Annotated in this window: 52 protein-coding genes and 2 riboswitches (1 of these 54 only partly in view); of the genes, 18 read left to right on the forward strand and 34 right to left on the reverse strand. The window is 66.8% G+C overall.

The window, feature by feature from the left end; translation table 11 throughout:
- Window positions 1-813 precede the first annotated feature (813 nt).
- The 5 genes from AC1RQC_RS31105 to ahcY all read right to left on the reverse strand — a co-directional run bounded on the left by AC1RQC_RS31105 (window position 814) and on the right by ahcY (window position 4,810).
- Window positions 814-1,584, reverse strand: coding sequence for a Mut7-C RNAse domain-containing protein (locus AC1RQC_RS31105; protein ID WP_492885587.1), 771 nt, complete (start codon window positions 1,582-1,584; stop codon window positions 814-816).
- A gap of 31 nt (window positions 1,585-1,615) precedes the next feature.
- On the reverse strand, window positions 1,616-1,978 hold the full coding sequence (locus AC1RQC_RS31110; protein ID WP_492830346.1) for a TfoX/Sxy family protein: 363 nt from the start codon (window positions 1,976-1,978) through the stop codon (window positions 1,616-1,618).
- Window positions 1,979-2,000: 22 nt separating this feature from the next.
- Entirely contained in the window at window positions 2,001-2,831 is an 831-nt protein-coding gene (gene metF, locus AC1RQC_RS31115) for a methylenetetrahydrofolate reductase [NAD(P)H] (protein ID WP_183032212.1), read from the reverse strand.
- A gap of 62 nt (window positions 2,832-2,893) precedes the next feature.
- Window positions 2,894-3,247, reverse strand: a complete 354-nt coding sequence (locus AC1RQC_RS31120; protein ID WP_150989950.1) for a phage holin family protein — start codon at window positions 3,245-3,247, stop codon at window positions 2,894-2,896.
- A gap of 129 nt (window positions 3,248-3,376) precedes the next feature.
- Window positions 3,377-4,810: an adenosylhomocysteinase gene (ahcY, locus tag AC1RQC_RS31125; protein ID WP_043343154.1), complete on the reverse strand. Its 1,434-nt coding sequence runs from the start codon at window positions 4,808-4,810 to the stop codon at window positions 3,377-3,379.
- 131 nt (window positions 4,811-4,941) lie between these two features.
- Window positions 4,942-5,022, reverse strand: a riboswitch (S-adenosyl-L-homocysteine riboswitch).
- Window positions 5,023-5,096: 74 nt separating this feature from the next.
- Here ahcY and thiD point away from each other — a divergent pair.
- Window positions 5,097-5,927 carry a bifunctional hydroxymethylpyrimidine kinase/phosphomethylpyrimidine kinase gene (gene thiD / locus AC1RQC_RS31130; RefSeq protein WP_492885589.1) on the forward strand — a complete coding sequence of 277 codons (831 nt, stop codon included), beginning with the start codon at window positions 5,097-5,099 and terminating at the stop codon, window positions 5,925-5,927.
- 264 nt (window positions 5,928-6,191) lie between these two features.
- Entirely contained in the window at window positions 6,192-6,632 is a 441-nt protein-coding gene (locus AC1RQC_RS31135) for a PGDYG domain-containing protein (protein ID WP_492885591.1), read from the forward strand.
- A 4-nt stretch (window positions 6,633-6,636) separates the two neighbouring features.
- On the opposite strand, the gene AC1RQC_RS31140 is transcribed toward AC1RQC_RS31135, so the two are convergent.
- From AC1RQC_RS31140 to AC1RQC_RS31165, 6 genes are read right to left on the reverse strand one after another with little or no spacing between them, the layout of a single operon-like run.
- Window positions 6,637-7,083, reverse strand: coding sequence for a PaaI family thioesterase (locus tag AC1RQC_RS31140; RefSeq protein ID WP_150989937.1), 447 nt, complete (start codon window positions 7,081-7,083; stop codon window positions 6,637-6,639).
- Window positions 7,084-7,113: 30 nt separating this feature from the next.
- The gene (locus AC1RQC_RS31145; protein WP_492373943.1) at window positions 7,114-7,326 is read right to left on the reverse strand and encodes an acyl-CoA carboxylase biotin carboxyl carrier protein subunit; all 213 of its coding nucleotides are present in this window, start codon (window positions 7,324-7,326) and stop codon (window positions 7,114-7,116) included.
- A complete protein-coding gene (locus AC1RQC_RS31150; RefSeq protein WP_492830341.1) occupies window positions 7,326-8,774 on the reverse strand; it encodes an acetyl-CoA carboxylase biotin carboxylase subunit in 1,449 nt (482 codons plus the stop codon). Before AC1RQC_RS31150 ends, AC1RQC_RS31145 begins: the two co-directional genes overlap by 1 nt.
- Window positions 8,771-10,882: an acetate--CoA ligase family protein gene (locus AC1RQC_RS31155; RefSeq protein ID WP_492830339.1), complete on the reverse strand. Its 2,112-nt coding sequence runs from the start codon at window positions 10,880-10,882 to the stop codon at window positions 8,771-8,773. Before AC1RQC_RS31155 ends, AC1RQC_RS31150 begins: the two co-directional genes overlap by 4 nt.
- Before the next feature lies 1 nt (window position 10,883).
- Entirely contained in the window at window positions 10,884-11,894 is a 1,011-nt protein-coding gene (locus tag AC1RQC_RS31160) for a tripartite tricarboxylate transporter substrate binding protein (RefSeq protein WP_492830337.1), read from the reverse strand.
- Window positions 11,895-11,945: 51 nt separating this feature from the next.
- A complete protein-coding gene (locus AC1RQC_RS31165; protein WP_492885593.1) occupies window positions 11,946-13,493 on the reverse strand; it encodes an acyl-CoA carboxylase subunit beta in 1,548 nt (515 codons plus the stop codon).
- Window positions 13,494-13,655: 162 nt separating this feature from the next.
- Between AC1RQC_RS31165 and AC1RQC_RS31170 the strand changes: the two genes are divergently transcribed.
- Window positions 13,656-15,425: a sigma-54 interaction domain-containing protein gene (locus AC1RQC_RS31170; RefSeq protein WP_492885595.1), complete on the forward strand. Its 1,770-nt coding sequence runs from the start codon at window positions 13,656-13,658 to the stop codon at window positions 15,423-15,425.
- Window positions 15,426-15,445: 20 nt separating this feature from the next.
- Here AC1RQC_RS31170 and AC1RQC_RS31175 read toward each other — a convergent pair whose 3' ends face one another.
- From AC1RQC_RS31175 to AC1RQC_RS31215, 9 genes are all read right to left on the reverse strand, one after another.
- On the reverse strand, window positions 15,446-15,763 hold the full coding sequence (locus AC1RQC_RS31175) for a hypothetical protein (protein WP_492812927.1): 318 nt from the start codon (window positions 15,761-15,763) through the stop codon (window positions 15,446-15,448).
- On the reverse strand, window positions 15,764-16,540 hold the full coding sequence (locus AC1RQC_RS31180; protein WP_492812925.1) for an AAA family ATPase: 777 nt from the start codon (window positions 16,538-16,540) through the stop codon (window positions 15,764-15,766).
- 59 nt (window positions 16,541-16,599) lie between these two features.
- Window positions 16,600-17,103 carry a GNAT family N-acetyltransferase gene (locus AC1RQC_RS31185; protein WP_492373936.1) on the reverse strand — a complete coding sequence of 168 codons (504 nt, stop codon included), beginning with the start codon at window positions 17,101-17,103 and terminating at the stop codon, window positions 16,600-16,602.
- A 331-nt stretch (window positions 17,104-17,434) separates the two neighbouring features.
- Window positions 17,435-18,568: a thiamine phosphate synthase gene (locus tag AC1RQC_RS31190; protein WP_492885597.1), complete on the reverse strand. Its 1,134-nt coding sequence runs from the start codon at window positions 18,566-18,568 to the stop codon at window positions 17,435-17,437.
- Window positions 18,565-19,413 (reverse strand): thiazole synthase, encoded by an 849-nt coding sequence (locus AC1RQC_RS31195; protein WP_043343126.1) that lies wholly within the window; start codon window positions 19,411-19,413, stop codon window positions 18,565-18,567. Before AC1RQC_RS31195 ends, AC1RQC_RS31190 begins: the two co-directional genes overlap by 4 nt.
- A gap of 6 nt (window positions 19,414-19,419) precedes the next feature.
- Window positions 19,420-19,617: a sulfur carrier protein ThiS gene (gene thiS / locus AC1RQC_RS31200; protein WP_150989923.1), complete on the reverse strand. Its 198-nt coding sequence runs from the start codon at window positions 19,615-19,617 to the stop codon at window positions 19,420-19,422.
- A 12-nt stretch (window positions 19,618-19,629) separates the two neighbouring features.
- Window positions 19,630-20,808: an FAD-dependent oxidoreductase gene (locus AC1RQC_RS31205; RefSeq protein WP_492812920.1), complete on the reverse strand. Its 1,179-nt coding sequence runs from the start codon at window positions 20,806-20,808 to the stop codon at window positions 19,630-19,632.
- Window positions 20,809-20,949: 141 nt separating this feature from the next.
- Window positions 20,950-22,836 (reverse strand): phosphomethylpyrimidine synthase ThiC, encoded by a 1,887-nt coding sequence (gene thiC, locus AC1RQC_RS31210; protein WP_441641114.1) that lies wholly within the window; start codon window positions 22,834-22,836, stop codon window positions 20,950-20,952.
- 103 nt (window positions 22,837-22,939) lie between these two features.
- Window positions 22,940-23,041, reverse strand: a riboswitch (TPP riboswitch).
- A gap of 191 nt (window positions 23,042-23,232) precedes the next feature.
- Window positions 23,233-24,624, reverse strand: a complete 1,392-nt coding sequence (locus AC1RQC_RS31215) for an RtcB family protein (RefSeq protein ID WP_492812918.1) — start codon at window positions 24,622-24,624, stop codon at window positions 23,233-23,235.
- A 267-nt stretch (window positions 24,625-24,891) separates the two neighbouring features.
- Here AC1RQC_RS31215 and AC1RQC_RS31220 point away from each other — a divergent pair, with 267 nt between their 5' ends.
- Window positions 24,892-26,553, forward strand: coding sequence for an acyl-CoA dehydrogenase family protein (locus tag AC1RQC_RS31220; RefSeq protein ID WP_492830327.1), 1,662 nt, complete (start codon window positions 24,892-24,894; stop codon window positions 26,551-26,553).
- Between the two features lie 184 nt (window positions 26,554-26,737).
- Window positions 26,738-28,282, forward strand: coding sequence for a methyl-accepting chemotaxis protein (locus tag AC1RQC_RS31225; RefSeq protein ID WP_492812914.1), 1,545 nt, complete (start codon window positions 26,738-26,740; stop codon window positions 28,280-28,282).
- A gap of 42 nt (window positions 28,283-28,324) precedes the next feature.
- Here the strand turns inward: AC1RQC_RS31225 and AC1RQC_RS31230 are convergent, their stop codons facing one another.
- Complete coding sequence (locus AC1RQC_RS31230) at window positions 28,325-30,004, reverse strand: GMC family oxidoreductase (protein WP_492373931.1); 1,680 nt, start codon at window positions 30,002-30,004, stop codon at window positions 28,325-28,327.
- 292 nt (window positions 30,005-30,296) lie between these two features.
- Between AC1RQC_RS31230 and AC1RQC_RS31235 the strand changes: the two genes are divergently transcribed.
- Window positions 30,297-31,718 carry a coniferyl aldehyde dehydrogenase gene (locus tag AC1RQC_RS31235; protein WP_492373930.1) on the forward strand — a complete coding sequence of 474 codons (1,422 nt, stop codon included), beginning with the start codon at window positions 30,297-30,299 and terminating at the stop codon, window positions 31,716-31,718.
- A 187-nt stretch (window positions 31,719-31,905) separates the two neighbouring features.
- On the opposite strand, the gene kdoO is transcribed toward AC1RQC_RS31235, so the two are convergent.
- Window positions 31,906-32,859, reverse strand: coding sequence for a Kdo hydroxylase KdoO (gene kdoO / locus AC1RQC_RS31240; RefSeq protein WP_492885598.1), 954 nt, complete (start codon window positions 32,857-32,859; stop codon window positions 31,906-31,908).
- A gap of 257 nt (window positions 32,860-33,116) precedes the next feature.
- On the reverse strand, window positions 33,117-34,280 hold the full coding sequence (gene metK, locus AC1RQC_RS31245; RefSeq protein ID WP_043343105.1) for a methionine adenosyltransferase: 1,164 nt from the start codon (window positions 34,278-34,280) through the stop codon (window positions 33,117-33,119).
- 386 nt (window positions 34,281-34,666) lie between these two features.
- Between metK and AC1RQC_RS31250 the strand changes: the two genes are divergently transcribed.
- The 4 genes from AC1RQC_RS31250 (at window position 34,667) to AC1RQC_RS31265 (ending at window position 38,320) form a co-directional block, all read left to right on the forward strand.
- Window positions 34,667-35,605, forward strand: coding sequence for a lysophospholipid acyltransferase family protein (locus tag AC1RQC_RS31250; RefSeq protein WP_492373928.1), 939 nt, complete (start codon window positions 34,667-34,669; stop codon window positions 35,603-35,605).
- Window positions 35,602-36,495: a lipid A biosynthesis lauroyl acyltransferase gene (locus tag AC1RQC_RS31255; RefSeq protein WP_492373927.1), complete on the forward strand. Its 894-nt coding sequence runs from the start codon at window positions 35,602-35,604 to the stop codon at window positions 36,493-36,495. The genes AC1RQC_RS31250 and AC1RQC_RS31255 overlap by 4 nt, the downstream gene beginning before the upstream one ends.
- A 100-nt stretch (window positions 36,496-36,595) precedes the next feature.
- Window positions 36,596-37,462: a diaminopimelate epimerase gene (gene dapF, locus AC1RQC_RS31260; RefSeq protein ID WP_459372642.1), complete on the forward strand. Its 867-nt coding sequence runs from the start codon at window positions 36,596-36,598 to the stop codon at window positions 37,460-37,462.
- Window positions 37,463-37,510: 48 nt separating this feature from the next.
- Window positions 37,511-38,320, forward strand: coding sequence for a polyphosphate kinase 2 family protein (locus AC1RQC_RS31265; protein WP_492812908.1), 810 nt, complete (start codon window positions 37,511-37,513; stop codon window positions 38,318-38,320).
- A 47-nt stretch (window positions 38,321-38,367) separates the two neighbouring features.
- Here AC1RQC_RS31265 and AC1RQC_RS31270 read toward each other — a convergent pair whose 3' ends face one another.
- From AC1RQC_RS31270 to pyrE, 4 genes are all read right to left on the reverse strand, one after another.
- The gene (locus AC1RQC_RS31270; RefSeq protein ID WP_492373925.1) at window positions 38,368-39,720 is read right to left on the reverse strand and encodes a DUF3734 domain-containing protein; all 1,353 of its coding nucleotides are present in this window, start codon (window positions 39,718-39,720) and stop codon (window positions 38,368-38,370) included.
- A 139-nt stretch (window positions 39,721-39,859) separates the two neighbouring features.
- A complete protein-coding gene (locus AC1RQC_RS31275) occupies window positions 39,860-40,642 on the reverse strand; it encodes a 3-hydroxybutyrate dehydrogenase (RefSeq protein ID WP_441640848.1) in 783 nt (260 codons plus the stop codon).
- 96 nt (window positions 40,643-40,738) lie between these two features.
- Complete coding sequence (locus tag AC1RQC_RS31280; RefSeq protein ID WP_492812905.1) at window positions 40,739-41,479, reverse strand: acetoacetate decarboxylase; 741 nt, start codon at window positions 41,477-41,479, stop codon at window positions 40,739-40,741.
- Between the two features lie 185 nt (window positions 41,480-41,664).
- Window positions 41,665-42,354, reverse strand: a complete 690-nt coding sequence (pyrE, locus tag AC1RQC_RS31285) for an orotate phosphoribosyltransferase (RefSeq protein WP_492373924.1) — start codon at window positions 42,352-42,354, stop codon at window positions 41,665-41,667.
- Window positions 42,355-42,384: 30 nt separating this feature from the next.
- On the opposite strand from pyrE, the gene AC1RQC_RS31290 reads away from it, so the two are divergent.
- Entirely contained in the window at window positions 42,385-43,161 is a 777-nt protein-coding gene (locus tag AC1RQC_RS31290; RefSeq protein ID WP_492373923.1) for an exodeoxyribonuclease III, read from the forward strand.
- Window positions 43,162-43,191: 30 nt separating this feature from the next.
- Here AC1RQC_RS31290 and AC1RQC_RS31295 read toward each other — a convergent pair whose 3' ends face one another.
- Entirely contained in the window at window positions 43,192-43,359 is a 168-nt protein-coding gene (locus tag AC1RQC_RS31295) for a type II toxin-antitoxin system MqsA family antitoxin (protein WP_492373922.1), read from the reverse strand.
- A 108-nt stretch (window positions 43,360-43,467) separates the two neighbouring features.
- Between AC1RQC_RS31295 and argC the strand changes: the two genes are divergently transcribed.
- On the forward strand, window positions 43,468-44,415 hold the full coding sequence (gene argC / locus AC1RQC_RS31300) for an N-acetyl-gamma-glutamyl-phosphate reductase (protein WP_183032188.1): 948 nt from the start codon (window positions 43,468-43,470) through the stop codon (window positions 44,413-44,415).
- 97 nt (window positions 44,416-44,512) lie between these two features.
- Here the strand turns inward: argC and AC1RQC_RS31305 are convergent, their stop codons facing one another.
- A complete protein-coding gene (locus AC1RQC_RS31305; RefSeq protein ID WP_492373921.1) occupies window positions 44,513-44,986 on the reverse strand; it encodes an excinuclease ATPase in 474 nt (157 codons plus the stop codon).
- Window positions 44,987-45,061: 75 nt separating this feature from the next.
- A complete protein-coding gene (locus AC1RQC_RS31310; RefSeq protein ID WP_492373920.1) occupies window positions 45,062-46,060 on the reverse strand; it encodes a M48 family metallopeptidase in 999 nt (332 codons plus the stop codon).
- Window positions 46,061-46,245: 185 nt separating this feature from the next.
- Between AC1RQC_RS31310 and AC1RQC_RS31315 the strand changes: the two genes are divergently transcribed.
- Window positions 46,246-47,502 carry a muropeptide transporter gene (locus AC1RQC_RS31315; RefSeq protein ID WP_174426061.1) on the forward strand — a complete coding sequence of 419 codons (1,257 nt, stop codon included), beginning with the start codon at window positions 46,246-46,248 and terminating at the stop codon, window positions 47,500-47,502.
- A 60-nt stretch (window positions 47,503-47,562) separates the two neighbouring features.
- Here AC1RQC_RS31315 and AC1RQC_RS31320 read toward each other — a convergent pair whose 3' ends face one another.
- The gene (locus AC1RQC_RS31320; RefSeq protein WP_492373919.1) at window positions 47,563-48,393 is read right to left on the reverse strand and encodes an acyl-CoA thioesterase; all 831 of its coding nucleotides are present in this window, start codon (window positions 48,391-48,393) and stop codon (window positions 47,563-47,565) included.
- Between the two features lie 98 nt (window positions 48,394-48,491).
- Window positions 48,492-49,334, reverse strand: coding sequence for a DMT family transporter (locus tag AC1RQC_RS31325; RefSeq protein WP_492885631.1), 843 nt, complete (start codon window positions 49,332-49,334; stop codon window positions 48,492-48,494).
- Between the two features lie 220 nt (window positions 49,335-49,554).
- Between AC1RQC_RS31325 and AC1RQC_RS31330 the strand changes: the two genes are divergently transcribed.
- Complete coding sequence (locus AC1RQC_RS31330) at window positions 49,555-50,472, forward strand: LysR family transcriptional regulator (RefSeq protein WP_492373917.1); 918 nt, start codon at window positions 49,555-49,557, stop codon at window positions 50,470-50,472.
- Between the two features lie 40 nt (window positions 50,473-50,512).
- Here AC1RQC_RS31330 and metW read toward each other — a convergent pair whose 3' ends face one another.
- The gene (metW, locus tag AC1RQC_RS31335; protein WP_416050247.1) at window positions 50,513-51,124 is read right to left on the reverse strand and encodes a methionine biosynthesis protein MetW; all 612 of its coding nucleotides are present in this window, start codon (window positions 51,122-51,124) and stop codon (window positions 50,513-50,515) included.
- Window positions 51,121-52,293 (reverse strand): homoserine O-succinyltransferase MetX, encoded by a 1,173-nt coding sequence (metX, locus tag AC1RQC_RS31340; RefSeq protein ID WP_416050246.1) that lies wholly within the window; start codon window positions 52,291-52,293, stop codon window positions 51,121-51,123. The genes metW and metX overlap by 4 nt, the downstream gene beginning before the upstream one ends.
- A gap of 357 nt (window positions 52,294-52,650) precedes the next feature.
- Here metX and creB point away from each other — a divergent pair, with 357 nt between their 5' ends.
- The 4 genes from creB to AC1RQC_RS31360 form a co-directional block, all read left to right on the forward strand.
- Window positions 52,651-53,349 carry a two-component system response regulator CreB gene (gene creB, locus AC1RQC_RS31345; RefSeq protein WP_492885601.1) on the forward strand — a complete coding sequence of 233 codons (699 nt, stop codon included), beginning with the start codon at window positions 52,651-52,653 and terminating at the stop codon, window positions 53,347-53,349.
- Between the two features lie 41 nt (window positions 53,350-53,390).
- Window positions 53,391-54,833 carry a two-component system sensor histidine kinase CreC gene (gene creC, locus AC1RQC_RS31350; RefSeq protein ID WP_492812886.1) on the forward strand — a complete coding sequence of 481 codons (1,443 nt, stop codon included), beginning with the start codon at window positions 53,391-53,393 and terminating at the stop codon, window positions 54,831-54,833.
- A 110-nt stretch (window positions 54,834-54,943) separates the two neighbouring features.
- Window positions 54,944-56,374 carry a cell envelope integrity protein CreD gene (creD, locus tag AC1RQC_RS31355; RefSeq protein ID WP_492885603.1) on the forward strand — a complete coding sequence of 477 codons (1,431 nt, stop codon included), beginning with the start codon at window positions 54,944-54,946 and terminating at the stop codon, window positions 56,372-56,374.
- A gap of 16 nt (window positions 56,375-56,390) precedes the next feature.
- Window positions 56,391-56,451, forward strand: the start of a protein-coding gene (locus AC1RQC_RS31360; protein WP_492812884.1) for a metal-dependent hydrolase. 497 nt of this gene lie beyond the right edge of the window; 61 of the gene's 558 nt are visible here — the first part of the coding sequence; the start codon lies at window positions 56,391-56,393; its stop codon lies off the right edge, out of view.

A 56,451-nucleotide genomic window follows, 5' to 3' on the forward strand; every position in this document is an offset into this window, starting at 1 on the left:
TTTAGGAAGAATAGGTCTTTCTTTGTTTTGTCTCCACCCTCAAAGAAAACTAACGAAAAGAAAGCCGCCCTGCCGGGGGCAGAGCAATAAGGCTGTTTTTGCCTCTGTGGTTGCGTCGTACGGCCCGGAGTGTTGGCTAGCCAATCCTACCGACTCGAAGGGCATCGCTACTACATGACCCAATGGTCACGTGGTGGTGCCCCTGATCGCTTTGCTCAGTGAGCGTTCTGGCATCTGCCGTTCGCGGTGCGCAGCGCCACGATCCTGCCTGCCCTGGTGGTTTCGTGGTTTTGTCTCTGGCGGCGGGCGCTCGGCCATTTGATGCCCTGCCGTACCGGCTCTATCCGCGTCTTGCTCTTAGCGTCCAGGGTTTCGTGGTGGGCACCGTGGCCCGTTCGCCCGTTCGCTAGGGCCGCGCTCACACCCACGGCGCTCGTCCTCCGAGACAAAACCACGAAACCAGCCACACCCGAAACGGCGCAGCACTTCGCGCCGCGAGCGGCAGATGTGGGAGTGGTCACCGCACACGAGGTCAGGGGCTGCACCACGTGACCATTGGGTCATGCAAGTTCGATGCCCTTTGAGCCGGTAAGGCACGCTAGCCAACACTCCGGGCCGTACGACGCAACCACTGCCCCACATAAGCCTTATTGCTCTGCCCCCGGCAGGGCGGCTTTCTTTTCGTTAGTTTTCTTTGCCGGTCAAAGAAAAGTGACCGGCAGCCCCCGCAGGGGGATGTCGTATGGCCCTTGGGTCCAAAAACCAACGCCGCTAAAAAAAACAGCGACCACACCCCAAAAAACAAGCCACCAACTACAAACAACGCCCCACAGGCACCAACTCATCCACCAAATCCCGCATATGCCGCCAATGCGACCCCTCCCAAAACACTCGCTGGCAGCAATCGCAAGTCACGAACCGCTCCTGGCGCGCAAGCACGCCCGGCGGCACGCGGCCGTCGACCTCGGTTTTGTCGATCGCCCGTAGCGGCACATTGCAGTCCAGGCACAGCGAGAACGGCCGCGCGCTACGGGCCAGGTCGAGCCGCGCGAAAATCTCCCGTAGTTGCGGTGTGGCCTTGATGGCGCGCACGTAGCAGCCATGGGTGACCCCGCGCCGCTTGAGCAGCTCGCGGTCCCGCGTGAGCACGATGCGGCCCTCGCGCATGGCGATGGCCTCGATCTCACTATCGGCGTAATGGTTGTCGTAAAGCGTGTCGAAGCCGGTCAGGCGCAGCAGGTGCGCCAACCCGCCCAGGTGGGCGTCGGCAACAAAGCGGGTCGCGCGCAGCGGCTCGGCGCGCACGCGCAGCAACGGTGTGACGTCGAAGGCTTCGAACTGGGGATAGACCGAGACGCGGTCGCCATCCTGCAGCAGGCGCTCGAAGCCACGTGACTCGCCGTTCACCAGGATCAGCTCCACTTCGGTGTGCGGCACGCCCAGCGCTTCGATCATGTGCTTGACGGTGGCGGCGCGCGCGCAGGCGCACACGCAATCCCGGCCGCGCTGCGCGCGCGGCAGGAAATCGTTCAGTTCCTCGTAGAAACGAAACGTGGCGGTGACGGTGGCAGGGTCGGTGGCCATGGGCCAAAGTATGCCACCGCCCGGCAGCGCCTCAGCCCGCCTGATTGGCCAGCCGCAGCGTGGACTCCACGGAAAGCCGCGCCCAGGCTGTCATGGACTCGGCCGACTCCAGGCAGGCCGGTGGAGCACTCAGGTAGTGCTGCATGGAGATCTCGCGGCCGTTGCGGCTGTAGCGGAACGGCTCGCCGCCCTCGGCCTCGAAGCCCCCGCGCGTCTGGTCGTCCACTTTCAGGTAGCAGCGCCCGCCCAGCACCAGCGCGAACACCAGGCCGTCGTAGTACAGGGCGTGGCCGCCAAACATGCGGCGCGTGGTGATCGGGCCGATGCGCGCCGCTAGCGGCCCCAGCAGTTCGAGCAGATGGTCGATGAAGGGATCGGGGCGGCGGGCTGGCATGGCGCGGGCGCGGGCGGATGCCTCAGAGCTTCAGGCGCTGCCAGATGGCTTTGGTCGCGCTGGCCGTGTTGAGCGTGTAGAAATGCAGCCCCGGCACGCCGGCGGCAAGCAGGCGCTCGCACAGCGCGGTGACCACATCCAGGCCAAAGGCGCGGATCGATTCGCGGTCATCGCCGAAGCCTTCCAGCCGCTTGGCCACCCAGCGCGGCACTTCGGCACCGCACATCTCGGAGAAGCGCATCAGCTGCGAGGAATTGGTGATCGGCATGATGCCCGGCACGATCGGTACGTCCACACCCATGGCGCGCACGTCCTCGACGAAACGGAAGTACGCATCGGCGTTGAAGAAGTACTGGGTGATGGCCGAGTCGGCGCCGGCCTTGACCTTGCGCACGAAGTTCTCGAGATCGTGGCGGGGCGACTTGGCCTGCGGGTGGTACTCGGGATAAGCCGCCACCTCAATGTTGAACCAGTCGCCGGTCTCGGCGCGGATGAACTCCACCAGCTCGTTGGCATAGCGGAACTCGCCGATCTCGCCCATGCCCGATGGCATGTCGCCGCGCAGCGCGACGATATGGCGGATGCCGCCTTCACGGTAGGTCTTGAGGATATTGCGGATGCTCTCGCGCGAGGACCCCACGCACGACAAGTGCGGCGCGGCCTCGATGCCTTCGCGCTGGATCTCCAGCACGGCGTCCAGCGTGCCCTGCTGGGTGGTGCCGCCGGCGCCGAAGGTCACCGAGATGAACTTGGGCTGCAGCGGAGCGAGCTGCGCACGCGTGTTGCGCAGCTTCTCGGCGCCCTCCGCCGTCTTGGGCGGGAAGAATTCAAAGCTGAAGTAGCGGTCTTGCATGATGGTGGCGCGCCGCCTATGGCGCGGCGCGCTGAAAAATTGGCATGGGACGCCGGACGGCGTCAGGCGCTGCGGCGTTCGCCGAGCAGCACGCTCGACAGGGCCCAGGAGATCACGCTGTAGAGGATCGAGCCAAGCAGGGCCGCGCCAAAGCCGGTGACCACGAAACCGGCCAGCAGCTTGCCCACGAACAGGAACAGCAGCGCGTTGATCACGAAGATGAACAGGCCAAGCGTGAGCAGCGTCACCGGCAAGGTCAGGATCACCAGGATCGGGCGGATCAAGGTATTCACCAGGCCAAGCACCAGCGCGGCGATCATGGCCGAGCCAAAGCCGCCAAGATGAATCCCATCGATCAGGCTGCCCACCAGGAACAGCGCGGCGGCGTTGATGATCCAGACGGCCAACAATCTCATGACGACTCCTTCGCTTGGGTAAAACGGATTCGGGGCAGATTCGGGGCACGGCGCCCGCTGCGCGCGGGCGCCGCGGGCTGACGAACCGGCGGTCGATCAAACGCAGATCAGCCGCCGGTCACCGGCAGATCAATAACGGTAGTGATCGGCCTTGTACGGGCCTTGCTTGCTCACGCCGATATAGGCGGCTTGCTGCTCGGTCAGCTCGGACAGTTGCGCGTTGAGCTTCTTGAGCTGCAGGCGCGCGACCTTTTCGTCCAGGTGCTTGGGCAGCGTGTAGACGCCGACCGGGTACTTGCCGCTTTCGCGTTCCTGCCACAGTTCGATCTGGGCGATGGTCTGGTTGGCGAACGAGCTGCTCATCACGTACGACGGGTGGCCCGTGCCGCAGCCCAGGTTCACCAGGCGGCCCTTGGCCAGGATGATGATCTTCTTGCTGGGTTGATCGCCAACGGCGGGGAACACCACGTGGTCAACCTGCGGCTTGATCTCGTCCCACTCATACTTTTCCAGCGAGGCGATGTCGATCTCGTTGTCAAAGTGGCCGATGTTGCAGACGATGGCCTGGTCCTTCATCTTGGCCATGTGGTCATGGGTGATGACGTGGTAGTTGCCGGTGCAGGTGACGAAGATGTCGGCCTTGTCGGCAGCGTATTCCATGGTCACCACGCGGTAGCCTTCCATCGCGGCCTGCAGTGCGCAGATCGGGTCGACCTCGGTCACCCACACCTGGGCCGACAGGGCACGCAGTGCCTGCGCGCTGCCCTTGCCCACGTCGCCGTAGCCGGCCACCAGCGCAACCTTGCCGGCGATCATCACGTCGGTGGCGCGCTTGATGCCGTCCACCAGCGATTCACGGCAACCATACAGGTTGTCGAACTTGCTCTTGGTCACCGAGTCGTTGACGTTGATGGCGGGGAACTTGAGCTCGCCCTTTTGCGCCATCTGGTACAGGCGGTGCACGCCCGTGGTGGTTTCCTCGGTCACGCCCTTGATGGCGTCCAGGTTACGGCTGTACCAGGACGGGTCCTTGGCCAGCTTTTCCTTGATCGCGGCGAACAGGAAGGTTTCTTCCTCGCTGCCCGGGTTGGCGATCAGCGATGCGTCCTTCTCGGCGCGGGCGCCCAGGTGCAGCAGCAGCGTGGCATCGCCGCCGTCGTCCAGGATCATGTTGGGGGTGCCGCCATCCTTCCAGTCGAAGATGCGGTGGGTGAAGTCCCAGTATTCCTTCAGCGATTCGCCCTTGAAGGCGAACACCGGCGTGCCCGAAGCGGCGATGGCCGCGGCAGCGTGGTCCTGGGTCGAGAAGATGTTGCACGATGCCCAGCGCACGTCGGCGCCAAGCGCCACCAGCGTCTCGATCAGCACGGCGGTCTGGATGGTCATGTGCAGCGAGCCGGCGATGCGCGCGCCCTTCAGGGGCTGGGCGGCAGCGTACTCGTCGCGGATGGCCATCAGGCCGGGCATTTCGGTTTCGGCGATGGCGATTTCCTTGCGGCCCCAGCCGGCGAGGCCCAGGTCGGCCACGAGGTAATCGTTCTTCAGGTCAGTCACTGCGTTCATGTTTCACTCCGATGAAGAGTGGCGACGAAGGACGAGTGCGGGGAATACGGCCGCGCCATGCAAGGATGGTGAAAACCAGGGCCTTTGCATAACGGGCGGATAGGTCGACTCGCCTCCGTGTGTATGCCACGGATCAGCGAGCGCCGTTGAAGACAGTCCGAGCCTGGCGGATGGCACAATAAGGCCCATTCGTTGCAACGCTCCTCGGAGTGGCGGTATTGTAGCCTGCCCCGGCACGCTTGGCACCGCCACCGCCATGAATTTTTCTTGACCGCCGGCCCAGCACATGACCCTGACGACACACCGCCCCCCGCGCACCCTGACCATCGCCGGCTCCGACTCTGGCGGCGGCGCCGGCATCCAGGCCGATCTCAAGACCTTTGCGGCGCTGGGCTGCTTCGGCATGAGCGCGATCACTGCCATCACGGCGCAGAACACGCTCGGCGTGACCGGCGTGCATGCCATCCCGGCCGACATGGTAGCGGCCCAGATCGATGCGGTTGCCAGCGATATCGGCGTGGATGCGGCCAAGACCGGCATGCTGGGCACCGCGGCCATCGTCGAGGCGGTAGCCGCCGCGGTGGACCGCCATGGCATTCGCCAGCTGGTAGTGGACCCGGTCATGATCTCCACCTCCGGCGCCACCCTGGCGGACGACGCCACCACCCAGGCCATGGTGCGCCTGCTGTTCCCGCGCGCCGTGCTGGTCACGCCCAACCTGCCCGAGGCATCCTACCTGCTGGGCCGCAAGATCACCCGGCGTGATGAAATGGAGCAGGCGGCACGCGACCTGGTCGCGCTGGGCTGCCCGGCGGTGCTGCTCAAGGGCGGGCACCTGGATCCGGCCGATGCCGGCCTGGACGACCTGCTGCTGAGTGCCGACGGCACTGTGCGCGTGTTCAGCCATCAGCGGGTCGACACCCGCAACCTGCATGGCACCGGCTGCACACTGGCAGCGGCCATAGCTGCCCAGTTGGCAAGGGGCGATAAGCTGGAAGACGCGGTGGAAGTGGCGCTGGATTTCGTGGCCGATGCGATTGTGGCGGGTGCTGACTTTGCGCTTGGGACGGGCAACGGGCCGCTGAACCACGGCTTTGCGCCGCGGGTGCTGGGATGAAGCAAGCCAGCGGCCCTGGACGAAGCCGTCGAACGGGCCAAAGCCGCGCGCCATGACGACGGCTGTTTCTCCCTCTCCCCTCAGGGGGAGAGGGCCGGGGAGAGGGGTGGCTTAGCTAGGAGCCACTGGAAGCGGAGCCCTCGGATTTGTCCAGCAAGCAGGCGGAACGAGCGCCCGCCCTCTCCCCCGACCCCTCTCCCACAAGTGGGAGAGGGGAGCGGACCAGCGGTATGATTTGCGCCCCAGCCTGACATCCGCCACACCATGCCCACCCTCACCCAGATCGACCTGCGCACCGACCCCACCGCCGCCCCATACCAAAAGCACGAAGTGGTACAGGTAGCCTTCGCCAAAGAACCCGGCGAACTCATCAGCCTCGAAGGCCCCAACCGCTACCAGCCCGGCGACGCCATCATCACCGGCTCCACCGGCGACCGCTGGGTCGTGTCCCGCGAACGCTTCGACCCCAAGTACGAACCGCTGCAAGCCGGCACCCACGGCCAGGATGGCGCCTACCAGAACATCCCTGGCGTGGTGCTGGCCAAACGGATGGACCAGGATTTCAGCATTGCCCGCTCAGCCGGCGGCGACGTACTGCATGGCGCAGCTGGCGACTGGCTGATGCAATACGCCCCGAACGACTACGGCATCGTCCAGCAGGCGCGCTTCGTCCAGGTCTACCGTCCGGCCAGCGGCAACGCCTGAGGCGTCAGTCCCCGCCGCTGCTCAGCGGCACCAGCTTGAACGCCGCGCGTGCCACGCAAACCACTTCACCAGCGGCGTTCTTCACTTCGCCCTCGCAAAACGCGATGCGCGCGCCGCGCCGCATGCAGCGCGCTTCCAGGTGCAGTTCACCGCGTGCCGCAGCCAGGAAATGCGTGGACATATCGATGGTGATCACACCGGTTTCCAGCGGCGCATGCGAGCGCGCGGCGCCGCTGAGCGTGAAATCCAGCGTGGCCATCAAGGTGCCGCCGTGCACGTCGCCCCGGCTGTTGACCAGGAACGGGCTGACCGGCAGGCGCGTGTGGCACAGGCCCTCTTCCATCCGCACGGGCTGCAGGCCAAGATGGCGCATCAGCGGCACGTCGATGCCGAAGTAGGGTTTCTCGGGCGTGCCCGGCGCTACCGGGACAATCTGAGCGGGACTTTCCAAAACAGTTCTTCCTTATTCGCGTTCTTCGCGTTATGCGAGCTCCACCACCGCCTGGCCCTCGGCGACGGCGTCGCCGGGCCGCACCAGGATGGCCTTGACCACGCCAGCATATTCGGATTCGAGCGGTATCTCCATTTTCATGGACTCGATCATCATCACGGCGTCGCCGGGCGCAATGGTAGCGCCAACTTCGATGTGGATGGCGCAGACATGGCCGCTTACCGCGGCTTCGATCTTGTTCATCAGGCAGCTCTCTGGGTAGGTTGTGGGTTCTCTGCGGCAGGCGTGGCCAGCACACGCTGGGCGAGCGCGGTATCGATGCGCCCGGCCAGGAAATCGGGATGCGCGAGCACGCGCAGGATGAAAGGGATGTTGGTCTTGACGCCGGCAATGGCGAAATCCCCCAGCGCCGCGCGCAGCGTGGCGATGGCCTCGCCGCGATCGGCGCCGGTGGCAATCACCTTGGCCAGCATGGGGTCGTAGTACGGCGTGATGCGGGCGCCTTCGGCGTAGCCGGTTTCCACGCGGATGCCCTCGCCTTGCGGCGGGCGGAACACCTCCAGCGGGCCAGGCGACGGGAAGAAGCGCACCGGGTCCTCGGCATACACGCGCGCCTCGATGGCATGGCCTTGCGCGTGGACCTGGCCGCCCGGCAGCACATCATCGATGCGCTCGCCGCGCGCCAGCCGGATCTGCGCTGCCACGATATCCACGCCGGTGATCTGCTCGGTGACGGCGTGCTCCACCTGCAGGCGCGTGTTCATCTCCAGGAAGACAAATCCGGTGGCCGGCGTGTGCAGCATTTCCACCGTGCCGATCACGTCGTAGCCGATGCCGGACAGCAGCGCCGAGAGCTTGGCCGCCATGGCTTGCACCTCGGCACGGTCCAGCCCGTGCGCGCGCGCTTCCTCGATGACTTTCTGATGACGGCGCTGCACGGAGCAATCGCGCTCCCACAGGATGCGCACGCCGCCGTGGCGGTCGGCCAGCACCTGGAACTCGATATGGCGCGGCTGCTCGACCAGCTTCTCCAGGTACAGCTCGGCCTGGCCAAAGCTGCGCTGCGCCACCGAGCGCGCCTGCTGCCAGGCAGCGGCCAAGCCGGCCGCGTCACGCACCGGCACCATGCCGATGCCGCCGCCACCGCCGGCGGGCTTGATCAGCACCGGATAGCCGATACGCTCTGCCGCAGCGGCGACGGTGTCCATGTCGTCGGGCAGCACCTCGGAGCTGGGCGCCAGCGGCATGCCTTGCGCAGCCATGAAAGCGCGCGCTTCGGTCTTGTGGCCAAGGCGCCGGATCCAGTGCGGGGACGGGCCGATAAAGCACAGGCCGGCGGCTTCCACGCGCTCGGCGAAAGCGGCGTTTTCCGACAGGAAGCCATAGCCGGGATGCACCGCATCGGCGCCACTGGCGCGCGCGGCTTCCAGCAGCTTGTCCTGGTCCAGGTAGCTGGCCAGCGGCGGCGCTTCGCCCAGGCGCAGCGCGGCATCGGCTTCGCGCAGGTAGGGCAAGCCAGCGTCGGCATCCGAGTACACCGCGACCGATTCCAGGCCCAGCCCGCGCAGCGCGCGGATGATGCGCGCCGCTACCGCGCCGCGATTCGCGACCAGCACGCGACGCAAGGGACGCAACGGACGCAACGGACGCAACGGACGTACCGATTCGCAAGCCTTCGTCGTGGCAATCATGAAGTCTCTCCCGCGCGGATCACTACCGCGTCGACCAGCACCGGCGCCACGCCGGCGCGGCTCACCATGACCGGATTGGCGTCGACCGAGCGTACCTGTCCTTGCGCGCCCACCATCCAGTCGCCCACGCGCACCAGCATTTGCGCCAGCGCGTCCACATCGACCGCCTCCATGCCGCGCAGCGCGCCGAAGGCGCGCGCAATGCGCAGCCGGCCGATGGCCTCGCGCGCCTGCGCGGCGTTGAAGGGCGCGACGAGAAACTGCACGTCGTCTATCGCTTCGACCAGCACGCCGCCCTGCCCCACCATCACCACCGGTCCGTAGACGTCGTCGATGTGCGCGCCCACCGCCAGCTCGAAAGCGCCGCGTTGCTGGCGCGCCAGCAAGACGCCGCCATGCTGGATGCCCTGGCTGGCAGACAGCCCTCGCAGCATACGGTCCAGGTCATGGAAGGCAGCCAGTGCCTGCGCCTCGTCGGCAAGGCCGAGGCGCACCAGCCCTAGCTCGGACTTGTGCGTGATATCGGACGAAACGCCCTTGGCAACCACTGGCGTGCCCAGTTCGCCCAGCGCGCGGCGCACGTCATCCACGCTGCGGCACAGGCGGTGCCGCACGACCGGCAGACCGGCCTGCGCCAGCGCCGCCAGGCTTGCCACTTCGTCGAGCGATACGTTGGGAGCCGCATTGTCCTTGGCGAACACCGGCGGCAGCGCGGCGGGCTCGGCCAACGCGGCGGCATTCATCGCCGCGTGCCGCGCGAGCATGCCCAGCGCGCGCATGGCGGCACGCTCGCTGTCGAACACCGGCACGCCTTGCGCGCGGAACGCCTGCGCCACCCATTCCTGGTTGGCGCTGACCGCCACCGGCACGCCGCTGGCCGAGGCAAAGCGGCCGGTCTGCGCGGAGAAATCGGCAAAGTCGTAGCCCTCGCCGCCGATAGGAAAGCCCACGTAGATCATGTCGGCCTGGCGCTGCGCGGCCACCACTTCCAGCGTCTGCCCGTAGATGTGCGGCTGGCCCAGCAGCGCAGTGGTCATGTCGATCGGATTGCGCGCCGACACAAACGCTGGAAGCACTGCCTTGAGCGCGGCTTCCCCCTCGCCTTCGAACTGGCACAGCGCGAGGCCCTGATCCTCGGCGGCATCGGCCGCCAGTACGCATGTGGCGCCGGAATTGCTGATCGCCACTACCTTGCGTCCACGCGGACGCTGCCCGCCGATAAACACCTGGCTGTACTCGACCAGCTCGCGGAAATCCGCCACGCGCTGGATGCCGTGCTGGCGCAGGAAGGCGTCGGCTAGTGCATCCTCACCGGCCAGCGCGCCGGTGTGCGAGCTGGCGGTGAGTTGCCCGGCCTGCGTGCGGCCAGCTTTGACCGCCAGGATGGGAATGTCGCGCTGATGCGCGACACGCGCGGCCTGCGCCAGCACAGCCGGGTCTTTCAGCGATTCGATATAGAGCAGCAGCACCCGGATGTCCGGATCGGCCGCGACCGCGCGCAGCACCTCTGCGGCAGTGATGTCCGCCTCGTTGCCGGTCGCCACCATATAGCGCACGCCGATGCCCTTGCGGCGCAGGCCACCGTAGACGATGGAAGAGCCCGCGCCGCTCTGGCTGACGATGGCGACCGGCCCGTCCTGGCCGGCCTCCTCGTTGATCATGGTCGAAAAATGCAGGATGGCCCCATCGCGGAAATTGGCCACACCCTGCGTATTGGGGCCGAACAAGCGCAAACCGCCCGCGCGCGCGCGCTCGACCAGCCTGCGCTGCTGCGCCGCGCCGGCTTCGCCAAGCTCCGCAAAGCCCGAGGAATAAATCACCGCTGCGCGCGCATTGACCGCCAGGCACTGGTCGATGGCCTGTTCGACCTCCTGCCCCGCGACACTGATCACCACGACATCGGGCGCATCGGGCAGCGCGGCCAGTTCGGGATAGGCCTGCAGGCCCTGGATCTGCGCGCGTTTGGGGTTGACCGGATACACACGCCCGGCAAAGCCGTAGCGGCGCATGTAATCGATCGGCCGGCCGCCGGCCTTGATCGGATTATCGGAGGCGCCAAGGATGGCAACCGAACGCGGGGCCAGCAGTTCAAGCATGTTGTCGCTCATCTCAATCCACCTTCACCTTGGCTTCGGTGGCCACGCGCTTCCACTTGACTAGTTCCGCCTGCATAAACGCGCCGAACTGCTCGGCACTCAGCGTGCCGGGCGTGGTGCCGCTCTGCGCCAGGTTAGCCTTGGATTCCGCCGTGTTCATGCTCTTCACGGCGTCGCGGTTCAGGCGCTCCACCAGCGGCTTGGGCAGGTTGGCCGGGCCATAGAAGCCAATCCACGTGGTGGCCTCGTAGCCGGGCACGCCCTGCTCGGCAATGGTGGGCACATTGGGCAAGGCCTCGCTGCGCTTGGCCGAGGTCACGCCGATGGCCTTGACCTTGCCGTCCTTCACATAGGGCGCCATCGTCATCACGTCATGGAACAGCGCGGGGATCTGGCCGCCGAGCAGGTCCGACAGCGCCGGCGCCGCGCCCTTGTAGGGAATATGCGTCAGCGGCGTGTTGGTCATCAGCCGCAGCAACTCCCCCGACATATGCGTGGCGCCGCCAATGCTGGATGAGCCGAACGACAAGCCTTCCTTTTGCTTCCTCGCGTACGCAAGGAATTCCTGCAGGTTCGACACCGGCACATTGTTGTTCACCACCAGCACGTTGGGCGTGGTCGCCAACAGCGCGATCGGGGTGAAGTCCTTGCTGGCGTTGTACGGCAGCTTGGGCCGCACCGCGGGATTGATCACCTGGTGCGTGGCGCTGACCAGCAGCGTGTAGCCGTCCGGGTTGGCGCGCGCGACGATCTCGGTGCCGATCTGGCCGCTGGCGCCGGCGCGGTTATCCACCACGAACGGCTGCTTGAACTCGGCCTGCATGTCGCGCGCGATGCGGCGCGCCAGCAGGTCGGTCATGCCGCCGGCGGGAAACGGCACGACGATGGTGACGGGCTTCTGCGGCCAGTGCTCCTGCGCCTGCGCGCCGGTGGCGCCCGGCAGTGCGGCGCCAACGGCCAGCGTGGCGGTAACGATGGCATTGAGGGTGGGGCGGTGCGCAAGGATAGGTCGGTGATTGGGCAAGGCGGTCTCCATTATTTTGTTTGTGTCTGATTTGCCGGACGGTCTCTCGTCTCAGGGCCGGATGCCGAACTTGCGCACGCCCGGCTCGCGCAGCGGCGCCGCCAGGTTGGCGAACTCGCACAGCAGCGAGCGCGTATCGCGCGGGTCGATGATGTCTTCCACCACGAAGGCTTCGGCGCTGCGGAACGGCGACGTCAGGCTGCGCACACGCTGCTCGATCTCGGCGCGCTTTTGCACGGGGTCGTCGGCGCCTTCGATCTCGGCCTTGTAGGCAACCTCCAGCCCGCCCTCGATCGGCAGCGAGCCCCAGTTGCCGGACGGCCATGCATAGCGGAAGTTGAAGCGGCCCATATGCTGGTGCCCCGCCGCCGCCACGCCATAGGCGCGGCGCAGGATCACGGAGCACCACGGCGTGGTGGCCTGGTACACCGCGGCCAGCGCGCGCACGCCGTAGCGCATGGTGCCGGCCTTCTCGGCTTCCAGGCCGATCTGGAAGCCGGCGATATCGACCATATTGATCACCGGCAGGTGGAAGGCTTCGGCCAGGTCCACGAAGCGGATGAATTTCTCCGCGGTGGGGCCGTCCCAGCCACCGCCGTAGTGATACGGATCGCTCGCCACCACCGCCACCGGCCAGCCATCCACGCGGGCCAGCCCGGTCACGATGGCGCGGCCCCAGTGCCGGCCCATCTCGAAAAAGGAGCCCTGGTCCACCAGCGTCTCGACAATGGGGCGCACCTTGTAGACGGAGCGGCTGTCGCGCGGGATCGCGCTGAGCAGCCACTCATCGCGGCGGGCGGGATCGTCGGTTGGCTCAACGCGCGGCGGCAGTTCATGCACCGAGCCCGGCAGGTAGGACAGGAAGCGGCGCGCGCGCGCAAAGGCTTCTTCCTCGCTCGCCACTTCGTCATCGACCACGCCATTGCGCGTATGGATCTGGCTGCCGCCGAGCTCGTTCTTTTCCAGTACCTGGCCAATGCGCGCCACCACCGGCGGGCCGGCGTTGAACAATTGCGCGGTGCCCTTGACCATCACCGAGTAGTGGCTCGCGGCCACGCGCGCCGCGCCCATGCCGGCCACCGAGCCCAGCGCCAGCGACACCACCGGCACCAGCGACATGTTCTCCACCACGTGCTGCCACACCTTCATGGTGGGGATGTTGGTGTAGCCCTTGTTCTCGATATTGCGCACGGAGCCGCCACCGCCGGTGCCGTCTACCAGCCGCACCATGGGCAAGCGCAGGTCGCGCGCCATCTTCTCTGCGTGGATCAGCTTCTCGCCAACGGCACCGTCGTTGGCGCCGCCGCGCACGGTGAAGTCATCGCCCACCAGCACCACCGGGCGGCCATCCACCTTGGCGCGCCCCATCACCAGGTTGGCGGGCGTCAGGCCCACCAGGCGGCCATTGCTGTCGTACTGGCCGCTGCCGGTGAGCGCGCCCACCTCGCGGAACGATCCGGCATCGGCGATCGCGTCGATGCGCTCGCGCACGGTCAGCTTGCCGGCGTCCTTGTGCCGCTTGACCTTGTCGGGGCCGCCGAGCTGCGCGGCGAGTTGCTTGCGGTAGGCCAGTTCATCGATTTCGGGCTGCCAGGACACGGCGGTCTCCTTAGTGCTGTTGTTATGGTCGTGGGCTATCTAGACGCATAAACGCAGCAAACGTGCCAGGCGCACCGGCCCTTGATTTCATTGTTCTTTTTATGGCTCGCTGATATTGTGTCCGCAATAAGGACACAAAAGTGCCCACGACGGAGACACAACATGTCGTCATCAGCGACACCCGAAGACACTTTCCCCGGCACTGAAGACAGCCTCGGCGTACTGGTCGCCAGCCACGCGGGAGACGTACTAGCCAGCCTGGGACTCGCCGCCAACGCCACGCTGGCAACCGCCGCGCTAGCCGCCAGCGCAGGGCTCGCTGGCGATGGCGACTCCCCCCAGGATGCCGGCCGCCTGTTCGAATGCAGCCTGCCTGGCCCCGACAGCAAGCCCGCGCACCGCTTCATCGCCATGCGTCTGAGCGACCGCGAGCGGCAGGTCATCCTGCTGCGCCCGGCCGAGCGTGACGCAGCCCTCTTCGACTTCCTCGGCGCGGTACCCTTTGCCGGCGCGATCCTCGATCACTTCATTACCAACCCCTACCAGGCCATCACCGTGGCGGACCGTGCGGGCAACGTGCGCTTCATCAGCCCAGTGCACGAAAAATTCCTCGGCCTGCGCACCGGTGAAGGCACGGGCCGGCCCGCGGTGGACGTCATCCCCAACTCGCGCCTAGCGCAGGTGGCCGCCAGCGGCAAAGCCGAGATCGGGCAGCTGCAGGAGATGAACGGGGTGACACGCGTGGTGAACCGCATCCCGATCAGCGCCGCGGGCGAAGTGGTTGGCGCCATCGGCCAGATCCTCTTCAAGGAGCCTGAAGCCATCGGCCGCATGCACCGCGAGATGACGCAATTGCGCTCGCAACTGGCGCAAACACAACGCGAGCTCGACGCGTTGCGCGAGCAGCAGGCCGGCGCCGGCCCCGGCCTGCTGATTGGCGATAGCGCACCCATGCAGCGGCTGCGCCGAGAGATCGACACGGTAGCGCGGCTGGACGTGCCGGTGCTGATCCTCGGCGAAAGCGGCACCGGCAAGGAACTGGTGGCACGCGCCATCCACGGCGCCAGCCGCGCGGCCCAGGGCAAGCCGCTGGTCAGCCTGAACCTGGCCGCGTTGCCCGCCACGCTGATCGAGGCCGAGCTGTTCGGGCATGCGGCGGGCGCCTTCACGGGCAGCCATCGCCTTGGGCAGGCTGGCAAGCTGGAGCAGGCCGCCGGCGGCACGCTGTTCCTCGACGAGGTTGCCGATATCCCGATGGAGATGCAGGTCAAGCTGCTGCGCGTGCTGGAGGACCATATGGTGGAACGGCTGGGCAGCCGGCAGGCGCAGCGCGTGGACTTCCGGCTGGTAGCGGCAACCAACCGCGACATCCAGGCGCTGATCGATGGCGGACGCTTCCGCCTGGATCTGTACTACCGCCTGAGCGGCGTGGTGCTGCGCATTCCCGCGCTGGGCCAGCGGCGCGAGGACATCCCTGCCCTGTTGACCCATTTCGTGCGCGGCTTCTGCGCGCGCAACCAGGTGCCGGTGCCGGAAGTGGCCTCCGAGGTGCCGCGCTATCTGGCCGAGCGGCGATGGCCGGGCAATGTGCGCCAGCTCAGGCAGAAGATCGAAGAAGCGCTGGTGTTCTGCGACGCACGCGTGCTGCGCGCGGCGGATTTCGCCCGGGGCGAGGAAAGCGCGGTGGCGTACGGTCTGAGCGAGCCGCCGTTGCCGTATGGCGAGGCACTGGACGAGGCGGCGAATGAGGCGGCGAATGAGGCTGAGATCAACGCGCGCGCCGCATCGCCGGCGGACCTGCGGGAAGTCGCGTACGAGGCCGTGCTGCAGGCCATCGCGCGGCACGGTGGCAACAAGAAGCGCGCGGCGGAGCAACTGCGCATTTCACGCTCGCATCTGTACAAGATCCTGGCGCGTGGCGCGCGCGGCTGAGCGCAGGCGTTTTCCAGCGCCTACAGGATCTCCCGGACAAACCAGGCATTGAAGCGGTAAAGCGCAATGGTTGGCATCACGGAAAACAAGAACAGGCTGACGACAGCGCGCCGGTTCTTATACAGGTAGAGCGCCAGCAGATCCCGCAGCGTGTAGCTGGCTACCAGCACCAGGAGCGGAATGTAGGCCAGGAAGCAAAACAGGAAAATCCAGACAAAGGCGCCGCCCTGTAACGCTCGGTCAAGCATGCCAGCACCGGCGATCCAGTGCCCATCCCCGGCACTGAATGTAAGAAGCAGCATCAACAGGGAAACGATCAGCGTGGGATAGCGGAGCATTTAGATCGGCCCTCTCTCGCCGCCCGGCTCGTCGCCAAACAGCACGCGCAGCATGCGCTCGGGATTGGCCAGGAAATCGCGCGTCACGCGAAAGTGTTCGGTGTCCTGATAGTCGATCTGCGCCATGCCGTCCGGCGAGCAGGTGTAGATCCACGCGTTGGGATAGGCCATCAGGATCGGCGAGTGCGTAGCGATGATGAACTGCGAGCCGTCTTCGGCCAGATCATGGATGCGCGACAGCACCGCCAGTTGCCGCTGCGGCGACAGCGCCGCCTCGGGCTCGTCGAGCAGGTAGAGCCCATTGCCGCCAAAGCGATGCATCATCAGCGCGAGAAACGATTCGCCATGCGATTGCTCGTGCAACGAACGCCCGCCGTAGGCGTTGATGACGGGCGGGCTGAAGGCCGGCTCCTGGTCCAGGCGCTCGATTTCCGTGGCCACGTTGAAGAAGCTCTCCGCGCGCAGGAAGAAGCCATCGCGCGGGCGCTTGAAGCCGCGCGCAACGCGCAGGTATTCGTGCAGCACCGAATGCGACCGACGCGTGCCGAAGCTGAAATTGCGCGAGCCGCCCTCGGCGTTGTAACCCATGGCCACGGCAATGGCTTCCATCAGCGTGGACTTGCCCGATCCGTTCTCGCCAACCAGGAAGGTCACCTTGGGGTGCATCTCCATCGCTTCCAGCGTGCGCACCGCGGGCAGGCTGAAGGGGTAGCGCTCGAAGCTGTCGACGATGTCGCGCCGCAGGGTGACGCGGCTGATGAACTGGGACGAGATCATGGGGTTCGCCGGAGTGGATGGCACGGCACTATCGTAACGCCGTTCGGCGCCGGCGTGGCTCACAACGCCAGGCGCATGGCGATGCGTTGGCGCAAGCCGAGCGCCGCCTCGCGCGCCAGTGCGGCGCAGAGCGCCGGGCTGAGATCGGCTTCATCGAGATGGCGAAAGCCGAGGCTTGCGTAGAACGGCGCGTTCCACGGCAGGTGGCTGAAGGTGGTGAGATGGAGCGACTGCAGGCCTTGCCGGCGCAAACCATCGGCTACGGCGCGCACAAGTGCGCGGCCAATGCCACGGCGGGCGTGGGCGGGGTGGACGTCCATCTCATCAAGGCAGGCATGCTGGCCAAGCACGCTGGCGAGCGCGAAGCCGGCTGGCGTGCCGTCGGGGGCGATAGCGACCCACAGGCGGCGCTCACGCTGCGCGCGTTGCAGGTCTTCGAGCGGCGTGACTTGCTGGCGCAGCGCGGGAGGCAGGTCGGATTCGGGGAATAGTTCAGCCGCCGCGCGTTCGATGGCAGGCAGGCCGGGTACGTCTTCGGGAGTTGCTAAGCGAATGACTGGCATCGGGGCGCGGCGGTATGTGGCAAGTTCGGGCTCCCCCCCTCATCCGCTGCGCGGGAGAGGGCGGAAGCCCGATAAGCGTCGTGCGGGACAAAACCGAGGGCTCCGCTTCAAGTGGCTCCTAGCTAAGCCACCCCTCTCCCCCTGAGGGGAGAGGGAGAGACAGCCGTCGTCATGGCGCGCAGCTTTGGCCCGTTCTGCGGCTTCGTTCAGGCCCGCTGGTTTGCTCCCCTCTCCCACTTGTGGGAGAGGGGCCGGGGGAGAGGGCGGGCGCTGGCCCAGAGTATGGACAGTCACACGCACGCGTGCTTGCCCATCCTCCGGGCCCCATGCATCACGCCGCCGGAAACATCCCCAGCAGATTCGTCACCGCCGCAGGCACGTCAGCCGCCTCGGTAATCGCGCGCACCACGGCCGCGCTGCCAACGCCAGCCGCCAGCACCTCCGGCAAGCGCGCCGCATCGACGCCGCCGATGCCCACCAGCGAGGGCACCACGGGCTGCATCAGCTTGACGTAGGCGTGGAAGCGGCCCAGGCCCTGCGGCGCGGTCGGCATGATTTTGGTGGTGGTCGGGAAGATCGCACCCAGCGCCAGGTAGCTCGGGCCGATGGTGGCCACGCGCAGCATCTCGGCATAGCCGTGCGTGGACACGCCAAGGCGCAGCCCGGAGGCGCGCAGCGCATCGAGGTCGGCTTCATCGAGGTCTTCCTGGCCGAGGTGGATGCCATAGATGCCGCTGTCGCCACCCTGGCTGGCGTGGTAGTCGATGGCAGCCCGCCAGTGATCGTTGATGAACAAGCGCGAAGCGCTGCCGCGCGCGGCCTTGGCGGCGCGCTCAATCTCGCTGCGCACGGCCTGCGCGTCGTCGGACTTGAAGCGCAGCTGCACGGTGGGCACCGCCAGCGGCACCAGCCGCTCGATCCATTCGGCGCTGGGCACCACCGCGTACAAACCCAGCGGCGGGCACGGTGCGAAGGGCTCGGCGCGCTGCTCCGGCGCGACCAGCGCGGCGTGGCGCACGTGCGGGAAGCGCGCGAAATCCACCGGCCAGTCCAGCGAGCCCGGCTGCCAGGCGCGCGCCAGGCAGAGCGCATCGTGCGCGGGGAAATGCAGCGCCAGGCAAGCCAGCAGCACGGCGACGAAGGCCGGCGAATGCGCGGTGTCGTCGTCGGCATGGGCACTGAAGACCCAGGTGCCCATCGGCGAGCGCACGGTGTCGCTCCATTGCCCGCCTTCGCGGTCGCTCTCGATGGCGATGGCGCCGGCGCCGGCAATGCGCGCCAGCGTGGCCTCGTCGGCCTCGCCGTCGAACAGCACCACGTCGGCATCGCCGAGCGCGGCGGGGGCGTTGCCCTGCACCCACGCGCGCCAGGCCTTGTCGCTGGTGCCGAAGGTGGCGCCATAGCGCGCCAGCAGCGTGTCGCGCAGCGCGGCGTCGATGCCGGCCGGGAGAAGATTGCGGGTCATGCGCGGTCCTCCGCGCCTTCGGCGTGCCAGAACGGCATGCCCACCACCGGGGTGCTGGCCTGCGCGATATCGCGCTCCGGCATGGGGCCGGCCAGGTAGGCCGTGCGGCCCGCGTCCACAGCCAGCGCGAAGGCGCGTGCCATGTTGACCGGATAAGCAGCCTGCGCCACTGCGGTGTTCAGCAGCACACCATCGTAGCCCCACTCCAGCACCTGGGCCGCGTGCGACGGCAGCCCGAGGCCGGCGTCGACGATCAGCGGGGTATCCGGCAAGCGTTCGCGCAACAGGCGCATGGCGTGCGGATTGACGGCGCCCTTCCCGGTGCCGATGGGCGCGGCCCAGGGCATCAGCGCCTGGCAGCCCACGTCCAGCAGGCGGCGGCACAGCACGAGGTCCTCCGTGCAATACGGCAGCACCTTGAAGCCCTCCTTGATCAGCGTCTCGGCCACGGCGGGCAGGTTGAGCGTATCGGGCTGCAGCGTGTAATCGTCGCCCACCAGCTCAAGCTTGATCCAGTCGGTCTCGAACACTTCGCGCGCCATCATGGCGGTGGTGATGGCTTCCTGCGGCGCCATGCAGCCAGCGGTATTGGGCAGCACCGGCACGTTCAGCGAGCGCAGCATCTGCCAGAAAGCCTGGCCGCCCTCGCCATCGCCGACCGAGCCCTGGCGGCGCAGCGCCACCGTCAGCATGGCGGGCCGGGCCACCTCCACCGCGGCCTGCAGCGTGGCGGGAGACGGATAGCGCGCGGTACCCAGCAACAGGCGCGAGGCAAACGACTCGCCATAGAGCACGAAGGGGTCGGCGAACAGGTCGCGCCGGGGTTCTGCGGAATTGAAGGTCATTTGGGGTCAGCCTCCCGTCACGGGTTGCACGAGGTCGATACGATCGCCGGCGGCGAGCACGGTGGCCGCATGCGCGGCGCGTGGCACGAACTGGCCGTTGAGCGCGGCGGCAAATGGCGGCGCGATGCCCGCGCCCGCCACCGCATCGGCCAGCGTGGCGTTATCGGCAAGGGCGAGCGGACGGCCGTTGAGCAGGATATCCATGGTCATTGTCGTTCAGTGCAGCACCGGCGAGCCGGCGACGGTATCGAGCGCGGCCGCGATCATGCCCGGCCAGCGCACCGAAGCGGGCACGGCATGCGCGGCAGGATCGTCGTCGAGCAGAGCCCGCACCACCTGGCAGGCGGCCTCGGTGACCGCCGGGGCGATCAGGAAGCCGTGCCGGTACAGGCCATTGAGGCGCACGATGCGGGCATGCTGGTCGACCCGGATGGCCGGCAGGTGGTCCGGGCGCGTCGGGCGGCGCTGCACATTGAGTTCCAGCACGCGCGCCTCGCCAAAGGCGGGGTGCAGCGAATACGCCGCGGAAAGCAGCTCCAGCGCGGAGCGCACGCTCATCGGCGAATCATCTTCGCTTTCGAGCTCGGTGGCGCCGATCACGTAGAGGTCGTTGGGCTTGGGCGCGATATAGATCGGGTAACGCGGATGCAGCAGGCGCACCGGGCGATGCAGCTTGACCTCGGGTGCGTGCACACGCACGACTTCACCGCGCAGGCCGCGTAATCCCGGCATGCTGCCGTGCGCGGCGGGCTGCCCCGGCCAGGCGGCGCGGGCGCCCAGGCCACGGCAATCCAGCACGGTGCGCGCGCAGATACCCAGCGCGGGCAGGTCGCCCGCTTCGATTTCACCAGCCTCCCAGACGCAATGCAGCCCGCTTGCCACCGCGCAAGCCAGCAATGCGCGCAGCGTGCCGCGATTGTCCAGCTGGCCTTCGCCGGCCAGCAGCAGTCCCTGGGAGAAACGGCCCGCGAGCGCGGGCTCGAGCGCGGCCACGCCATTGCCGTCCAGCGCGCGCATGCGCTCGGCCACCAGTTCGGGCGGCGCCACGGCGCGCACCCGGCTGGTAAACAGCGACATCTCGCTGCGGTCGCGGGTATGCCATACCACCAGCGTGCCGTCTTCCTGGAAGAACACCGGCTCCGGCAATTCGGCCACCCAGGTGCGCCACAAGTCGACGCTGGCGGTGCCAAGCTCGACGATGCGGCGCTCGGCAATGGCGGATTCCGCCAGGGGCGCGAGCATTGCCGCGGCGACGTGCGCGGCGGAGCCAACGCCGTCGGGGCCACCGCGCTCGACCAGCGCCACGCGCAGGCCGGCACGCACCAGTTGCCAGGCGGAAAGGCGCCCGGCCAGGCCGGCGCCGAGCACGGCCACATCAAACGACTGCGTTGTCATGGGGATGGTTGTGCCGGTGCTCGCCGCGATGGCGCGGCGCGCACCGGCCTCCTTTAAGTCATGGCGTGCCCCTTCGGGGAAGGGGCACGGTACTTCGCGTGCGGCGCTGCACGGGCATGCGCCGCACCATGGCCCTACGCCTTACGAGTAGATCTTGCTGCCGCTCTTGACGAACTCGATCGACTTTTCCTGCATGCCTTGCTCGGCTTCGGGCTTGAGCGAGGCAGCGTAGTCGCGCACTTCCTGCGTGATCTTCATCGAGCAGAACTTGGGACCGCACATCGAGCAGAAATGCGCGATCTTGGCGCCTTCGGCCGGCAGCGTGGCGTCGTGGTACGAACGCGCGCGTTCCGGGTCCAGGCCGAGGTTGAACTGGTCTTCCCAGCGGAACTCGAAACGTGCCTTGGACAGTGCGTTGTCGCGCAGCTGCGCGCCCGGCCAGCCCTTGGCAAGGTCGGCCGCGTGAGCGGCGATCTTGTAGGTGATGATGCCTTCGCGCACGTCTTCCTTGTCCGGCAAGCCCAGGTGTTCCTTCGGCGTGACGTAGCACAGCATGGCGGTGCCCATCCAGCCGATGTTGGCCGCACCGATGCCGCTGGTGATGTGGTCATAGCCGGGGGCGATGTCCGTCACCAGCGGTCCAAGCGTGTAGAACGGGGCCTCATAGCAGTGCTTGAGCTCTTCATCCATATTGGCCTGGATGCGTTGCAGCGGCACGTGGCCCGGGCCTTCGATCATGACCTGCACATCGTGCTTCCAGGCCTTGTCGGTCAGCTCGCCGAGCGTGCGCAGCTCACCGAACTGTGCATCGTCGTTGGAGTCGGCGATACAACCCGGACGCAGGCCATCACCCAGGCTGAACGACACGTCGTACGCCTTCATGATTTCGCAGATCTCGTCGAAGTGCGTGTACAGGAAGTTTTCCTTGTGATGCGCCAGGCACCACTTGGCCATGATCGAACCACCGCGCGAGACGATGCCCGTGACACGGTCCGCGGTCATCGGCACATAGCGCAGCAGCACGCCGGCGTGGATGGTGAAGTAGTCCACGCCCTGCTCCGCCTGCTCGATCAGCGTGTCGCGGAACATTTCCCAGGTCAGGTCCTCGGCGACGCCGCCGGTCTTGTCCAGCGCCTGGTAGATGGGCACCGTGCCGATAGGCACCGGCGAGTTGCGCAGGATCCACTCGCGGGTCTCATGGATGTGCTTGCCGGTGGACAGGTCCATGATGGTGTCGGCGCCCCAGCGGATCGACCACACCATCTTTTCCACTTCCTCGGCCAGCGACGACGTCACGGCGGAGTTGCCCAGGTTGCCGTTGATCTTGACGCGGAAATTGCGCCCGATCGCCATCGGCTCCAGCTCGGTGTGGTTGATGTTGGCGGGAATGATGGCGCGGCCGGCAGCGATTTCGCGGCGCACGAATTCCGGCGTCATGTCTTCCGGGCGCAGCGGCAGCGCGGCACCCAGCGCATTGCCGGGGTGCTGGCGCAGCAACGCCTTGTATTCGGGCTTGTCGTACAGCGCTTGCAGGTTCAGCGACTCGCGCAGCGCCACGTATTCCATCTCGGGCGTGATGATGCCGCGGCGTGCATAGTGCATCTGCGACACGTTGGCGCCGGCCTTGGCGCGGCGCGGGTTGGTCAGCTGGGCAAAGCGCAGGTGGGCGGTGGCCGGATCGGCGGCGCGCGCCAGGCCGTACTCCGACGACAGGCCGGACAGCACTTCGGTGTCGCCGCGCTCTTCGATCCACTTGCCGCGTACCGAGGGCAAGCCGGCCTTCAGGTCGATATGGATGTCCGGATCGCTGTACGGGCCCGACGTGTCATACACGGGAATCGGCGGATTGGACATCTCGCCCTTGTCCGTGCGCGTGGACGTCTGCAGGATCGTGCGCAGCGGCACGCGGATATCGGGGCGGCTGCCGGTCAGGTAGGTCTTGCTGGATGCCGGATAGGCAAACTTTTTGTCGAGATCGGTTTCAAGCGACTCGAAAGATGCGGCGGGGGCGGTATTTGTGCGGGCCATGGGTGTCGTCCTCTCTCTTGCGGGGATGGACGAAACCAGGAGCCCTGTGAGCATGGCCGCGGCGGTGTGGCCGGGTCATGTGCCTTGGAGAAGGCAGGAGCTGTTCGGTAACCATGAAACTTCCCACGCCGGTACTAGCCGGATCGGGTTCGAAGGGACTCTCTCAGCCGCACGGCCCATCCGTACGGCACCCCTGTTTCATCCAACGGGGTGAATTTAAGCACAAGGCTCGGGGCTTGACCACCCCTGTTTCAATCTGGAGTGTCGTGCGTCAAGGTATGGCTGAGGGCCATGCGGCCCCCAGACAATGGCATGCACACCATTACGCTGCAATGCACCATGACTTAGCGTGCGCATGCACTGCCATTCGAACACCATTCGAACACCGCCGTGATTTCAAGCCTTGAAGGTCACCCAAGGCTTCAACCGCGCCACGGCTTCGATCAGCCCGGCCTCTTCCTGTGCCTGCAGCACCGGACCGATCGGCTTGTAGGCCTCGGGCGCTTCTTCCACCCTGCGCTCCTCGCGCAGCGTGACGCAGCGCCACTCGGCGTTGGCATGATCGCTTTTCAAGCGGCGCAAGGCCTGGCGCCGGACACTGCGGCCGGCGCCGTGGCTGCATGACGAGAGCCAATCGGTGTGACCCAAACCGCTCACTATATAGGAAGCATCCCCCATGGAACCGGGGATCAGGGCCAGGTCGCCGTCATGCGCGGGTGTCGCGCCCTTGCGGTGGATATTGAGGCCGTTTTCGCGCAGCACCACGTTATGCGGCACGTCGACCACCAGTCGCGAAGCCGTCGCGCCGCACAATTCGGCCAGCTCCTTGCGCACGAGTTCGGCCAGCACTACCCGGTTGGCCCAGGCATAGCGTGCCGCCGTACCCATGGCCACCAGGTACTCGTGCGCCAGGCTGCCCGCCAAGCCGTACAGCCCGCTAGTCGGATGCTTCAGGCCGGTGGGCCAGGCCTGGCGCGCCCGGTCCATCCAGCGCCGGCCCACGTAGAAGCCGACATCGCGCGAGCCACTGTGGATCATCGCCACGACATCGCCGGGCGCCAGGCCAACGCGATACGCGGCGTGCCTGTCGAAAATCTCGTCCACGACCTGCAGTTCGACAAAATGATTGCCCCCGCCCGGCGTGCCGAGACAGGGATCGCGAAAGACCTCGCGATTGCCGACGTGCGCATCCGGCGCATAGCGGGCACTGCCGCCAAACGCATCCAGCCCGACGCAAGCGGCAAGTTCGGCCTCCAGCCGGTCACGATCGACCTGCGCCCACAAGCCTTGGGGGGCCACGCGATCGATGAACGCGGCGGGTCCCTCGTCGAACAAGGCACGGAATGCGGCGCTATGCACCGGCACGTCGCGGCCGTTATCGAGCAGGGCACGCGTCAGCCTGCTCACAAGGGCATCCTGCTGCGGCAGCAGGGCGGCTTGCTTCAGGCCTGTGGTGATCAGGCGCATGCCGCAGTTGATGTCGGTACCGATCGCGGCGGGAATGACGAAATCCGCGTCGGTGGCAACGATCGATCCTACCGGCGCGATGCCGCCGGGATGAAAGTCCGGCGTGGCGCAGGCTTTGCAAACGCCGTGGTGGCCGTCCGCAGAACGCACCGCGGCGAAGTCGAGCAACTGCCGTACGGCCTTCGCTTCCAGGGCAAGCGTGGCGGGCAACAGCACCGAGGCTTGCGCGTGTTCGTTGCGCAGGTGATAGACACCCTGGCTGCGCTCGACATGGATGCCCTGGCGCTGCAGGGCTTTTTCAAGACGGGGAAGTGAGGACATGGCTGCTGGGAATACAAGGTACGGGAGTGCCTCCGGGGAACCGGGGCAAAAAGTACCTTCTGCGCAGCAGCGTCGAGAAGGGAGCGTGCAGTGTATCTCTGGGGAGCGGCGAACGGCAAGCGCCCGGCCCGCGAGCCCTGCCATGACGGCGCAAAGTGTTGGGGGCCGGACACAGCGCGAGCCCGCGCACATAGCGCGCCGCTTGCTCTACCATGCAATCAGGCATGCCCATGCGCCGCGCGCGCAGAAGACTGCACAGGAGACCTCATGACCGAAGCCGCCACCCACCGCGTGTTCAACCAGGTCCCGGACCTGACCGGCTACAACCTGTTCACCGGCGACCCCGCGCTGCGCGCCGCGCTGGAGCGGCTTGGAGGCGGCTGGCACGCCAGTGCGCTCGATGTCTTCGGCGCGCGCCTGGGCAAACCCGATGTGCAGCAGTGGGCGGCCGAGGCCAATCGCCACGCGCCCGAGCTGCATACGCACAGCCGCACCGGCGAGCGCATCGACGAAGTGGAATTTCCGCCAGCATGGCACGCCTTGCTGGCCCTGCTGCGCAGCCAGCAGTTGCAAGCGCTGCCGTTCGCGCAGCCCAGGGAGGGCGCGTGGGTGGCGCGCGCCGCCGGCTATTTCCTGCAGGCGCAGGCCGAATCCGGATCCCTGTGCCCGCCCACCATGACGTTCGCCAGCATCCCGGTGCTGCAGAAGGAAGCGGCGCTGTTCGCGGAACTGGGGCCGAAGCTGTTTGCCACCGAGCACGATCCGCGCGACCTGCCCTGGCGCGACAAGCACGCCGTGATGATCGGCATGGGCATGACGGAAAAGCAAGGCGGCTCCGATGTGCGCAGCAACACCACCGTCGCGCGCGCCGTACGTGGCGAGGGCCGCGGCGCGGAGTACGCGATCACCGGGCACAAGTGGTTTTTCTCCGCCCCGATGTGCGATGCCCACCTGGTGGTGGCGCGCATGGGCGCGGAGGATGGGCCGCTGTCGTGCTTCTTCGTGCCGCGCTTTCGCGACGACGGCAGCAAGAACCCGGTGCAGATCCAGCGTCTCAAGGACAAGCTGGGCAACCGCTCCAACGCCAGCAGCGAAGTGGAATTCCGCGAGGCCACCGGCATCCTGATCGGCGAGGAAGGCCGCGGCATCCCGACCATCATCGAGATGGCCACTTATACCCGGCTGGATTGCGTGATCGGCAGCGCCGCCATCATCCGCGCGGCGCTGGTGCAGGCCATCCATCACGCGCGGCATCGCATGGCGTTCGGCCGCCTGCTGGCGGAGCAGCCGCTGATGCGCAACGTGCTGGCCGACCTGGCGCTGGAAAGCCAGGCCGCGACCCTGCTCATGATGGAACTGGCGCACGCCTTCGAGCGCGCCGATGCCGATCCGCTGGCCGCCGCCTGGAAGCGCATCGTCACGCCGGCGGCCAAGTTCTGGGTCTGCAAGCGCGCCATCGAGGTGACGGGCGAAGCCATGGAGGTGTGGGGCGGCAACGGCTACGTGGAGGAAGGCCCGATGGCGCGGCTGTACCGCGAGGCGCCGGTCAACTCGATCTGGGAGGGCTCCGGCAACATCATGTGCCTGGACGTGCTGCGCGCGCTCCAGCGCAATCCCGAGGACGCGGGGCGGCTATTGCAGGACCTCGGCCGGCGCGCCGGCGGCCATCCGGCGGTGCGGGCCGAACTCGCCTCGCTGCAGGCGATGCTGCGCGACGCGCCGGATCACCTCGAAGCCGGCGCGCGGCGCTTTGCCCAGGGCCTGGTGCTGACCGCGCAAGCGGCGCTGATGCTCGCCCACGCCGACACCGACGATGCCGAGCGCTTCGTGGCCAGCCGGCTGGGACGCCAGCATGGCCGCGTGTTCGGCACGCTGGAGGGCGACGATACCGCGCTGGCGCGGGTGATCGCACGTGCCTGGCCGGCCTGAGGCACGCGGCCGCGCCACACGCCTCGTCACGCTTTTTTTTCTGGCCATCGCGCTACAGGCGGCGCAGGTCCTGCCGTAAATCCCTTGGTATTAATGTCATGCACTTAATACATAAGTGCGTATTGATCCCCTTTAAATGACCAAGCGGCGCGCCCTGCTACACGGCGGGTGCCGACATCCCGACATGAACATCAGCCAACGCCTGTTGCTATCTTTATCCTTGGCCCTGCTCGCCTTGCTCGTTGTGGGCCTCGGCGGCATCTGGCAACTCAGCGAGTCGGAACAGCGCTTTGAGTACTTCAACGACAACACGCTAGGTAGCGTACGCACCCTGGGCACCCTCAAGGACAACGTCAACGCCATGCGTATCTCGCTTTACAGGCACGCCATGAGCGAAGACCCCAAGGCCAAGGCCGAAGCGGAAGCCGCCCTGGCCCGCGCCGACGAGAAGTTCGACACCACCGCCGCAAAGTATGAGCGCGACGACATCAGCGACGATACCGACCGCAAGATGCTCGAAGCCGACCGCGCCGCGCTCAAGCGCTACCGCGCCGGGCGTGCCGCCATGCTGGAGAAATCGCGCGCCAACGATTTCGCCACGGCCCACGCCATGCTGGTGAGCGGCGAACTGAACGACGCATCGATCGCCTTGCGCAAGGCAATCGACGATCACATCAACTATAACGGCGACCTGGGCGAGCTCGCCGTGACGCAAAATCGCGAGCAGTACACCACGGCGGTTCGCGTGTTCTCGGCGGTCATCGTCGTGGCAGTGCTGGTCACCGGCTTGCTGGCCGTGACGCTGTATCGCCGCATCCACGGCAGCCTGGCCGAAATCGAGGAGACCCTGGAATACGTCAGCGACTCCCTGGACCTGGAACGCCGCGCACCGGTGGGCCGCCTGGACGAGATCGGCCGTACCGCGGCTGCCTTCAACCGCCTGCTGGAGCGGGTAGCCGTGGCGCTGCGCGAGGTGCGCCATTCGACCGACTCCGTCGGCGTGGCGGCACGCCAGATCGCCGCGGGCAATACCGATTTGTCGGCACGGACCGAACAACAGGCTGCCTCGCTGGAGCAGACCGCATCGAGCATGGAAGAGCTCACCACCACCGTGCGCCAGAACGCCGACAACGCGCGCCAGGCGAGCGGCCTGGCTGGCAATGCCGCCAGCGTGGCCGAACACGGCAGCACCGCCGTGCAGCAGATGGTGCAAACCATGGGCGCGATCAGCACCAGTTCCAACCGCATCGCGGAGATCACCAGCCTGATCGAGGGCATCGCCTTCCAGACCAACATCCTGGCGCTCAATGCCGCGGTGGAAGCCGCGCGCGCCGGCGAACAAGGCCGGGGCTTCGCGGTGGTGGCCGGCGAGGTGCGCAGCCTGGCGCAGCGCTCGTCCAGCGCCGCCAAGGAAATCAAGGACCTGATCGACAGCTCGGTCAACACTGTGCGCACGGGCTCGGCGCAAGCCGAGGATGCCGGCAAGACCATGAGCGAAGTCCAGAACGCGGTGAAGCGCGTATCGGACATCATTGCCGAGATCGCTGCTGCCTCCGACGAGCAAAGCGCGGGCATCGAGCAGGTCAACCAGGCGGTGGGCCAGATGGACGAAGTCACGCAGCAAAATGCCGCGCTGGTGGAAGAAGCGGCCGCCGCCGCGCAGTCGCTGGATGACCAGGCCGGCAAGCTGCGCGACACGGTATCGACCTTCCGCCTGGCTACGGCCTGAGCGCGGGTGTGAGGGGCGGACCCCCGCCCTTCACACGGCCCTTCACACGGCCAATACCTCCGCCATCCGCAACACCACGCGCGGGCCGTGCCGGATCAGGTCATGCGCGCGCTCGCCGATCATGATGGCCGGCGCATTGGTGTTGCCGCCAATCAGCGTCGGCATGATCGACGCATCCACCACGCGCAAGCCTTCCACGCCCCGCACGCGCAGTTGCGGATCGACCACCGCGTATTCGTCCATGCCCATGCGGCACGTCCCGACGGGATGGTAGATGGTATCGGCATGGGCGCGGATCATCGCGCGGATCGCGCTGTCGTCGCCGCCATCGGCTGGCAAGTGCGCCGAATACAGCTCCTTGCCGCCGAACGCCGCCAGTTGCGGCTGGGCCAGGATTCGGCGCACAATCCGCACGCCGGCCACCAGGCCGTCGAGATCCCGCGGGTCCGACAGGAAGCACGGGTCGATCATCGGCGCCTCGCGGATATCGGGCGAAGCCAGCCGTACCTCGCCCCGGCTTTTCGGGCGCAGTACGCAAACGTGGCAGGAATAGCCATGGCCCAGGTGGATTCGGCGCATATGGTCGTCGGCCATGCCGACCACGAAATGCAGTTGCAGGTCCGGCTCGTCCAGCCCGGCGTGGCTCTTCAGGAAGGCGCCTGCCTCGGCAAAATTGGAAGTCAGCATGCCGGTGCGCTCGCGCCGGTAGCGCAATATCTCGGCCAGCAGGCGAAACGCGCCGCCCACCGAGACGCCGAACAGCTCGGACGCCGCCACCCGCTTGTGCACGATGACGTCGAGATGGTCCTGCAGGTTGGCGCCCACGCCAGGCAGGTCGTGCACCACGGGAATGCCTAGCTCGCGCAGATGCGAGGCAGGGCCGACGCCTGACACCATCAGCAGTTGCGGCGAGCCGAACGCGCCGGCCGACACGATCACCTCGCGGCGCGCCCGCAACAGGGTCTCGCGGCCATCCAGCCGCGCCACCACCCCCACCGCGTGGCGGCCTTCGAACGCGATGCGCAGCACCTGCGCGCCCGTCATCACAGCCAGGTTCTCGCGCCCGCCATTGCTGGCGCGGTCTGCGGTGTCGCCGCGGTGCAGGTAGGCGCGCGCGGCATTCCAGCGCTCGCCGCCATGCTGGGTCACCTGGTACCAGCCAGCGCCCTCCTGGTCCACGCCGTTGAAGTCGTCGTTGCGGCGATAGCCAGCCTGCTGGGCCGCCTCGATAAAGCGCTGGCCAAAGGGATTGGGCGTGCGCAGGTCCGACACATGGAGCGGGCCGCTGCCGCCGTGCCAGGGATCGTCGTCGCGCCCGGTCACGCGCTCATTGCATTCGGCCCGGCGGAAATAGGGCAGCACATCGTCCCAGGCCCAGCCGTCGCAGCCGGCCGAAGCCCAGCGGTCGTAGTCCGCCGGCGTGCCTCGCGTGTAGATCATGGCATTGAGCGAGGAACTGCCCCCCAGGCCACGCCCGCGCGGCTGGTAGCCACGGCGCCCGTTCAGCCCGGGCTGCGCAACGGTGCGGTAGCCGTAATTATGGCTGCCGGCACGTGGCAGCATGGCGGCGCAGCCCGCCGGCGTCGACACCAGCACATGGTGATCGTGGCCGCCGGTCTCGAGCACAGCCACGCTGTCGCTGCCGCTGTCGGCCAGCCGCCCGGCCAGGGCACACCCCGCCGAACCGCCGCCAACGACGAGATAGTCAAAGGTGGTTTCCATCCGTTTCCCCGCCTGGTCCGAGGTCAGTGTGCCGGGGTTGCGCCGAACGCTTCGGCAGGCCGCGCATGCCGGTCAACCCGGTCTGGCTGGCACGCCGAAAGCATGCCGCGAAATCAGTGTAGGGCTTTGCCAGGGCACTGGAAAGGACGAAGGCGGGTCGGTGTATACGGTTGTTTGAAGCACGCGGCTAGTGGCCGGCCTCCATTGTCAGGCGCCGCCGCATGGCATATGGTGCGGGGATCGAAACGCCGCGCGCGCCAAGGGCAGCGCACGACCCCAAGGAGAGCGCGACATGAGAGAAGTGCCCGAGATGTCATCCGTATTCGACGCCATGCGCGCCGCCTCGCGCCGCGACCAGGCCCCGGCCTGGGCCGTGCGCGCCGACCGGCTGCGGCGCCTGCGCAAGCTGGTGACCGGGCACATGGACGAGATCTCGCAAGCCATCAGCGCCGATTTCGGCAACCGCCCGCGCCAGGAAACCGCGCTGCTCGAAGCCTTTCCCAGCGTGGCCGGGATCGACGATGCGCTGCGTCATGGCAAGCGCTGGATGCGGGTGCGGCGCATGCGCACCGGGCTGTGGTTCAAGCCCGCTACATCGCGGCTGATGCCGCAGCCGCTGGGCGTGATCGGCATCGTGGTGCCGTGGAACTACCCGCTCTACCTGACCGTGGGCCCGCTGGTGGGCGCGCTGGTCGCGGGCAACCGCGCCATGGTCAAGCTCTCCGAGTACACGCCGCGCTTCGCCGCGCTGTTCGCGCGCCTGGCGCAACAGGCTTTCGCCGCCGACGAGGTCACGGTGATCAATGGCGACGCGGAAGTGGCGAGCGCTTTTTCCGCCCTGCCCTTCGATCACCTGCTGTTTACCGGCTCAACCCAGGTCGGCCACCATGTGATGCGTGCGGCGGCCGCCAACCTCACGCCGGTCACGCTAGAACTGGGCGGCAAATCGCCGGCCATCGTCGGCCCTGGCGCCGATCTGGAACGCGCGGTCGAACGCATCCTGGTGGGCAAGCTGCTCAACGCCGGCCAGACCTGCATCGCGCCGGACTATGTGCTGCTGCCCGAGGCACTGCGCGAGCCCTTCGTCGAAGCCGCCCGCGCCTGCGCCGCCCGCCTCTATCCGGACCTGCCGGGCCAGCCGGGCCATGCGGGCAACCCCGACTACACCACCATCATCAGCCCGAGGCACTTCGCGCGGCTGGACGGCCTGGTGAGCGATGCCGCCCGCGCCGGGGCGCGCGTGGTGCCGCTGTCGCAGGTGCCATCGGACCCGGAGCGCCGCCGCCTCGCGCCAGTGCTGCTGCTGGATGTCCCCGCCGACGCCACCGTGATGCGCGAGGAAATCTTTGGCCCGGTGCTACCGCTGGTGACCTACCGCACGCTGGAAGAGGCCATCGACTACATCAACGCCCGCCCACGCCCGCTGGCGCTCTACCTGTTCGAGAAAGACCGCCGCACGATCGACCACGTCATGGCGCAAACCGTGGCGGGCGGCGTCAGCATCAACGAAACGCTGCTGCATATCGCCCAGGAAGACCTCCCCTTCGGCGGCGTGGGCCCCAGCGGCATGGGCGCATATCACGGCCAGGCGGGCTTTGAGACCTTCTCCAAGCTCAAGCCGATCTTCCGCCAATCCGGCATCAATGGCGCCGGGCTGCTGAAGCCGCCTTATGGCAAGCGGTTTGAAACGATGATCAAGCTGCTGATGCGCTGAATGACAAGGAAAACCTGCGGCGTTGATCGAAGCCGCCGAACGGGCCAACGCGGCGCGCCCTGACGACGGCTGTCTCTCCCTCTCCCCTCAGGGGGAGAGGGCCGGGGAGAGGGGTGGCTTATCTAGGAGCCACGCAAAGCGAAGCCCGTGGTGTTTTCCGGCCCGCTGGCGTAACGACCACCCAGACTCAACCCACCACCATCGGCCGCCCCAGCATCCGCGCCAGCACCGCTTCCGGCGAATGCGTATGGTCTGAAATCGCCTTCGGCGACAGGTAGTAAGTCTGCTCCATCATGGCCCGGCCCCGCATAGCCGCATGCAGCACCTGGTCGCTGAATACAATCCAGGTCGACCCGGGCGGGAACTGAAATTCCTGCTGCGGGACATTGGCCTGATACTCCAGGTCGGCCTTCGCAAGATCGTGCAACTGCAGCATCCGATGGTCGTACTCCGAGCGCCGGCGCTTGGTGATATGCAGCATCTCCATGACCCGCGCCTGCCCCGGCCACATGCCCTTGGTCTTCGGGACGAAACGCTTGGCGAAATCGCCAAACGGCTCGCCCACCCGCCACACGCGCGGCGCCTGCGGGTCAATGTTGTGGAACACGCGCAGCAGCCGCTGGCCCAGCATCGGGTTCGACGGGAACGAGTCCACATGCAGCCGCGTGTCGTCCTTGCGCCAGCTCACCGGCCGCCCGGCGATCTCGCTCGGGCGCAACGAGGTGCCGGCACGCACCATATGCGGGCCATATTCAGGGAACAGGCTGAGCACGAGTTTCTCGCTGTACTCGGCATAGCGGCGAATCAGCACGTACAGGTCTTTCAGGTCCTGCTCGCCGCCCGTCGCACCGCGCACGGCCTGGTCGTTGGCGCGCAGGTTGATGTTCTTTGACTTGCCGTCCGACCAGCGGCTGTCCAGGAAACGCTCCTCGCCAGGCTCGAACTGGAAGCGCAGCTGGGGGAAGAACAGCACGGCGCCCTGCTCCAGCTCGCGGCGCAACCCCGCCTTGGTGCCGGCATCGAGTTGCGGAGCCCACTCGGTATAGGGCTGGGGCCGGATCAGGTTGAACGCGGGCGCGGCCGCCCCGAGCGCAGTGGCAGGGGGGGGCGTGGAAGGGGTAAGGGTCGAATCAAGTGACATTGGGCATCCTCGGTATGCGGGCTCCGGCGGTCGTGAGCGCGCGCGCGCGCGCGCGCGCCGCGGCAGGCGAACAAAGCGCCACTCGCCGGGCCGCCTTGCCATCCCGCGATTCTACCCTCGCGGCCATGGCGCGCCACGCCCCGCCTTGCCCCGCTTGATCCAGGACAAGGCAGTGGCAAGCCAGGAACGCCACCGCAAGCGCGAAAAAAAACACCGCCCGAAGGCGGTGCTTTTCCGATGCGAGGTTCGCGGCAGCCTTACAGGCCGGCAGCAGCGCGCAGCAGCGCGACCTTGTCGGTTGCTTCCCACGAGAATTCCGGCTCTTCGCGGCCAAAGTGGCCGTAGGCAGCGGTCTTCTCGTAGATCGGGCGCAGCAGGTCAAGCATCTGCACGATGCCCTTCGGGCGCAGGTCGAAGTGCTCTTGCACCAGCGCGGCGATCGCCTCGTCGGAGATCTTGCCCGTGCCTTCGGTGTACACCGTCACATTGATCGGGCGGGCCACGCCGATGGCGTAGCTGACCTGCACCTGGCACTGGCGCGCCAGGCCGGCGGCAACCACGTTCTTGGCGACATAGCGGGCAGCATAGGCTGCCGAGCGGTCGACCTTGGACGGGTCCTTGCCCGAGAAAGCACCGCCACCGTGGGGCGAAGCGCCGCCGTAGGTGTCGACGATGATCTTGCGGCCGGTCAGGCCACAATCGCCCTGCGGGCCGCCGATGACGAAGCGGCCGGTCGGGTTCACCAGGTACTTGGTGTCCTTGAGCATCTCGGCCGGCAGCACCGGCTTGATGATCTCCTCGATCACGGCTTCACGGATCTGCGCCTGGGTGATATCCGGCGAATGCTGGGTCGACAGCACCACGGTATCCACGCTGTGCGGGCGGCCGTCGACGTAACGCACGGTCACCTGCGACTTGGCGTCGGGACGCAGCCAGGGCAGGCGGCCATCGCGGCGCAGTTGCGACTGGCGCTCGACCAGGCGGTGCGAATAATAGATCGGGAAAGGCATCAGCTCCGGCGTTTCATCGCAGGCGTAGCCAAACATCAGGCCCTGGTCGCCGGCACCCTGGTTCAGGTAGTCGTCGGAGGCGCGGTCCACGCCTTGGGCGATGTCAGGCGATTGCTTGTCGTAAGCGACCAGCACTGCACAGCCCTTGTAGTCGATGCCGTATTCGGTGTTGTCGTAGCCGATGCGCTTGATGGTGTCGCGCGCAACTTGGATGTAGTCGACGTTGGCGGTCGTGGTGATTTCCCCGGCCAGGACAACCAGGCCGGTGTTGCACAGCGTTTCAGCGGCCACGCGCGCGTACTTGTCCTGGGCCAGGATGGCATCGAGGACAGCATCGGAAATTTGGTCGGCGACCTTATCGGGATGGCCTTCGGAGACGGATTCCGAAGTGAACAAGAAGTCGTTTGCCACGAACTTTTCTCCAGGTTTGGCTATTGCGCGCCAACCTCTAAGCCCGGGCGGCGACGCTTTAGCGGTATTTTCATGCCGTTCCGGTAGAACGGTATCGCCCCGCAAGTTGTCAGTTAACTCGGCGATACGCGCTATTATACGCGCCTGCAAGCTACGCTGCAGCACCCCGGTTTTCTGGCACACCTGCCAAATACCGGACGCTGTCGCGGCCATGCCGCGCCACCCGATAGGCGACGCGTTTCCGGCCTGGCGCGAGCCTGCAGGCAGTGCAAGCCGTACGGTGGGCCCCGTAACAACACCAGATTCATTTTGATTGCCCCACTAACGGCAGCGCCCGGCAAAACATTAATGACCCACCCGGCCCGCCGGGCCGCTATCGCAATTCGATGACCTTTCTGTTCTGGCTGATTTCCCGCTTGCCGCTCTCCTGGCTGCACGCCATCGGCGGTGCGCTCGGATTGCTGGCGGCACGCCTGCCGGGACGTTATGGCACGCGGCTCAGGGAAAACCTTCGCCATGCCTACCCTGACGCCAGCGATGCAATGGTGGCGGAGGCGGCCCGCTCGACGGGGCGCATGATCCTGGAAATGCCCTATTTCTGGAGCCGGCGCAATCCCGAGGTGCGCATGTACGGCTTTGCCGACCGGCTCTGGCCGGAACTCGACAAGCTGATGGCGCAGGGCCGCGGGCTGATCATCCTGGTGCCGCATCTTGGCTGCTTCGAAGTGCTTCCACAGGCATTTGCCCTGCGGCATCCGGTCACGGCCCTGTACAAGCCGCCACACCAGGCCTGGCTGCGCGACTGGATCGTCAAGATGCGCACCCGCCCCAACCTGGCCATGGCGCCGGCGCTGCCGCGCGGCGTGCGCATGCTGGTCAAGGCGCTCAAGCGAGGCGAGGCCATCGGCATCCTGCCCGACCAGGTCCCAACCGGCGGCGAAGGCGCCTGGGCGCCGTTTTTTGGCAAGCCAGCCTACACCATGACGCTGGTGCAGCGCCTGCAGCAGCTCACGGGTGCGCCAATCGCGGTGATTTTTGCAGAGCGCCTGCCGCGCGGCGCCGGCTTCCTCGGCCATATGCAGGTCATCAAGGACCGGCTGCCCGATGACCAGGCCGAAGCCGTCGCGGTGATCAACGCGGCCGTCGAGAAGCTGGTGAAGGCATGCCCGACGCAGTACCTGTGGGGCTACAACCGCTACAAGCATCCAGGCGGCGCGCAGTTGCCGCCCGCGGAGCCCCCTCGGGCCCCGGCGGCCGACGCCTCGCACAACCCCCTGGAGGTGCCGGCACCGGCACCCGCCTCTCTCTCCAACGACCAAAGATGAGCCGTATTTTCACCTGGCTTGGCATCGGCCTCTTGACCGTGCTGGGCAAGCTTCCCTATCCGCTCGTGGCACGCTTCGGCGAAGGCCTGGGCAGCCTGCTCTACCTCATTCCCAGCAGCCGGCGCCGCGTGGTGCAGACCAACCTGCGCCTGTGCTTTCCCGAGCGGACCGACGCCGAGATCGAAACGCTCTCGCGGCAAACCTTCCGCACCGTCTTTCGCAGCTTTGCCGAGCGCGGCATCTTCTGGACCGGCAGCGAGGCGCAGATGCGCCGCTGGGTCCAGATCGACGACCAGGCCGACCTGGTGGCGCTGGACGGCACGCCCCACATCCTCGTCACGCTGCATCTCTCCGGCGTCGAAGCTGGCGCGATCCGCCTCACCATCCACCTGCGCGAACACGTCAAACGCTCCGGCGCGTCGCTCTACACCAAGCAGAAGAACGACCTGTTCGACGGGTTCCTCAAGCACGCGCGCGGCCGCTTCGGCGCCAAGATGATTGCCCGCAACGATAGCGCGCGCGACATCATCCGCTGCCTGCGCAAGGGCGAGGCCCTGCAGCTGATCGCCGACATGGACTTTGGCGAGCGCGACTCGGAGTACATCCCGTTCTTTGGCGTGGAGGCCCTGACCCTGACCTCGGTATCACGCCTGGCGCGGCTGACGGGGGCCAAGGTTGTGCCGATCTATACCGAGATGCTGCCCGACTACCAAGGCTATGTGCTGCGTATCCTGCCGGCTTGGGAAAACTATCCTGGCGAAAGCGTGACCGAGGACACCCGCCGCATGAATGCCTTCTTCGAAGACTGCATCCGCCCCCGCGTGACTGAGTATTACTGGGTGCACAAGCGCTTCAAGCACCGCCCCGACGGCGAGCGCGAAAACTACTGACCACGTGGGCGCGGCGGCGGCATCGCCAGGCAAACATGCAGCCCGCGCCACCCTCGACACGCCGCCAGCAAGCGCCGGACGGCCCGACTACAATCGCACTATGAAACTCCAGTTCACCAAGATGCACGGCGCCGGCAACGACTTCGTCGTGCTTGACGGCATCCACCAGACCCTGAACCTGACCCCAGCGCAGTGGCGCGCGCTCGCCAGCCGGCATTTCGGCGTGGGTGCCGACCAGATCCTGGTGGTCGAGAAACCCACCAGGGACGACGTCGACTTCCGCTACCGCATCTTCAACGCCGATGGCGGTGAAGTGGAGCACTGCGGAAATGGCGCGCGCTGCTTCGTGCGCTTCGTCACCGACCACGGCCTGACCGACAAGCGCTCGGTGCGCGTGCAGGTAATGAACGGCGTGATCACCTTGACGCTGCAGGACGACGGCCAGGTCACGGTCGACATGGGCGCGCCGGAACTCGAACCCGCCCGCGTGCCGTTCCGCCCCGAAGGCCTGCCGACCAAGGCCGAAGGCCGCGATACGCTGTACGGGCTGGAAGTGAACGGCCGCACCGGGTGGATTTCGGCAGTCTCGATGGGCAACCCCCACGCGGTGCAGGTGGTGGACAACACCGAGGCGTTCCCGGTGCTGCAGGACGGCCCCATCATCGAGCATCACGCGAGCTTCCCCAACCGCGTCAACGCCGGCTTCATGCAGGTGGTGGAGCGCCACACGATCCGCCTGCGCGTGTTCGAGCGCGGGGCCGGCGAGACCCTGGCCTGCGGCACGGGCGCATGCGCGGCGGTCGTCGCCGGCATTCGCCGCGGCCTGCTGGACTCGCCGGTGCTGGTGCACACCCATGGCGGCGACCTGACGATTGCCTGGGACGGCGAAGGCGAGCCGGTACGCATGACCGGCCCTGCGACCACGGTGTTCGAAGGCAGCATTGACCTGGACCGGCTGCCTGCCTGACCATAGGGGCTTGCGGCCAGCCACGGCCGCACCCTCCATGGAGTGCCAATGTCGCTCGCCGATTTCCGCATCACCTCGGGCAAGAACTTCAGCCTGGCCGACTTCAACCCCGACGCCAAGCCGTTCTCCAGCGGCGACAAGGTCGCCGACCAGGCCCGCCTCACCGAACTGAGCACCCAGCTCGACGCGCAGCAGGACATCTTCTATGCCGAGCACCAGCGCAAGCTGCTGATCGTGCTGCAAGGCATGGACACCAGCGGCAAGGATGGCACCGTGCGCGGCGTCTTTCGCAGCTTCGACCCGCTCGGCATCCGCGTCGTCAGCTTCAAATCCCCCACCGCCGAAGAACTCGCGCACGACTACCTGTGGCGCATCCATGCCCAGGTACCGCGCGCCGGCGAGATCGTGGTCTTCAACCGCAGCCACTACGAAGACGTGCTGATCACGCGAGTGCACGAGTGGATCGACGAAGCCGAATGCGAGCGCCGCTACAAGCAGCTACGGGCATTCGAGACGATGCTGCTGGAAACCGGCACCACCATCGTCAAGTGCTTCCTGCATATTTCCAAGGACGAGCAGAAGGCCCGGCTGGAAGCGCGGCTGGCGGATCCGCAGAAGCAGTGGAAGTTCGACCCGAAGGATCTGGAGGAGCGGCAGTACTGGAAAAATTACGAGACCGCCTATGGGGCCGCCATTGCCGCGACCAGCACGCCGGAAGCACCGTGGTATATCGTGCCCGCGAATTCGAAGACGCACCGGAACCTGATGGTGGCGGAGATCCTGATGGCGGTGTTCGAGAAATTGAAGCCGGCGTATCCACCGGGAAAGCCGGCGTTGGCGAAGCTGAAGGTGGTCTGAGGCACCAGGGCAACGCGAAGGGACCAGGCCAGCCCCTTCGCTTTGGGTCAGGCATGCCCGTTGCCGCGATGGATGTCGTGCGTGACAAACGGCTTCTCGTGCGTCGGCATGGCCAGCCACTCCGGATGCTTCAGCGTTTCCCGGATGTCGTCCAGCCCGCTGGTCCAGTGCTCGTTCATTGTCAGCAAGCCAAACTGATAATCCTTGGCGTTGCCTTCAAACGTCTTGTCGCGATAGATCAGCTGGATCACGTTGCGGCGTGCATCGCATGCGTACTCCGCCGCCTTGCGGTACCAGTCGTTGTCACGCTGCCCCTGCGGCACCAGCGCCATCACTTCGCTCAGCATGCGCCGGTAGTTCTGCTGCTCGCTCATGTAATCCGTGATGGTGCGCGTGCGGCTGGAGTACTGGATGTCTTTCTGCCGCTCGGCCACGTCCAGCAGGTTGTGCGGCAGCTTGCCCCGCGCGCTCCACAGGTCCACCTGGAAGATCAGCGCGTCACGCCGGGGCTGGGCCGTCAGCACTTCCGACAGCGGCGTGTTGGACACCAGGCCGCCATCCCAATAGAACTCGCCATCGATCTCCACCGCGGGAAAGCCGGGCGGCAAAGCGCCGGAGGCCATGAAATGCTCGGCATGCAGCTTGCGTCGGGTGTTGTCGAAATAGGCGAAATTGCCGGTCCGCACATTCACCGCGCCCACCGACACGCGCATCTCGTTATGGTGCGAGTTGATGCGATCAAAATCGGCAAAGCGCTCCAGCGTGGCCTTGAGCGGGCTGGTGTCGTAATAGCTGGCATTGGCGGGGCCGCACTGGCGCTCCACCAGGCTGGACCACGGACGAGGCTGGAAGAAGCCCCGCTGCCCCTCGAAGATGGCACGCGCGGCCTCGATGCCGTCGAACCAGATGCGCAGCGGATCAGGCCAGTGCGCGGCGCCCTGTGCTGCCACCTCGTAGGGCAGCAGGCTGGGCAGCCAGGGCTGCTGGCAGATGTAGTCCCAGAAGGCACGCAGCTGCTCGACCCTGCGCTCAGGCGCATTGCCCGCGATCACGGCTGCGTTCAGTGCGCCGATTGAAATCCCGGCCACCCAGTTAGGCTGGATGCCCGCCTCCGCCAGTCCCTGGTACACGCCCGCCTGATACGAGCCGAGCGCGCCGCCGCCCTGCAGCACCAACGCCCTAACCGTGTATTCATGGTGAACCGGCCGCGTGCGGCTGGCACCCTCGGGCGCGAGGTCCGGCGGCGCGCAGCCGCCGGGAGGCAGGAGGTTGGGCTCCGGCTCTCGTAGCGCCTCGGGCTTTGGCGCCTCGCGTTTGAGCGCGGGTGCCGCCGGGTTCGCTACCACGGCCGCCGCAGCGCTTTTTGCAGCCTGCTTCGGCGTGCCCTTTTTCTGTGCCACTGTATTTTCCTGTGCCACTTTATCCAGCTTCTGCCGACGTCCACCTGCCACGACCCCTCCTTGATGACTTTGCTTTCCGACCTTGCATGCGGTCATGGCGGCGGGAGGCGGTACCGCCGCCCGGCCGCTTTTTTGCCGCTTACTGCATGTACCAGCCGTGGCTCACGATAAAGGACTGCCCGGTCAGCGCCGCCGACGGGAAGGCGCACAGGAACAGCGCGGTCTGCGCCACGTCGTCCACGGTGGTGAAGACGCCGTCCACGGTGCCGCCGAGCATGACGCGGCGAATCACCTCTTCTTCGCTGATGCCAAGCTCCTTGGCTTGTTCCGGAATCTGCTTGTCGACCAGCGGCGTGCGCACGAAACCCGGACAGATCACGTGCGAGCGCACGTTGTACTCCGCCCCTTCCTTGGCCAGCACGCGCGCCAGGCCAAGCAGCGCGTGCTTGGCGGCAACGTAGGCGGACTTCAGTGGCGAAGCCTCGTGCGAATGCACCGAGCCCATGTAGATCACGGTGCCGCCGCGCTTGTCCTTGTACATATGCTGGAGCGCGGCCTTGGTGGTGAGGAAGGCGCCATCGACGTGGATGGCCTGCATCTTCTTCCAGTCGGAGAAGGCGTAGTTCTGGATCGGGTTGACGATCTGGATGCCGGCGTTGGAGATCAGGATGTCGATGCCGCCGAACGCCTTGGCCACCTCCTCGGTAGCGCTGTTGACCGCGTCCTCGTTGGTGACGTCCATCGCCACGGCGATGGCGCGCCCACCGGCAGCTTCGATATCGGCGGCGGCCTTCTGCGCAGCCTCGAGATTCAGGTCGGCGATGGCGACCGCCGCGCCTTCCTTGGCCAGCAGCTCAGCAATGGCGCGGCCGATGCCGCTGGCAGCGCCGGTCACGATGGCGGATTTTCCTTGGAGCTTCATGGACGTTTCTCCTGTCTGGATGATTCAGGTTAGCCGGGCCGGCCGGATCGGCCGGGACCGATGGAAACCGTTGGAAATCGTTGGATGCCTGGCCGCTCAGGCCAGGTAGTCGAACACCACCTCGCCCAGCCCCAGGGTGAGGTCGGCAACGTAATGCTTGGCGCCGAGGACTTCCAGCACCGGAAGGCCAGCCACCGGCGCGAGCGCATGGGGCGACAGCGACAGCGCCGCAGGCCCGGTCCACGCGCCTTTCATCTGCACGTCTTTCAGGAAGTAGCAGACCAGCTCGCAGATGCGCGCGGAGCCGTCCACGTGCGGAATGATCTTGAGCAGGTAGTTTGGCGTGCTCGCAAGCGCCAGGCCCAGCGCGTCCTTGTCAAGCTCGCGGTGCTTGTAGCCCATGGTGCCGGTGGCGACGCGCACCGGGCCATAGTCGAGCGTACCGACCAGCGTATCGGTGTGGACCGCCAGTGTGGGGCTGGCCAGCTTCTTCGGAAAGCCCCATAGCTCGCGCCCGCCCGCCAGTGGCGGATGGTCGTCGAGGTACATGGCGTGGGTATAGTTGCCGGGCTTGCCCTGGTAGGTGACGGGAATCACCTGGCCCGATTCGGTGTAATCGCCAAACCCGGTGGAGTCTGGCATGCGGATGAATTCATAGTTGACCACCGCGCCGGCGATCTCCAGGGGTTCCGGCACCACCGCGCGCAACAGCTCGGGATCGGTACGGTAGGAGATGATGAAGAATTCGCGATGGATGAAGCGGTATGGCCCCATCGGATAGGCCGGATTGGTGAGCGGCATGGCGAATGCCTGCTCGCGGATCGTCTTGATGTCCATCGCCAGCCAACCTCCTGAAGAGATGCTGCGCCGCCTTGCCGGGCGGCAAGGCGAATCGCTGGCGTCCCCGGGTATCCGGGGGGGCGGCCAGCGAGATCAGTCAGACCGGCGATTTTCCTGCGCGGTTCCCTGTTATCTGCTGCATTGCGACAAAGCGTTGCAAGCGGCAGGCAACAGATTCCAGACTATACGCCGTAGCGCTGCCGATAGGCAGCCACTGCCTCGCGCGAGCCGCCCAGCGCGGGATCCTGCGATGCGTCCAGGTAAGCCAGCAGGTCCTTCAGGCTGGCGATGGAGATCACCGGCACGCCATATTCGCGCTGCACATCCTGCACTGCAGAATGCGTGCCGACCTGATCGGCGGTGCCACTCTTTTCCATGCGGTCGAGCGCGATCAGCACCGCGGCCGGCTCCGCGCCAGCCGCGCGGATCATCGCCATCGACTCGCGCACCGAGGTGCCGGCCGAGATCACGTCGTCGATGATCACGACCTTGCCCTGCAGCTTGGCGCCCACCAGCGTGCCGCCCTCGCCGTGATCCTTGGCTTCCTTGCGGTTGTAGGCGAAGCCGACGTCACGTCCGAGCCCGGCCAGCGCCACCGCGGTGGCGGACGCCAGCGTGATCCCTTTGTAGGCCGGCCCGAACAGCACGTCGAACTCCAATCCGGATGCCAGCAGGGTTTTCGCATAGAATTGCGCCACCTGGCCCAACATCGCACCCTGGTTGAACAGGCCCGCATTGAAGAAGTACGGCGACTTGCGGCCCGCTTTGGTCACGAATTCGCCGAAGGACAGTACGCCGGCGTCGAGCGCGAAGCGGATGAAGGTCTGGCTCAGGTCGCCAGCGCCGGACTGCGGCGTCGTCTGCTGCGTCATCTTTTCTCTCTGATTTCAAAATTTCCCGAGATGTTACGGATTATCAGCGCCAACCTCAACGGCATCCGCTCCGCGGCCAAGAAAGGCTTTTTCGAATGGATGGGCAAGCAGGACGCCGACATGGTCTGCGTCCAGGAGCTCAAGGCGCAGGCTGCCGACATGACGGAAGCGTTCCTGGCGCCACACGGCTACCACGGCTACTTCCATTATGCGGAGAAAAAAGGCTATAGCGGTGTCGGCCTTTACACGCGCCACAAGCCGGAGCGCGTGATCACCGGTTTCGGCATCGACGAATTCGATAACGAAGGCCGCTATGTCGAGGTGCAGTATCCGCACCTCGCCGTGATCTCGGTCTATGTGCCCTCGGGCTCCAGCGGGGAAGAACGCCAGCAGGCGAAGTTCCGCTTCATGGAAGCCTTCCTGCCCCACCTGCTGCAGCTCAAGGCCAGCGGGCGCGAGATCGTGCTGTGCGGCGACGTCAACATCGCCCACAAGGAAATCGATATCAAGAACTGGAAGGGCAACCTGAAGAACTCAGGTTTCCTGCCGGAAGAGCGCAGCTGGATCGGCGAGCTGTTCGACGTGCACGGTTATGTGGACGTGTTCCGCAAGCTGGACCCGCGCCCCGAGCAGTACACCTGGTGGAGCAACCGCGGCCAGGCCTATGCGAAGAACGTCGGGTGGCGCATCGATTACCACCTGGCCACGACGAAGATCGCCGAGACCGCGCGCGCCACCTCGATCTACAAGGACGAGAAGTTCAGCGATCACGCGCCGCTGTCGATCGACTACGACTTCCCGCTATAACAGGTGCGGCCGAGGGCGCACCTGTTACGCCTAGCGCACCTCTCCAAGCAGCTCCGGGTGCCGCTCCAGCACCTTGAGCAGCTTGACCAGCGCCAGCGGCGGTTTGGTCTTGCCAGTCATGATTTCCCCGCACGCCGGACAAAAGCCGCCCGAGAGCGCGGGAACGGTGGCCGTTTCGCCCTTGTACGTATTGGACACGTCGGGGCACGTCGCGCGTGTCCTGCACCAGTTCCCCCAACCTAGTTACAATGCTGCTTCCCATCCGATTCCGGCATGGGACCCTTCGTATTTCCGAGTGAGTCCGCCATGGTTTTCAAAGTGTTCGTAGATGGTCAGGAAGGCACCACCGGTCTCCGGTTGCTCGACTATCTCTCCGGCCGTTCCGATGTGGAGCTGCTGCGTATCGCCGATGACAAGCGCAAGGATCCGGCCGAACGAGCACGCTTTCTGAATGCTGCCGACGTCGCTTTCCTGTGCCTGCCCGACGTTGCCTCCCGCGAGGCCGTGGCGCTGGTGACCAATCCCAATACCTGCGTGATCGACGCCAGCACGGCGTTCCGCACCACCGACAGCTGGGCCTACGGCCTGCCGGAACTCACGCGCGGCCAGCGCGAGAAGATCCGCGCCAGCAAGCGCATCGCCGTGCCGGGCTGCCACGCCAGCGCCTTCCTGATGGCAGTGCGCCCGCTGGTGGAAGCCGGCGTGATGCAGGCCGACTACCCGGTCTCGGCGTTCTCGCTGACCGGCTACAGCGGTGGCGGCAAGCAAATGATTGCCGAGTTCGAAGCCGGCGGTAACCCGAAGCTGGACAGCCCGCGCCCCTACTCGCTCGGCCTCGCGCACAAGCACCTGCCCGAGATGCGCGTGCAGGCCGGCCTGGCGCAGGCGCCGATCTTCAACCCGATCGTCGGCAACTTCCTCAAGGGCCTGGCCGTGACGGTGCCGGTGTACCCGGATCGCCTGGCGCGCAAGGTCACGCCGGAACAGATCGCCGATCTGTACCGCAAGCACTACGAAGGCGAGCAGTTCGTGCGCGTGATGCCGGTGGGCGACGAGGCCAACCTGGACGGCGGCTTCTTCGACGTGCAGGCCAGCAACGACACCAACCGCGTGGACCTGTTCGTGTTCGGCTCGGCCGAGCGCATCGTGCTGATGGCGCGCCTGGACAACCTGGGCAAGGGCGCTGCCGGCGCTGCGGTGCAATGCATGAACGTGCATGTCGGGGCGGACGAGGCGACTGGCCTGAGCGCCTGACACGCTTAAGCGCTAGTGCGGCGGCACCAGCCGCACGAATGAAAAAAAGCCGGCGATGGTTTCGCCGGCTTTTTTTCGCCCCGGGAAATCCCGTCGGTCAGATCCCGGCCTTGACCGCGACGCCCTTGAGCGCAACGCCAAGGTAGGCGCTGCCTTTGGCGCAGACGTAGGTGCTGTCGCTGGCGGTCTCGTCGTCCTTCCAGTTGCTGCGGATATCGACCACGGCGTTGCCGCCTTCCTTGGTCGCGCGCTGCTGCAACTCCTGCACCGCCTGCACGAAGAGGGTGGCGCACAACTCGTCGTCGGCCGGCGGCGGCGGGCCGCCGGTGGAGCGGCTGTTGTCGATAGGCCGGCGCATGCGCTTGACTGTCTTGAAAGACTGGCCGTCCTGCGCACCCGGCAGCTTGTTGAAACCGAACAGCAGCCGGATCGACGGGTCCACGCGTTCCTTGGCCCCCGGTGTCGCCAGCGCCTTGTCGATCGGCATGCTCAGCAGCTGGTCGGCCGCCTGCGCGCTGCCGCCTGCCAGCAACGCGCCGGCCATCAGGCTGAATCGCACCCAACGCTTCATGGTCTTCTCCTCATTGCCCCGGTTCGATGTATTTATCGTACAGGATCCGCCATAAAGAGCGCCTCTCAGGCGTCTTTACTTTTTTAGTGGCTTTTGCCGGTCGTCGTCGCCGCTGTCGACCGGCGCGCCGCTCAGGTTGGCCATATTGGCCCGATAGGCCGGCAGCTGGCCGACGCTGGAATCGATCGCGCGCGCGTAGAGCGGCAGCACCTCAGGCAGGTGCTTTTCCAGCTCGGCGATGCGGGTGCGGCCCGATGGATGGGTGGAGAGGAACTCCGAGCCCGACTGCGCCGACGATTGCGAGACCGCCCCCATCTTCTGCCACAGCGACACGGCGGCGCGCGGGTCGTAGCCGGCACGCGCGGCGATGTCCATGCCAACCAGGTCGGCCTCGGTCTCGTCCGAGCGCGAGAACCGCAGCGTGAGCAACTGCGCGCCGGTGCCAAGTGCCATATTGCCGAGGTTGCCGAAACCGAACAATTGCGAGATCACGTTGGCGCCCAGGTTGGTGATCTCGGACTTGGCCGCCCGCTCGCGCGCATGCTCCTGCAGTGCATGGGCGATTTCGTGCCCCATCACCATGGCGACTTCGTCATCGGTCAGCTTGAGCTGGTCGAGCAGGCCGGAGTAGAAGGCGATCTTGCCGCCGGGCATGCAGAACGCATTGACCTGCTTGGAGTTGATCAGGTTGACTTCCCACTTCCATTGCTTCGCGCGCTCGTTCCAGCGCGGGGTCTGCGGCAGGATGCGCTTGGCGATGGCGCGCAGGCGCACCAGTTGCGGGTTGTTGTCGCCAACCAGCGTCTTCTTGGCCTGCGCCTCTTCCTTGAGTTGCTCGTACTCCTGCGAGGCCTGCTGCTCGATGACCTCGACCGGCACGATCTGGCGGATGGACGCGCCGCCGCGTTGCACGCGGATGCCATCTTCAGCGTCCTGCGGCTGGGCCTGGCCCTGGGCCTGGACCGCGCTCATGCTCAGCGCGGCGCTGGCCGCCAGCGCCAGCGCGGCCAGTCGACGTGGCAACGCAATCCCGGCCCGCCGGTGGCGGTACTGACAACGCTGGCGATCGGACATGGACGATTCCTTGGATGCGATTTTCGGCAAGCAGGGTGGGCAAGGGTTGATGCGGCCAGGACACGGTCCGGGCCCTGCGCATCCCGCGCATCGGGGCGGCGCTGACGGTAATGCAATAATACACGGCGCCTTGCCCAGCCTGATTGCCCCGATTGCCCCGACTGCCCCGCTTGCCATCCTGATTCATGACCTTTCAAGCCTATCTCGACATTTTCCGCAATCGCCGCATCGGCGCCATGCTCACGCTGGGCTTCGCGTCCGGGCTGCCGCTGGCACTCACCTCCGGCACATTGCAGGCCTGGATGACGGTGGAAGGGCTGGATATCAAGACCATCGGCTTCTTCTCGCTGGTGGGCCAGGCCTATATCTTCAAGTTCCTGTGGGCGCCGCTGATGGACCGCTATACGCCGCCGCTGCTGGGCCGGCGCCGCGGCTGGCTGCTGGTGACCCAGATCGGGCTGGTGCTGGGCATCGCGGGCATGGCCTTCTGCCCGCCGCACGAGGCGCTGTGGACACTGGCGGCGCTGGCCACGCTGGTGGCCTTCTTGTCTGCCTCGCAGGACATCGTGTTCGACGCCTACAGCACCGACGTGCTGCGCGCGCCGGAGCGTGGCGTGGGAGCGGCGGTCAAGGTGCTGGGCTACCGGCTGGCGATGCTGGTGTCGGGCGGGCTGGCACTGTGGCTGGCCGACCGCGTGATGGGCTGGCAGCAGATGTACCTGCTCATGGCGGGGTTGATGGGCATCGGCATCGTCAGCCTGCTGTGGGCGCCCGAGGCGGAATCGCCGGCGCGCACGCCACGCTCCATGGAGGAAGCCATCCTGGGCCCGCTGCGCGACTTCTTCTCGCGCCCGGGCGCCTGGTGGCTGCTGCTGCTGATCGTGCTCTACAAGCTGGGCGATGCGTTTGCCGGCAGCCTGTCCACCACCTTCCTGATCCGCGGCGTGGGCTTTTCGGCCGGTGAAGTCGGCCTGGTCAACAAGACGCTAGGGCTGGCCGCCACCATTGTGGGCGCGCTGTTCGGCGGCACGCTGATGGTGCGCCTTGGCCTGTACCGCTCACTGATGCTGTTCGGCATCTTGCAGGGGGTGTCCAACCTCGGCTACTGGATCCTGGCGGTGACGCCGCCGCACCTGTGGACCATGGGCGCCACCATCGCGGTGGAGAACCTCTGTGGCGGCATGGGCACGGCGGCCTTCGTGGCGCTGCTGATGACGCTGTGCAACCGCTCGTTCTCGGCCACCCAGTACGCGCTGCTCTCGGCGCTGGCCTCGGTCGGGCGCGTCTATGTTGGCCCCAGCTCGGGCTACCTGGTGGAGGCCTTCGGCTGGTCGGCCTTTTACCTGAGTACCGTGGTGGCGGCGGTGCCCGGCGTCGTGCTGCTATGGGCAATGCGCAACACCGTGCATCGCTACGAAGCCCGGGCCCGCGCCGCGGCCTAGACCCCCGGCACCCAGCAGCGCGAACGCTGAATCGCCTGGAGGCTGTTTCAGAATGGCCTCTTACTGCTTGTAGTAGACGATCTGGTGCGAGGTCGCGAGCAGTTCTCCCTGCGGGCTCCAGATCTGCGCGCTCTGGTCGAAGAAGCCCTGGCGGAACACCTGCGCCTGGGCGCTGCCCAGCACGTGGCTGTTGCCCAGCGCGGCCAGGGTCGGGGCGTCGGCATGGAAATACGTGGTCAGCGACACCGTGCCGGCCGGCACGAAGCCGGCGCGCTTGAGAAAGATGCGCGGGTAGAAGGTGTCGCACCATGCCGCCATCGCGGCGAAGTCCGGCGTACGCGCGGGCGCGTCGCGCAGCCAGAACTGGGTCACGCTGTCCGGGTTCTCGGTGCCGGCCTCGACATTCGGCTTGGCGCCGCGCACCGGCCGCAACTCATACGCATCCAGCCAGCGCACCGGTGCGAAACCGGCCATCGGGGCGACATCGCTTGCCGGCGGCACCTGCGGGAACACGGCCTCGCCGCAATTCCAGGTCTCGCGGCGCACGGCGAAGAAGGCGGTGGCCGTGGTGGCCACTTCATCGCCCTGGCGCAGCTCGATGGTCCAGTGCTGGGTGTTGCGGTTGGTGCGCACCGGACGCGCTTCGATCACGAACGGCCCTTCGACGATCGGGCCGGCAAAGTTGACGGTCAGCGCGGACGGATCGCCCAGCCGCTCGGGATGCTGCAGCACGGCTTGCAGCAAGGTGGCCGCAGTGATGCCACCGAAGGGGCCGATCATGTTCCAGTAGGCCGGCGTGGTGCGGCCGTGGAAAAGATTGCCTCCCGCCGGCTCCAGCGCGATCGCGTGGTCGAAGGAATGGATGGTCTGGCTGGCTGGCGTGGCGGACATGTTGGGGACCAAAAAAGTACGATCGTTCGATAATACTGCAAACGGCAGACAGGCGCTGACACCGCGTCAACCGGGCGCCCCTCCAATCCGCCGCCGGGTCAGCCCCGCGCCCGCCGCAGCGGATTCCAGCCGAGCTGGTTGCCGATCACCGCCAACAGGATCAGCGCCATGCCAGCGAGCTGTAGCGGCGTGAGCACCACCCCGAACACCAGCACGTCAATCACGATGGCCACCAGCGGATAGACAAACGAGAGCGTGGCGATCGACAGCACGTTGAGGCGCTGGAAGGCGCCATACAGCAGCGTGTACATCACGCCGGTATGCACGAGGCCTAGCGCCAGCAATGCCCCCCAGGTCCGCCCGCCGAACGTCTCGACCGCCGGATGCGCCAGGGGGAACAGCGTGACCACCCCCATCGCCATCTGCAGGCCCGCGATCTGCCCCGCCGGAATCCCCTTGAGCCGGCGCGTGGCCATGGTGGTGATGGCGTACAGCAACGCCGCCAGCATCGCCAGCCCGACCCCGACCAGCATGCCGCCGGTGGCACCGCCGTGCTCCAGCCCGGTAATCAGCACCACGCCGCCAAAGGCCAGCACCAGCCAGGCAAGCCGCCCGGGCGCGATGGCCTCGCGCTGGAACAGCGCCGCCAGCAGCAGCAGGAAGAAGGGCTGGGTGTGATAGACCACGGTGGACACCGAGATGCCGCTGTACGAATAGGCAGAGAACAAGGCCAGCCAGTTGAGGATCAGCGTAACGCCGCCCAGCGCCAGCCAGCCCCAGTCGCGGGTGCGCATGGGCTGCCAGCCGCGCCGCAGGGCGAGCGTGCCCAGCAGCGCGGCGCCGCCGAAGATGCAGCGGAAAAACACGACGTCCAGCGGCGACTGCCCGCTGGTCACCACGAACCAGCCGATGGTGCCCGACAAGGCCATGGCGGCCACCATGCGCCAGGCACCGCCACGCCGGGCGGGTTCCGTGGCCTGCGGGGCCGGGGTGGTGGCGGCCGGGGAAGCCACGACGGCGCCAGATCGATCGATATTCATGGATGTCTCCTACGGAGCTTCGTACGCTTGGACGTCATTGTTCCATCGTGCATTCAGGTCAACAATCCATCCGATAAGCAATTACCATTTGATCTGTAATCACAAATGCGGGAGCCAGTCCATGCCGGTCGCGCAACTCAACGCCATGGCCGTGTTCGCCCGGGTGGTGGAATGCGGCAGTTTCTCCGCCGCCGCCCGCGAGCTTGGCATGACACCCTCCGCCGTCAGCCGCCATGTGACGCGGCTGGAAGCGGCCATCGGCGGGAGCCTGCTGCAACGGACCACGCGCGCCTTCACCCTGACTGAGCTCGGACAGGCAGTGCACGCCGCGTGCGCCCGGATGGTGGCCGCGGCGCAGGAAGTCAGCACGCTGGCCAGCGACCACGGCGGCGAGCCGCACGGCGTGCTGCGGGTCAGCGCACCGGTGGTGTTCGGGCAGGCCTGGCTGGCGCCGCGGCTGCCGGCCCTGCTGGACCGCTTTCCCGCGCTGGACCTGCAACTGACACTGGCGGACCGCCTGGTGGACCTGGTGGAAGAAGGCGTGGACGTGGCCATCCGCATTGCGCGCGAACTGGCGCCGGGGCTGGCGGCGCGGCCAATCCGCGCGGTGCGTTACCGGCTGGTGGCAGCACCCGGCTGGCTGGCGCGGCATGGCACGCCAGCCGAGCCGGCGGCGTTGGCCGGGCATCGCTGCCTCTACCTGGGCTATGGCGCCTTTGGCGAGCGCTGGAGCTTGCGGCGCAAGCGCGACGGGCAGACCGTGGCGCTGCGCATCCCGCCGAAGGTCACGCTCAACAACAGCGCGGCCATTGTCGCCATGGCGCAGGCCGGCGGGGGCATCGGGCTGGTGCCGGACTTCTCGGCCGCCGCGGCGCTGGCGTCGGGCAGCCTGGTACCGGTGCTGGACGACTGGGAAATCCTCGAGCCCTACGTGGGCACGGCCTTCGCGGTCTACACGCCAACCCGCCACCTGGCCCCCAAGGTGCGCGCCTTGATTGACTACCTGGTGGCGCAGGCCGCGCTGGAGACCAGCGACTAGCGCGGCGGACCGCTGAGCGCAGCCCCGCGCCCTCGCCGGCTCAGGTGGCGCAAACCCGATACACCGCCAGGCTGCCGCGCCAGTTCGAGCCCCAGTTGACCGTCACGCCCTCGTGCATCACCACGCGGTCGAGGATGCGCAGGCCGACCTTGGACGCCAGCGACTCAAAGTCGCTGATGGTCAGCACCCGCACGTTCGGCGTGTTGTACCACTGGTACGGCAGCGCTTCCGACACCGGCATGCGCCCGCGGAACACCGACAGCCGATGCGGCCAGTAGCCAAAGTTGGGGAAGGACACGATGCATTCGCGCCCGACCCGCAGCGTCTCGCGCAGGACCTGCGCAGTGTTGTGGATGGTCTGCAGCGTCTGCGACAGGATCACCGTATCGAAGCTCTTGTCCTCGAACAGCGCCAGGCCGCCTTCCAGGTTCTGCTGGATCACATGCACGCCCTTCTGCGCGCATGCCAGCACGCCTTCGTCCTGGATCTCGATGCCGTAGGCCTGCACGTCGAGCTCGTCCTGCAGCACGCGCAGCAGGCTGCCGTCGCCGCAGCCCAGGTCGAGCACGGTGGAATTGGGCTCGATCCAGCGCGCGATGGCGCGGAAGTCGGGGCGCAGCGCCAGGATATTGGGGTTGGCCGCGGCATTCATGCGCCTATCTCCTCGGCGATGCGTTCGTAGTAGGCGCGCATCAGGTTGTGATAGCGCGGGTCGTCCAGCAGGAAGGCATCGTGCCCGTGCGGCGCATCGATCTCCGCATAGCTGACCGGGCGCTTGTTGTCGAGCAGGGCCTTGACCAGCTCGCGGCTGCGATTGGGGGCGAAGCGCCAGTCGGTGGTGAAGCTGGCCACCAGGAAGCTGGCCTGCGTCTGCGACACCGCGCGCGTGAGATCGCCGCCGAAGGCCAGCGCCGGATCGAAGTAGTCGAGCGCGCGCGTGATCAGCAGGTAGGTGTTAGCGTCGAAGTACTCGGCAAACTTGTCGCCCTGGTAGCGCAGGTAGCTCTCCACCTGGAACTCGACATCGAAGGAGAAGCGGATGTCATCGGTCTTGAGCTCACGGCCGAATTTCTCCGCCATGTCCTCGTCGGACAGGTAGGTGATATGGCCGATCATGCGCGCCACGCGCAAGCCGCGCTTGGGCTTGACGCCGTGCGCGTAGTAGTTGCCGCCGTGGAAATCCGGGTCCGACAGGATGGCGCTGCGCGCGACCTCGTTGAAGGCGATGTTTTGCGCCGACAGCTTGGGCGTGGAGGCCACCACGATGCAGTGGCGCAGCCGATCCGGGTACATCAGGCTCCAGGCCAGCGCCTGCATGCCGCCCAGGCTGCCGCCCATCACCGCCGCGAACTGGGTGATGCCGAACCGGTCCGCCACGCGCGCCTGGGCATTGACCCAGTCTTCCACGGTGACCACCGGGAAGGTGGCGCCGTAGGGCTGGCCGGTGGCGGGGTTGGCACTCATCGGGCCAGTCGAGCCGAAGCAGGAGCCAAGGTTGTTGACGCCGATGACGAAGAAGCGGTCGGTGTCGAGCGGCTTGCCCGGGCCGACCATGTTGTCCCACCAGCCGACATCGCGCAGGTCGTGCTCGTACACGCCGGCCACGTGGTGCGAGGCGTTAAGCGCGTGGCACACCAGCACGGCGTTGGAGCGGGCGGCGTTGAGCGTGCCGTAGGTCTCGACCATCAGGTCGTAGTCGGCGAGCGAGGTGCCGTTGCGCAGCTTCAACGGCTCGGTGAAATGCATGCACTGCGGCGCGACGATGCCGACCGAGTCGGTCGGCAGGGCAAGCGCGGCAGGAGGCGGAGCTACGTCTGTCATGGAATAAGCCCGTTGGCAAACAGGCGTAAAAAAACCCGACCGGCCTTGCGTGGACGTTGCCTGCGGATGACATCAAACCTGACATCAAGCACAGCATCAACGACGGCGCAGCCAAATCGGGTTTTGCACGGGTCTTGCGTCCCGCGTGCCGGTGCCTTGCGTGGCAGGGAACCGACCCACCTCTTTAGCCGCATTTATATTGGCTGCCGGAACCCCCAAAACCAATCCTCCAGGGGTTACCATGCCGCCGCGCGCCCGCAAGCCAGTCTTCAAATCGGCGCGACCCGCTTATTATAGAGCAAACAAACGCGCCGGCGGCGGCGCGCCGCCAGACGCTAACCAAACGCCAATCCAGCCTTGACGAAACCACCCAGCATCCTGGTCATCGAAGACGAATCCGCGATCGCGGACACCATCCTCTATGCGCTATCCACCGAAGGCATGACGGTCGAGCACTGCGCGCTCGGCAGCGCCGCGCTGGCGCGCCTGCGCGCGCAGGCGCCGGACCTGGTGATCCTGGACGTGGGCCTGCCCGACATCAATGGCTTCGAAGTCTGCCGCACGCTGCGCACCTTCTCCGATGTGCCGGTGATCTTCCTCACCGCGCGCAACGAGGAAATCGACCGCATCGTCGGCCTGGAGATCGGCGCCGACGACTATGTGGTGAAGCCCTTCTCGCCGCGCGAGCTGGCGGCGCGGGTACGCGTGATCCTGCGGCGTGCCGGCAAGCGCGCAACACCGCAGGAGCCGGTGCAAGCCCCGGCGCCGCCTGAAGGCTTCACGCTCGATGCCGACGGCGCGCGCCTGGCCTGGCGCGGCCAGTGGCTCGACCTGACCCGCTACGAGTACCGGCTGCTGGCCTTGCTGCTGCAGCACCCCGGGCGCATCTATTCGCGCGCGCAGCTGATGGACCTGGTCTGGCACGACGCGGTCGACACCATCGACCGCACCGTCGACACGCATATCAAGACGGTGCGCGCCAAGCTGCGCGCGCTCGATCCCGAGTGCGATTCGATCCGCACCCATCGCGGCATGGGGTATTCGCTCGAAGGCTGAGTCCCTCCTTCACTTCACTCACAACGCACCCACGGCTACGCATGCATATCGGGCTTCGCATCTTCCTCGGCTTCTTCCTGATCGTCGGGCTGGCGGCTTTCCTCACGCTGCGGGTGTTCGTGCAGGAGGTCAAGCCCGGCGTGCGGCAGGCCATGGAAGACACGCTGGTCGACACCGCCCACGTGCTGGCGGTGCTGGCCGCCGACGACATGAAGAGCGGCCGCATTGCCAACGGCGCCTTCGCGCGCCGCCTGGCGCGGCTGCGCGAGGACAAGGTCGACGCCAATGTGTGGGGCATGCACAAGGATGCGGTGGGCTACCGCATCTACATCACAGACGAGCGCGGCATCGTGCGCTTCGATTCCGGCGAAGCAGCCGTGGGCGCGGATTACTCGCGCTGGAACGACGTCTACCGCACGCTGCGCGGCGAGTACGGCGCGCGCAGCACCCGCGCCAACCCCGACGACGACGCCAGCACGGTGATGCACGTGGCAGCCCCCATCCGCGACGGCAACAAGACCATCGGCGTGCTGACCGTGGCCAAGCCCAATGTGACCATGGCGCCGTTCATCGAGCGCAGCCAGCGCAAGATCCTGCTCAACGGCCTGCTGCTGATGGGCGGTGCGTTCGTGATCGGCCTGGCCTGCACGCTGTGGCTGGTGCACGGCCTGCGCCGCCTGCAGCGCTACGCGCGTGCGGTGGCGTCGGGCGAGCGTGCCGAGATGCCGCTGCGCGGCGCCAGCGAGCTGGCCGAGCTGGGGCGCTCGGTGGAGAGCATGCGCTTGCGGCTGGAGGACAAGCAGTACGTCGAGCACTATATCCATACGCTGACGCACGAGATGAAGAGCCCGCTGGCAGCCATCGGCGGCGCCGCCGAGCTGCTGCAGGAGGACATGCCGGCCGCCGACCGCAACCGCTTCGTCGCCAATATCCGGCGGCAGGCGCAGCGGCTTGAGGAAATGATCCGCAAGCTGCTGGCGCTCGCGGCACTGGAGCAACGCCAGAGCCTGGAGACCCACGCGCCGGTTGCGCTGGAGCCGCTGATCGAGCAGTTGCTGCATGAGCTGGAGCCGCGCGCGCGCCAGCGCGACCTGACGCTGCGCTTGCTGCCGCCGGGCCAGCCCGCAGCGGTGGTGAGGGGCGATCCGTTCCTGCTGCACCAGGCGCTGGGCAACCTGCTGGAGAATGCCATCGACTTTGCGCCAGCGGCCAGCACGGTCGACGTGTCCGTGGCGCACGGCAATGAGCCCGCTCACATGATCGCCGTGCGCGTCACCGATCACGGCCCCGGCGTTCCCGACTATGCGCTGGCGCGCCTGTTCGAGCGTTTCTATTCGCTGCCGCGCCCCGGCGGGCAAGACAAGAGCACCGGGCTGGGCCTGTGCTTCGTACGCGAGATCGCCACGCTGCATCGCGGTGACATCACGCTGGCCAACCGCGCCGAGGGTGGCGCGTGCGCGACGCTGACGCTGCCTGCGGCATAGCGGCTTCACACTCAACACACAAGCGCGCGAATCGCTTCACGCAGGCTTCCGCGGCGGCTCACATGGCAAGCCTAAGCTAGCGGCATCGTCACTCCCGCGCGCCTGCCGCCATGAACCGAATCCTGTTTTTCAAGTCCGCCATCACGGCGTTCCTGATCCTGCTGATCCTGATCCCGCTGCACCTCGTGGGCAACGCCGTGCAGGACCGCAAGCACTACCGCGAGGAAGCGGTGCGCAGCGTCTGGCAGAGCTACGCCGGCCCGCAAACCCTGACCGGCCCGGTGCTGGTGCTGCCGTACAAGGAGATCCTGCGCGTGACGGACAGCAGCGACCCCAAGCGGCCGAATGCCACCGTGCTGCAGGCGGAGGCCGGGCAGCTGCTGGTCTTCCCCACCACGCTGCGCGTCAAGGGCGAGGTCACGCCGAGCGAGCGCTATCGCGGCATTCACAAGGTGCTGGTGTACGAGATGCAAAGCCGCTGGCAGGGCACCATCGCGCTGCCCGATCCGGCCGAGCTGCCGCGCTCGGCCGGCCACGTCGGCTTTGAGGTGGGCCAGCCATACATCACGATCGGCATCAGCGACACGCGCGGCCTGATGGCGGCGCCTGCGTTCGAGCTGGACGGCAAGCCGCTTAAGCTGGAGCAAGGCGCACTGCTCAAGAGCCTGTCCCAAGGCCTGCACGCCGAGATCGACCTGCCGCCCGCCAAGGCCGCCAAGCCCGGCCTGGATGGCAGGTCCGCGCAGGCACAGCGCGTGGTGCCGTTCTCGCTGACCTTGCCGCTGCTGGGCGCGCAGTCGCTGGCCTTCACCCCGGTGGGCGACCAGAACGATATCTCGCTCGATTCCGCCTGGCCGCATCCGAGTTTCGACGGTGACTTCCTGCCTCGCACCCGCAGCGTGACCGCGCAAGGCTTTCGCAGCAACTGGAGCGTGACCTCGTACAACACCAAGGCTCGCGGCCAGCTCGCTGGCTCGGGCGACGGCACGCTGGAAACGGTGTCGGTGACGCTGATCGATCCGGTCAACATCTACCTGCAGGCCGAGCGCGCGGTGAAGTACGGCGCCATGTTCGTGCTGCTGACCTTCGCTGGCTTCTTCATGTTCGAGCTCATCAAGCGCCTGCGCATCCACCCGATCCAGTACCTGCTGGTGGGCCTGGCGCTCGCGGTGTTCTTCCTGTTGCTGCTGAGCCTGTCCGAGCATATCTCGTTCGCGCTGGCCTACCTGGCGGCCAGCGGTGCCTGCATCGGGCTGCTGGGCTTCTACTTGTCGTTCGTGCTGCAGAGCTGGCGGCGCGGGCTGGCCTTTGCCACGCTGCTGACGGTGCTGTACGGCGCGCTCTATGGCCTGCTGCTGTCGGAGGACAATGCGCTGATGCTGGGCTCGCTGCTGATGTTCGTGATCCTGGCTGCCATCATGGTCATGACCCGGCGCATCGACTGGTACGCCGCGGGCGCCGCATGGCAGCCGCTGCGCGACAAGCCTGCCGCCCCGGCCGGCGAAGAAGACGCCGACGCTGCCGCCTCGGCATCAGCCTGAACGAAGGCGCAACGCCATGCCAACCTACCTTCATTGCGCCCCGCCACTCGCGCTGGCGGCCGTGCTGGGACGGCGGC

It is taken from the genome of Cupriavidus sp. GW822-FHT03E04 (assembly GCF_058801495.1).

Bases quoted from the DNA above. Each gene is read 5' to 3' on its own strand.
- AC1RQC_RS31105 (WP_492885587.1), bottom strand. From the start codon at position 1,584: ATGGCCACCGACCCTGCCACCGTCACCGCCACGTTTCGTTTCTACGAG.
- AC1RQC_RS31305 (WP_492373921.1), bottom strand. From the start codon at position 44,986: ATGAAGCGTTGGGTGCGATTCAGCCTGATGGCCGGCGCGTTGCTGGCA.
- AC1RQC_RS31120 (WP_150989950.1), bottom strand. From the start codon at position 3,247: ATGAGATTGTTGGCCGTCTGGATCATCAACGCCGCCGCGCTGTTCCTG.
- AC1RQC_RS31230 (WP_492373931.1), bottom strand. From the start codon at position 30,004: ATGGAAACCACCTTTGACTATCTCGTCGTTGGCGGCGGTTCGGCGGGG.
- AC1RQC_RS31325 (WP_492885631.1), bottom strand. From the start codon at position 49,334: ATGGTGGCCGCCATGGCCTTGTCGGGCACCATCGGCTGGTTCGTGGTG.
- AC1RQC_RS31155 (WP_492830339.1), bottom strand. From the start codon at position 10,882: ATGAGCGACAACATGCTTGAACTGCTGGCCCCGCGTTCGGTTGCCATC.
- AC1RQC_RS31190 (WP_492885597.1), bottom strand. From the start codon at position 18,568: ATGACCCGCAATCTTCTCCCGGCCGGCATCGACGCCGCGCTGCGCGAC.
- creD (WP_492885603.1), top strand. From the start codon at position 54,944: ATGAACCGAATCCTGTTTTTCAAGTCCGCCATCACGGCGTTCCTGATC.
- dapF (WP_459372642.1), top strand. From the start codon at position 36,596: ATGAAACTCCAGTTCACCAAGATGCACGGCGCCGGCAACGACTTCGTC.
- AC1RQC_RS31110 (WP_492830346.1), bottom strand. From the start codon at position 1,978: ATGCCAGCCCGCCGCCCCGATCCCTTCATCGACCATCTGCTCGAACTG.
- AC1RQC_RS31235 (WP_492373930.1), top strand. From the start codon at position 30,297: ATGAGAGAAGTGCCCGAGATGTCATCCGTATTCGACGCCATGCGCGCC.
- metX (WP_416050246.1), bottom strand. From the start codon at position 52,293: ATGACAGACGTAGCTCCGCCTCCTGCCGCGCTTGCCCTGCCGACCGAC.
- metW (WP_416050247.1), bottom strand. From the start codon at position 51,124: ATGAATGCCGCGGCCAACCCCAATATCCTGGCGCTGCGCCCCGACTTC.
- AC1RQC_RS31280 (WP_492812905.1), bottom strand. From the start codon at position 41,479: ATGGACATCAAGACGATCCGCGAGCAGGCATTCGCCATGCCGCTCACC.
- creC (WP_492812886.1), top strand. From the start codon at position 53,391: ATGCATATCGGGCTTCGCATCTTCCTCGGCTTCTTCCTGATCGTCGGG.
- AC1RQC_RS31265 (WP_492812908.1), top strand. From the start codon at position 37,511: ATGTCGCTCGCCGATTTCCGCATCACCTCGGGCAAGAACTTCAGCCTG.
- AC1RQC_RS31320 (WP_492373919.1), bottom strand. From the start codon at position 48,393: ATGTCCGCCACGCCAGCCAGCCAGACCATCCATTCCTTCGACCACGCG.
- AC1RQC_RS31255 (WP_492373927.1), top strand. From the start codon at position 35,602: ATGAGCCGTATTTTCACCTGGCTTGGCATCGGCCTCTTGACCGTGCTG.
- AC1RQC_RS31310 (WP_492373920.1), bottom strand. From the start codon at position 46,060: ATGTCCGATCGCCAGCGTTGTCAGTACCGCCACCGGCGGGCCGGGATT.
- ahcY (WP_043343154.1), bottom strand. From the start codon at position 4,810: ATGAACGCAGTGACTGACCTGAAGAACGATTACCTCGTGGCCGACCTG.
- AC1RQC_RS31175 (WP_492812927.1), bottom strand. From the start codon at position 15,763: ATGCTCCGCTATCCCACGCTGATCGTTTCCCTGTTGATGCTGCTTCTT.
- AC1RQC_RS31330 (WP_492373917.1), top strand. From the start codon at position 49,555: ATGCCGGTCGCGCAACTCAACGCCATGGCCGTGTTCGCCCGGGTGGTG.
- AC1RQC_RS31315 (WP_174426061.1), top strand. From the start codon at position 46,246: ATGACCTTTCAAGCCTATCTCGACATTTTCCGCAATCGCCGCATCGGC.
- kdoO (WP_492885598.1), bottom strand. From the start codon at position 32,859: ATGTCACTTGATTCGACCCTTACCCCTTCCACGCCCCCCCCTGCCACT.
- AC1RQC_RS31145 (WP_492373943.1), bottom strand. From the start codon at position 7,326: ATGAACAAGATCGAAGCCGCGGTAAGCGGCCATGTCTGCGCCATCCAC.
- metF (WP_183032212.1), bottom strand. From the start codon at position 2,831: ATGCAAGACCGCTACTTCAGCTTTGAATTCTTCCCGCCCAAGACGGCG.
- AC1RQC_RS31275 (WP_441640848.1), bottom strand. From the start codon at position 40,642: ATGAAGCTCCAAGGAAAATCCGCCATCGTGACCGGCGCTGCCAGCGGC.
- AC1RQC_RS31185 (WP_492373936.1), bottom strand. From the start codon at position 17,103: ATGCCAGTCATTCGCTTAGCAACTCCCGAAGACGTACCCGGCCTGCCT.
- AC1RQC_RS31150 (WP_492830341.1), bottom strand. From the start codon at position 8,774: ATGATTGCCACGACGAAGGCTTGCGAATCGGTACGTCCGTTGCGTCCG.
- AC1RQC_RS31205 (WP_492812920.1), bottom strand. From the start codon at position 20,808: ATGACAACGCAGTCGTTTGATGTGGCCGTGCTCGGCGCCGGCCTGGCC.
- thiD (WP_492885589.1), top strand. From the start codon at position 5,097: ATGACCCTGACGACACACCGCCCCCCGCGCACCCTGACCATCGCCGGC.
- argC (WP_183032188.1), top strand. From the start codon at position 43,468: ATGGTTTTCAAAGTGTTCGTAGATGGTCAGGAAGGCACCACCGGTCTC.
- AC1RQC_RS31170 (WP_492885595.1), top strand. From the start codon at position 13,656: ATGTCGTCATCAGCGACACCCGAAGACACTTTCCCCGGCACTGAAGAC.
- thiS (WP_150989923.1), bottom strand. From the start codon at position 19,617: ATGGATATCCTGCTCAACGGCCGTCCGCTCGCCCTTGCCGATAACGCC.
- AC1RQC_RS31135 (WP_492885591.1), top strand. From the start codon at position 6,192: ATGCCCACCCTCACCCAGATCGACCTGCGCACCGACCCCACCGCCGCC.
- AC1RQC_RS31220 (WP_492830327.1), top strand. From the start codon at position 24,892: ATGACCGAAGCCGCCACCCACCGCGTGTTCAACCAGGTCCCGGACCTG.
- pyrE (WP_492373924.1), bottom strand. From the start codon at position 42,354: ATGACGCAGCAGACGACGCCGCAGTCCGGCGCTGGCGACCTGAGCCAG.
- AC1RQC_RS31290 (WP_492373923.1), top strand. From the start codon at position 42,385: ATGTTACGGATTATCAGCGCCAACCTCAACGGCATCCGCTCCGCGGCC.
- AC1RQC_RS31195 (WP_043343126.1), bottom strand. From the start codon at position 19,413: ATGACCTTCAATTCCGCAGAACCCCGGCGCGACCTGTTCGCCGACCCC.
- AC1RQC_RS31215 (WP_492812918.1), bottom strand. From the start codon at position 24,624: ATGTCCTCACTTCCCCGTCTTGAAAAAGCCCTGCAGCGCCAGGGCATC.
- thiC (WP_441641114.1), bottom strand. From the start codon at position 22,836: ATGGCCCGCACAAATACCGCCCCCGCCGCATCTTTCGAGTCGCTTGAA.
- AC1RQC_RS31225 (WP_492812914.1), top strand. From the start codon at position 26,738: ATGAACATCAGCCAACGCCTGTTGCTATCTTTATCCTTGGCCCTGCTC.
- AC1RQC_RS31180 (WP_492812925.1), bottom strand. From the start codon at position 16,540: ATGATCTCGTCCCAGTTCATCAGCCGCGTCACCCTGCGGCGCGACATC.
- AC1RQC_RS31250 (WP_492373928.1), top strand. From the start codon at position 34,667: ATGACCTTTCTGTTCTGGCTGATTTCCCGCTTGCCGCTCTCCTGGCTG.